Source organism: Streptomyces wedmorensis (genome assembly GCF_000716445.1).
Taxonomy (GTDB): Bacteria; Actinomycetota; Actinomycetes; order Streptomycetales; family Streptomycetaceae; genus Streptomyces; species Streptomyces wedmorensis.
Window position 1 is genome coordinate 1 of sequence record NZ_JNWK01000038.1, and the last position, 55,151, is coordinate 55,151.

Sequence of the window (55,151 nt, forward strand, 5' to 3'; positions counted from 1 at the left end):
CGCCGCGTCAACGTCCTCTGGGCCCTCCTCCGCGACGGACGGAGATACGAACTCACGCCACCCACCGCACGCGCGGCTTGACAGACCGCATTAGGAATCGCTGTATCCGGCGACCCCTCCCCGCGCCGACGGGGGCGTCCCCTTAAGTTCACCGGGCGGCCTGCTGATCAAGGACTGCTCCCTGAACCCGCGGGGATGACTGCGTGGCGTTAGCGGCGCGCAATGGCCCCGGAATCTTCGGTCTGGGCGGGCCCCACGTCGGTGGTTGAAACGGCGCTTGTTCCGGCCTGACGTGGCTCCGGGTTCCGGCCCCAGCAGGGCGAGCCAAGGTAGTTGTGGGGCTGTTGAGGTGGGCTGATGGGCCTTGAGAGAGAATGCTGCGCATGACGACTTGAAGAGCACCGGCCGGGCGGCAGCACTGGGTCAAGGTCGCGACCTGGGACACGGTCAGGGACGGCGATCGCCGAATCTGCATTACCTGCGGGACGGCAGTCCGCTCCTACCAGTTCCGTCTCTATCCGCCCGAGTCCTCGATGTTCGAGCGGTGCGTCGGCTTGGCGTGGTGCTCGGGGTGCCGGATCTACTCCGGTGCGATGGTCCGTATTCCCCGAACGCGTGTCCTCGTTGACGCACTGAGCTCCCTGCCTGAGGACGAGTCTGTTCGACTGCGTCGCAGCGAGGCGAAACTGGTCGACTATCTCGATCGCCAAGGTCGCCGGTAGCCGTGATCCACATCAGGGGGTGACCGGTCGTCCATGAGGGTTACTTCTTCGACTGCTGCTTGGCCGGGGTCTGGGCGAGGCGGTAGGACTCGGTGCCGGTCCTCGCACTCGGAGCGGCCCGCGGCCGCTTCGGCGGGCGTCAGGGCTTCGACGCCCTGCTCACCCCGGACGGGCGGTGCGGACTTCGCCGCCTCGCCCGGCGCGGCCCTGACCAGATCCGGGTGGACGATCCGGCCTGGATCTGGGCCGCACCTTGGGAAGCGGCCCTGCACGCATGCCGTAGCACTGCCGCCGTCCCGTCCGCCCGTGATCCCCGCGTACATGCAGAGCTCGTACAGCCGGGGGTGTGGAACGAACGGTATCCCGCACATGGCTCTGCGCTGACGAACATGCCGAACCCGCCCTTCGCGCGGGTTCGGCGTCGGCTCTTGTCAGGCGTTGTTGTTCTTCCGTCGCGGCGAGTCCACCGGCGGCGGTGGGCTGTCGGGGAAGGCGGCGTCGACATTGACGTGCTTGCGTTCCGTTCCTGGGGGGACGGCTTTGTGCGTGGCCCGCAGGAATGCTTGGAAGGCACCGGCCGGGGCCTGCATCAGTGCTTCACCCTCGGGTGAGCTGAGAGCGATGCACACAGTGCCCTTGCCTGTCATGGAGGGCCAGACACGTACGTCCCCGGTGCCGACGGGGGTGCGGACGCCTCCGGTCAGCAGTTCGCGCGAGAAGACCCACTGGACGGTTTCCTCCGCGCCGGTGTGGAACGTCATCTGGACGGCGTAGGGGTCCGAGACACGGTAGACGGCCTCGGCGGGTACGGGGAGCGAGGAGCAGTCGGAGACGACCAGTCGGAGCATGAAGCTGCACGTCACTTCGGTGATCTCCGGCTTCCCGTGGGTGCGGACGGTCCATCCGCTCGCCGGTTTCGTCGGCTTCTGCCGTTCGAGGGCAGCCTTGCGCGCATGGAGCCGTTCCAGGAAGCCCCGCAGAGCGGTGAGCCGCTCGGGTCCCGCGGACGGGGATGCCTTCTGCTCCGCCTCGCCCCGCATGATCTCCGCCGCTCCCTCCTCCGCTCCCTCGCTTCCGAGGGCATCGGCGTGCTGCGCGATGCGCCGCAGTGCGGTGGTGGCCGTACGCGATCTCAGCTGGGTGGCCGCGGGGGTGGCGAGGCTGCTGCGCTCCAGCTGCGCCACGAAACCCACGATGCCGGCGGCGGTCCGGACCTCGAGGGGGTCCAGGTCCTCCTCCAGATCGAGCTTCGTGTAGAGGGTGTGGAGTTCGTTCATGCAGGAGTCGATGCGGGCACGTGCGGAAGGCGGTACGCGCAACCGGAGCAGGCGGACTCGTGCGATGGCCTCGGCCACCGTCGTGGTGGTCAGCTCTTCGGGTTTCATTCGGCGTCTTCCCCGTCCTTGCTCGGGTTCCCGGATGCGGCGGGCGGTGCGGGCGGTGGTCCGCTTTGATGAGGCGGGCGTTTGCGGCGCAGGCGTGACAGGCGCATCGTCACGGCGGCTGCGGACATGCTGAGGTGTTCGCCGACCTCTTGCCTGCTGTAGCCCATCATCGACAGCAGCACGGCCGTGCGTGTGTCCTCGTCGGCGATGTCGGCCAGGAAGCTCTGGACGGCCCTGCGTCCGATGATCTCGTCCTCGGTGGAGGGTCGGTGGTCGGCCAGGACAAGAGCCGCGCTCTCCAGTCCGCCGGGGACGCAGGGTGGTCTGCGGGAGCGTTCCCTTGCCCAGCGGTCGTAGACCGTGCTGAACTCGCCCAGGACCGCGCCGATGAAGTAGGTCTTGAGCGAGGCTCCGCCTTCCGGTTTCCAGCGCCCCTTGATCAGGGCGTGTTCACGGAAGACCCGCAGGGCGCGGGCGATGGTCTCGCACACGAGTTCTTCGCGTTCGTCGCGGTCGGCCAGCAGCGCGTCCCAGTCGTACTGCGTGCGGCGTACGGGGCGTTGCCGTGCCGCGCACAGGCCGATGATCTGGCCGGTGTAGAGCCAGTTCATCGCGACCGGATACGCGTAGGCGGCCAAGGAGTCGGCCATCAGGTCCCAGACGACACCGCTGAAGTCCGCGTTCGCCAGCATCTCGTACGTGGCGGCGTCCTCGGCCACGCGCGCGGCGTCCTCGGCGGCCGCTTCACGGGCACTGCGGGCGATCTCCTCGGTGCTCGCCTCCGCTCTGGTGTAGTAGAGGGGCGGGCGCGGATGGCCGCCGACGGCGGGATGTTCCTCCGACACGTCTCCTGCCGGCGGTGGCGACGATCCGTCCTGCTGATCGTTGTGCATGCGTCTCCTTGGTGCACGCCAGGTTCTGGCTGTGCGCGAGTACTAGGGGAGGGGCGGCCGGCCGTCTAACGCGGATTGCGGGAATTAGTCCGGGATCCGGGCCGGGAGGCCGGGCGGGTCGGTGACGGCGCAGGGTGTTCGCCCTCCCCGGGCCGCACGTGATCATGACCGGGCTGATCGTTGTACGGCTCGCCGGACGCCTCACCGATGAGCGTGCGGAAGAACATCACCGCTCCCGCGAACGAGGCCGCGGCGGTCAGCAACGCGGAGGGGAGCGTGGCTCCCTCGCGGGCGGTGAGCAGTCCGGCGCAGGCTCCTGCCAGCGAGCCCAGGAGAAAGACGAGCGTGGCGCGGACGGTGAGGAGAGGCCCCTGGTCCAAGGGCGGTCGTGATCGCATGGTTCTTCACCTCGAATGTGCGGGAATCCAGACGGCTCGGCGCGGTCGTGGAGTCGCATGCTGTTGTCGAGGCTCTAGGGACGGAGCTGCTTGCCACCTCACGCCTGGTCGCGAGATCGAGCCTCCCGTCGCGGAACTGCCCGGCCGCACCGTACGAGAGTTCGTCACCGACCTTGCCGGCCCTCCCGGCGACACAGCCGGCGACCTGCCCTGTGAGGAAGACGAAGGCACCGACCTGGCGATGCTCGTCATCGGCGGTGTGCTCACCTGCAGCGACGCGGGTCCATGCTCAAAGAGCATCTGGTCCCGGCGTTCTGTCGGTACGGCGTCACCGCTCACAGCTACAGCAAAGCCACAAGTGGAACGGGTCGACTCGATGTCCCAGCGCACCGGCCATTCACCAGGGCCTGGACTGCCCAGTGCTCCAGCTCCGCATCGCAGTCCTGGCACACCACGGAGTACGGACGGATGCAAGGACTGCCCGGTGCATGCCCGCCTGCAACCGTGAGGAGGTTAGAGGAGGAGGTAGTCGTCGTCGTCGACTCCTCCCCGCAGTCCCCACTCATCGAGGCCGGAGTAGATCACTGCGATACGGCCGCTGGGGAAGTCGAGTGCCGTGGCCTCCCCGCTATAGAGGGCTACCAGCGAGTCGGGTCCTCTCCACCAGGTGTCTGCCAGGCCCATCACCTCGCGCACCGGCGCGTAGCCGTTCAGCTCGATGCCATCGACCTCATCGCCGACGAGCTTGGTGATCTGTTTTGCCCACTTAGATGCGTGGTGAGTCAAGGCGAGCGCTTCCACCCAGCCCTCGATGGTCGCGTGGAGGGGCGCCCACCTCTGTGCATGGATACCGAACTCACCAGACGGACTGATCATGAATGAGTAGGGGACTGCGGTCCGCTGCATCCCGGCTTCGAACCACCACCCGGCGGAGTCTGCTTCGGGCGAGTCCGGATCGAGGTACTTGGGGCCTCCGTCGTACTGCGGTGCGGGTGGCAAGAGCAGACCGCCCCATCGCTCTTGATAGGCCGCCATTCGATCGATCACCGCTGCTGGGATGTCCCGCTCAAGCCACCACTGCCTGTGCCCCTCAACGGGGCGAACGTCGACCTTGACGCCATGCACGGCGACAAAGGACCGCGCTCGTCGGGTCAGGCCGTCGGGCACATCGTCGATGAGGTGAAGATTCACCCGGTGGACGCTACCCAGTAGCCGTGAGGAGAGCGTGCCTGGGGCCGGCCTCCGTACCCAGAAGCGGCTCTGACCTGGTCCAGGACCCTGTTCCGCACGTCTGAATATCCGCAGCTGCCGATAGCCCTGGAGAACCTCGCCACCAAGACGGGAAGGGCAGCTTCTGCCTTCTGGCCGGCCACGGGGGGGCAACGACGCCTTCTCTGAACTACGAGATGAGGCCGGCAACCGAGGATCGGTCGTCGGCCCCTTCAGAGCTCAGAGCTCAGAGTTCCTTCACGTCGCTTGTGCGGGCGACGATCTGGTTCGGGAACCGAAGAAGGAATAGGCCCGCGCGGCTGTCGGCGCAACGCAGATAACCTGCGTGAATGAAGCGGATCCAGCGGGCCGCTGGCGCGGTCGTCGGCTCAGCGGTGGGTGACGCTCTGGGCGGCCCCTTCGAGTTCGGTCCCCCGGGAGCGTTCTCCGCGCGGTTTCCCGCACCAGGTGCGGGTAGCGAGATGAGCGGAGGCGGTGGCTGGGACCCCGGCGAGGCCACCGACGACACGCAGATGGCCGTCCTGGTCGCGGAATCCCTGCTGGAGCGGGGCGGACTCGATCTGCCGGACATCTTCGCCCGCTTCCAGCGGTGGGCAGCGTCAGAACCGAAGGACATCGGCCTGCAGACCGAAGACGTCCTGACCAATGGCATGCCCTGGGACCTCGCCGCTGCCATCCATTTCCAAGTCAACCAGCGAGCAGCGGGAAACGGCTCCTTGATGCGGGCATCGACCTCCGCTGTCCACTTCGCGGCCGCCGGCCAAGAAGCCACCATGGACGCGGCCCGTCGTATCGCTGCCCTCACCCATGGGGACCGCGCGGCCTGGGAAGGCACCGCGATCTTCCACGAACTCATCCGCGTCACGCTCGAGGACGCCGACCCCCTCGCCGCGCTCCCGGACGTCCTGGCTCTAATCCACCCTGACCACCGCCACCGCTACTCCGTGGTCCTCGCGTCCGACTGGCACCCCGATCAGGCGACCGAGTTCAACGGTGCCGTCTGGCCCTGTCTGGGCTCCGCTGTCTGGGCCCTGCGCACCACCGCCGACTTCGAAGACGCGATACGTGCGGCAATCGACCTCGGCGGTGACACGGACACCGTCGCCGCGGTGACCGGAGGCCTCGCAGGGGCGTACTACGGGCTGGCTGCAATCCCCGCCCACTGGACGCAGCCGCTGCATGTCCCCCTCCCAGGATTCGATGGACGAGTGCTGCACATGGCAGACCTGCTCCACCTTGCAGACCGCCTCGGAGAGGGGCTGTCGAAGAGACAGGTGTGGTCAACCCCGCACTGGGCCTGAGCGGGTGCGGCTGGAGGCCTTCCGGCAGGACAGGATGGGCTTCAACGCCATCCAGTCCATCCGCCTCCAGACCGGGAAGGGCAGCTTCTACCGTCTGGCCGACCACGGGGTCGACGACTCCTTCTCCGAACCACTCAAGGAGTGGACGGATCCTGCCGCCGAGCTCCCCGAGGACGCTGTCGGTCGTGACCGCCTGCTCACCAGCATCAGCGTGCACGGATTCAGCGGAACGGCCGACTCCTCACCCCATCACCGCGGCCCGGGAGGACGCACCTCGAGGCCCAGGAGCGAAGCTCGACGCCCGGGCACGGTGCTTTCTGCGCACGCGGGGGGCCTCGGGAACAACTCTGGACCTGCTCGTCGGCCCACCCTGATGAAGCTGGGTCGCGTAAGACGGTCCTGTCAGCACGATGACGTCGAGCCGGAGCGCACGCGCGGCTGCATGGAGATCAGTGGTGGTCGGCCGGGCGCCGTATTCGACCTGACGCAGTAGGCCGGGGGAGTACGGCAGCCGGCCGGCCGGTTCTGGCCGCGCTGGCCGGGCAAGGCGACGCCGCTCTTCGACGCGGGTTGCGGGCAGATAGCCGGTGCACGACGGCATCCTGCCTGCCTCGCGTTCCTGACGCGTCGCCTGGAACGGCGCTCGCCTCCACCCCGACCCCACCCCTGGCTCCGCCCGGACCGGCGGCGGTTGCGTAGGGTCGGACGTCATGAGCACTCGGACCCTGTACCTGTTCGCCTCGGCAGCCCCGCCCCTCTTCGACGTCGCCCACGTCATCGAGGACGCGCAGGCCGACGGCTGGGACGTCTGCCTCGGCCTCACCCCTACCGCTGCCCGCTGGCTGGCGGAATCGCTCGACGGCTTGGCCGCACTCACCGGAAACCCGGTCCGCTGGGACTACCAACTGCCCGGCGAGCCCGACGTATGGCCGAAGGCAGACGCAATCCTCTTCGCGCCCACCACCTTCAACAGCGTCAACGCGTGGGCGCTTGGCCTGACCGACCGGTTCGTCCTCGGGGTCGTCGCACAGGCGATCGGCAAGGGCATCCCGACCGTGGCCGTGCCGTGCGTGAACACGGCCCACGTGCAGCACCCGCAGTTCGACCTGTCGGTCGAGACCCTCCGCGGCGCCGGAGTGACGATGCTCTACGGCGACAACGGCTTCATGCCGAACCAGCCGGGCCAGGACGACCCGGCGGCCTACCCGTGGCGGGTGGCGCTCGACACGGTGGACCAACTCGTGCCGCGCCCGTAACTCAGTCACTGGCCAGCCGTACGACCCCGATGTGGCGATCGAACTTCCCGATGGGCTGACGCAGGTGATGACCCCTCGTCGGTCACCTGCACCTCGGTGTCGTCCTGCTGCTCCCCGTCTGGCGGGATGACTCCCTGGTCCGGATCGGCTGCGTGGCCGGTACCGATTGCTCCCTGCTGTGCGGGGACCACTCCGGGGCGTGGTCAGTGGGGCGGGGGAGGGGACTCTGCTGCCTGTGCGCGTGGGGTTGGGGCCGTGAGCGCTGTGGCCGCTGTGGCCGCTGTGGTGTGTGGTGAGTGCTGCCGGGCGGGCTCACCGTGCCTGTGCGGGCTTACCACCGCACTCACCACAGCTGCTCCCCGACCGTGTGGGGATGCCCCGCCTCGCATCCCGCGCCCGCAGGGTGGCCGGCATTGTCGGGGCGTGGTGAGTCCGGTCGGGCTGGGTTCTGTCGTCAAATGCCACGCCCACATCAGGAGCGAGGCGAGGGTGACGGCTGCTTCGTAGGACTCGGCGGTCTTGTCGTAGCGGGTGGCGATGCCGCGCCATTGCTTGAGGCATTTGAAGCAGCGTTCGACGACGTTGCGGGGCTTGTAGACCTCGGGGTCGAAGGCCGGCGGGCGGCCTCCGCGGCTGCCCCGCCGGGCCCGGTTGCGGACCTGGTCGGCCCGCTCGGGAATCGTATGGGTGATGCCCCGGCGGCGGAGCCAGTTGCGGATGGCCTTCGAGCTGCAGCCCTTGTCTCCCAGGACGTGATCGGGCCGGATGCGGGGCCGTCCCGGTCCGAGGCGAGGCACCCGGACTCAGCCACCACGCCCGACCCCGAACCTGCGGGCAACCTGCTCATCGGCCGAGGTCAGCGCCCTGGGAACATGGTGGGAAGGGAGTGGCAATCCGCCCAGCGGTGCCAGCATGGCCTTGATCGACGTCGGGGGAGACAAAGCGTTCGGTCGCCATGTCGAGTTCTTGGATGCCTTCAGCATCCCGTGGGCAGCCATCGCGGACGGCCCCGCTCTGCACCCCACAAGCGATCTGTACCAGCAGTTGAAGGATCATGGGTCCTTCTCTGCCGCGGAACCGGGCAGCGTGGAATGTGATGCATGGAAGGAGTTCTGGGCAGCGCACGGGGTGTTCGGCGTCGATGATGTCTTTGGGAACGACGGCTCGATGGCAGGCGAGTCGGAGGCTCACCTCAAGCGGTTGGACCCTGAGCTCCTGAGCCGGGTCGGCAAGGGACGGAGCGAGCCCCGAAAGGGTGCCGCGTTCGCCGGTGAGTACCCATGCCGAAGGACATTTCAGACCTCTACGCGATGATCCTGGAGCGCCTGAAGCCCACCGCCTGACATGGAACCGTCCGGCTACCCGTGAGGGGTGGAGGCAGTCCGCAGGCGTGGCCCCTCCCGCATGGGGCCGGCTGTCGCGGTTCGGCTGAAGTGAATCAGCCGCGCGTGCTTGACCACCCGTCCGCGTCGAGGCCGTTTTTATCCTGCCCCTTACCGGCCGAGGCGATGCGGACGGTTCGGGAGCCCTTCGGCTGTCGGCGCCGGCATCCCGCGGTCTGCTCGCCCGCCCACAGCGCGGGCCGCGCCGGTGGGCCGTCGGGAGCGGGTCGCCGAGTCCTGCGTAGGAAGGCTTCGCCACCTCGCCCCGGCTCTTCAGCGGGACGTCCGGCTCGGTCGGCATGCGCATTGGCCGAGTGGCGCGGTTCATGGTGCGTCCCCTCCAGGTCGTTCGAGAATGGCGGGATGCCGTCGGAAGGGTCCGCCTGTGCCCGTGACCTGGGGCGACGCGCCTCCACCGGTGGATTTCCGGCCGACCGGCCCGGCTCCGTGGAGCGGGAGCCCATCCCGTACCGTCCGACTTGTCTGGTCAGCCTGTCTATTGACGGACAGTCACTTGATCGCACAGTGATACGATCTCGGCGCAAGCGGGGCGGGCGGATGAGCGCAGAACAACACCTCCGACTTCAGAGGTGTTCCGCGCAGGCGTCCCGACGCGGACGGTTCGCCGGGGCACCGCATTGACGGGAATTCAGTCACTGGCCATCGGCCGCCTGAAGAGAGTCTTATGACGGAATACATACAGAACCCGATGCTGTGGGCTCTGTTGGTCCTCGTTCTTGTCGCCATCGCCGTTATCGTCCGCCAGCGCAAGGCGGCCCAGGCGTTGAAGCAGCAGATCGACGGGCTCCGGAGCCATTACTCCGACCTGGAGAACCACTACACGCAGTCCGTCGAGGCGGCGCAGGACCAGGCCGAGGAAGCGACGAAGACAGTCCTGAAGTCCGCGATGCGGACGCTCCAGGGCCTCGCCGCCGAACAGCAGCTGGTCGTCTCGCGACTGCAGAGCAAGTACGGCGAGTCCGCCATGCTCCAGGACCTGCTTGAGATCGACCACACCAACTCGCAGTTCGGCCGGCGCGCGCAGTCCATCGCCGTGCTGTGCGACGGCTGGCTCGGCCGCCACCGCGACGTGGCGTCCGTGTACGACGTGATCCGCAGCGCCCAGGGCCGGATCCGGCACTTCCGTCGCGTGGAGATCCTCTCGCGCGTCGACTTCGGCCTCACCAGCCGAGTCGTCGAACCAGTGGCGCTGGCGCTCGCCGAGCTCCTCGACAACGCCACCAGCTACTCCAGCCCGGACACCGTCGTCGAGATCAACACCCGCACCGTGCCCAAGGGCGTGTGCATCGTCGTCGACGACGCGGGCGTCGGCATGAGCGACGAGGAACGAGCTCGCGCCGAGCGACTGCTCTCCAGTAACCGCGTCACCGGCGTCTCCGGACTCGGCAACCCGCCGCAGTTCGGCTTCGCGGTGATCGGCGTGCTCTCCGAGCGCTTCGGCTTCGAGGTGTCCGTGGACTCGTCCTCGCCCTACGGCGGGGTCCGAGCGGTCGTCCTGCTGCCGCACGAGCTGCTCACCAGCGTGCCGGTACAGAAGCCCACGGCGCCGCCCGTGATCACTCCCAGCGCACCGAACCCGGGAGGGCCCGAAGCCGTGCTCGCGACCTCCCCGACCGACGACGGCCTGCCGAGGCGGCGCCGCAAGCGGCCCATGGCCATCGTGCCCAGCAATACACCCGCACAGGCTCCGAGCCGCTCCGACGCCGAAGCGGCGGCGATCATGGGTGCCTTCCAACGAGGCACGGAGTCCGGCCGGGCCTCCTTCCCGGAGGCGCCGGACCGCACGAGCGGCACATCTCGTGCAAGCAGCGAAGGACATGAGGTCTCGTGAACGACGATCTGTCATGGATGCTCGACAGCGCCCTGGAGATTCCCGGTGCCCTGCACGCGGTCCTGATATCCGCCGACGGCCTGCTGATGGCCAGGTCGAACGGCTACGGCAAGGACAACGCCGACCGTGTCGCGGCCGCGATGAGCGGTGTGCAGTCGCTGAGCCGCTCGCTCGCCTTCTTCTGCGAGGACCCGAGTGCGCGGTGGCGGCAGACCCTGGTCGAGTTCGACGGCGGCTGGGTCTTCCTGATCTCCGCCGGTGAGGGTGCCTACCTCGGCCTCTCCGCGTCCCCGGACGTCGACATGGCAGACATCACCTTCCGGATGCAGCAACTCGTGGGCCAGCTCGGCAAGGTACTGATGACGCCGCCGCGCGAGAACCTCGGCACGCACTCATGACGGGACGCGATGAGTGGGAGCCGGAGGCCGCCGAGCTGGTCCGACCGTACGTCATCACCAAGGGACGCGGCCTGCCCGACGAGGAGCAGCTCTCCCTGATCACGCTGGTGACGGTGGCACCGGAGGAGGGCCAGCGGCCCACCCGGCTCTCCCCCGAGGAGCAGCGGCTGATCGACATGTGCTCCGCCGGCTACCTGTCGGTCGCCGAGATCGCCGGCCACACCCGGCTGCCGCTCGGCGTGGTGAAGATCCTCCTCGCCGCCCTGGCCGAGGGCGGCTACCTCATCACCCGCTCCCCGGTACGCCGAGCCGCCCTCGCTGACCGGGAGATCCTGGAGGAGGTGCTGAATGGTCTCCGCGCCAAGTTTGGGTAAGCAGGACTACGTACGCGACGGCGCTTCGCAGATCCCGGTGAAGATCCTCGTCGTCGGGCACTTCGCGGTGGGCAAGACCACGTTCATCGGCTCGATCTCCGAGATCGAGCCGCTGACCACCGAGGAGCGGATGACTCAGGCCGCCGAGCACGTCGACGACCTCAAAGGCGTCCGGAGCAAGACCACCACCACCGTGGCCATGGACTTCGGCCGGCTGACCATCAGCGACCGCATCGTGCTGTACCTGTTCGGCACCCCCGGTCAGCAGCGGTTCGTGCAGATGTGGGAGGACATCGCGCGCGGGGCCCTCGGCGCGCTGGTCCTCGTCGATCCCGAGCGGCTCGCGGACTCCTTCGGAGTCATCGACCTGATCGAGCAGTACGGGCTGGAATACGCCATCGCCGTCAACCACTTCGACGGCACGCCCTTGCGGGACGAAGCGGCGCTGCGCGAGGCGTTGGACCTGCTCGACGACACCCCCGTCGTCACCTGCGACGCGCGCGACGAGAAGTCGTCCGCCGACGCACTCACCACCCTGGTCCGCTTCTTGCTGGACCGCGCCCGACAGGAGCAGTAGCCGACATGGACACCCAGACCCCCGCCCCGGTGCCCCCGCCCGGCTGCCCCGCCCACGCCTCCGGCGCCCGGATCCCGCTGTACGGACCGGAGTTCGCCGCGGACCCGCAGGCGTACTACGCGTACATGCGCCACTACGGGCCCACCGCGCCCGTGGAGCTCGCCCCCGGGGTGGACGCCACCCTCGTCACCGACTACGCCACAGCGCTCCAGCTACTCCAGGACTCCGCGTCCTTCCGCAAGGACGCGCGTCTGTGGCGGGACTTCAACGAGGGCCGGGTCCCGCACGACAGCCCCGTCGCGCCCCTCCTCGCCTACAGGCAGAACTGCATGTTCAGCGACGGCGGCGAGCACCTGCGGCTGCGCCAGGCGATCACGGACAGCATGGCCCGGATCGACTCACAACGGCTGGCCCGGAACACCGAGCGGATCTCGGACTACCTGATCTCCCAGTTCGGCTCCCGCGGGTCCGCCGACCTGCTCGGCGACTACGCCAAGCAGCTCCCGCTGTTCGTCTTCAACGAACTCTTCGGCTGCCCGGCCGGCATCGGCGACCGGGTGCTCTTCGGCATCACGGGGATGTTCGACGGGGTGAACGCCGAGAAGGCGACCGCAGTGCTGTTCGGGGCCGTGCAGGAACTGGTCACGCTCAAGCGGAGCCGGCCGGGCGACGACGTCACGTCCTGGCTGATGCAGCACCACGCCAAGCTGAGCGACGAGGAGATGGTCCACCAGCTCGCCCTGCTCCTCGGCGCGGGCGCCGAACCGCTGCGCAACCTCCTCGGCAACACCCTGCACCGGCTGCTCACCGACGACCGCTACGCCGATGGCGGTGGCCTGATCGACGAGGCGCTCGACGACACGCTGTGGGACAACCCGCCTATATCGAACTACGCGCCCCACTACCCGGCCAGGGACATGGAGTTCGCGGGCGAGAAGGTGCAGGCAGGGGACCTGATGCTGGTGAGCTTTGCCGCCGCCAACTCAAGCCCCGCCCTGACAGCCGCCCGCACCACCGGCAGCAACCGGTCCCACCTGGCGTGGAGCGCGGGCCTGCACGGCTGCCCGTCCAAGGAGCCGGCCCGGCACATCACCGTCACGGCCATCGAGCACCTGCTCAACCGGCTGCCGGACGTCGAACTCGCCGTACCGGAGGACAGCCTGATCTGGCGTCCCGGCCCCTTCAACCGGGCCCTGGCCACGCTGCCCGCCAAGTTCACCCCCCTCCCGACACCAGGACACGGCGACACGCGGCCCGACACGAGCGTCACCCCGTCCAGTGCACAGTTCGGCGACCGGACCGGCGGGGAGGGCAAGGGAGAACGGAAGGGCCGCTGGAGCCAATTCCTGTCCTGGCTCACCAGCTGATCCACAAGTCCTCCGTAGACTCCATACCTCTGCATGACCATTCGATCACGAGGGTAGTGATCGACTCGGCATCAATGTTGCGTATGAGGTAGAGGAGATGTCGTGGACCACATATCCACCGACACCGCTATGGCACAGCCACCGACTTGTGTCGGTGCGCACCGGGATACCCGCCCTCGTCGGCGGGTATCTTCATGCACACCCGACTTTCTGGTGGGGTGCCGGTGACCGGCTTGCCGCTCGACATCCTCCCGGATCCGCGCTCCGGCACTCTCGGCGCCTTCACCCGGGCCCAGTTGGTACGTCTCTGCGACGTCGTAGGGCTCTCTCCGGCCGACACGGAGACGTATGCGCACACCCTGGTCGAGGCGCTGGGCCCGGCCGCCGAGCGGTCGCTGGCCCTGCCGCCGCCGACGCGGACCTTCCTCTCGGACGACCACACCCCCGTCGAGTACTCGCTCTCCTTCAGCCCCGGCCGGGCCCCGGCACTGCGTGTGCTGGTAGAGCCGGGCTACGCCGCTGACACCCGGGCGCAGAACGGCCGGATCGGCCTGGACGTCGTCCGCGCCATGGCCCGGCGCTGGGACTTCTCCACCGAGCGGCTCGACGAGATCGAGGACCTCTTCTTCCCACCCCAGCCGAAGGGTCCGCTGGCGCTATGGATCGCACTGGAACTACTGCCCGGCGGCGTGCCCAAGGTCAAGGTGTACCTGAACCCGGCCGCGTCAGGGGCGAAACGTTCCACCAAGACCCTACGGAAGGCCCTGCGCAGACTCGGGCACAAAAAGGCGTACAAGGCGCTGCCGAAGGCGGACGGCCACCCCTTCCTCGCCCTGGACCTGGGCCACTGGGAGACACCGAGGGTGAAGGTCTACACCCGGCACCTCGACCTGTCGGCCTCTGAGGCGGGCAACCTGTCCCGTACGGGCTCCGGCCCGGGGCCGGCGGAGATCCAGGAGTTCTTCCGGGCCGCCGCCGCCACCGACGACCTCGACCGGCGGCCCGGCCTGTCCTGCCACTCCTTCACCGAGGCGGAGACCGGCCGCCCCAGCGGCTTCACCCTCCACATTCCGGTCCGCGACTATGCCCGCGACGACAGGGAGGTCCTCGACCGAGCAGTGGACGTCCTGCGGGGCCACGGCATGGATCCCCTCCCTCTGGTCCGGTCGCTGCCCGCCCTCACCACGAGGCGGCCCAAGGACGGAGTGGGCCTCATCGCCTATATCGCACTCGTCCACCAGCAGGGCCATCCGCCCCGGGTGACCGCGTACCTCTCGTCGGAGGCCTACGCCGTCAGACCGCCGATGAAACTGCCGCGCCGCGCAGCGGCGGGGGTCTGACGACGCCCCTGCGACGGGGCTCTCGGTGGAGATCCACCGAGAGCCCCCATCGTTGGGGCCGGTCACAGGGCCTGGCCACGTCTTCAGACGGTCTGGAGCCCTCGCATCTCCTTGAGGTAGGGACCGACGTCGACCTGTATGGAGGAGCCGCCCGCCGCCGTGCCGTAACGCTTGGCGATGCCCCTCAGGTACGCGTCGATCTCCTCGCGCATCGCGCCCGCATCCGGCAGGACGACCTCGCCACTGATGATGCGCGCGACCCAATGCGTCTGGCCCTCCACGAGCCGCGTGATGGCGCCCATCGGACGGACCAAGCCGACGAAGTACAGACCGGGGCGGCCAGGAGCGACGACCCGCCGGTACAGCTCGACCGACCCGCCCGGCCCGGCCGGGCACCCTTCGGGCAGGAACGGGAAGTCCATTTGGTAGCCGGTGCAGTAGACGATCGCGTCGGCCTCCTCCGAGGTCCCGTCGGTGAAGACCACCCGCATGCCGTCGAGGCGGTCGATCCCCGGTCTGGGGTGCACCGCGCCGTGGCGTATCCGGCTGAGGATCTCGTCCGAGATGGTCACGGGGGAGGAGAAGAGCGGGTGGTCCGGCTCGGGCAGGCCGTAGTCGGACAGTCTGCCCCGCGCGACCTGCAGAGCCCTCTCGGCGAATTCGATCTGTTCGGGCAGGGACATGGCGGTGAACCACGACACCTCGGCCATCTCGTCCACCGACATGCCGTAGAGCTGCTTGGGAACGATGTGCAGCCCCCGACGCACCGAGAGCACGGTGCGCGCGGCATGCCGGGAGAGGTCCGTGGCGATGTCCACCGCCGACGCGCCCAGACCCACGACGACGACGCGCTGCCCGGCGAAGTCGGCCCCGTCCTGGTAGTCCACGGAATGCAGAATCCTGCCGGCGAACCCGTCGGAACCGGGCGGCGCGGGCTTCGGCAGCGTCGGCACCGTGTTGTGCCCCGAGGCGACGATGACATGAGCGAACCGCCGCGAATCCAGCGTCCCGTCCGCCCCTCGGCTGACGACCGTCCACGACGCATCGTCACCCTCTTGCCGCACCGACACGACCTCGACGCCGAACTCGATGCGGTCCGACACCCCCGCCCATTCGGCGAAGGACCGCAGATAGGCCGCGACCTCGCTGTGCCGGGGATAAAGGGGGTACGCGTCGGGCATCGGGAACTCGGTGTACCCCGTGAGCTGCTTCGCGGTGTTCAGATGCAGCGACTGGTACCCGGGCCCCGGCTCACCGGCTCCCGGCTGCCGCCAGATCCCGCCGACATCGACCGCCCGCTCGAGACAGACGAAATCGATCCCCTTGACCGCCAGAGCGTGTGCGGTCGCCAGCCCCGACAGCCCCGCACCGATCACGCACACACTCAAGGTTTCTCCCACAGAACGAACACTCTCCACTCGAATGATCTTTCACTTCCCACCCGCCCCCCGCCTCACACTCGCAACACCCCGAGGCTCCCGTCACACCCACCGCACCCCGCCGAGCAGCTCGGCGGCCAGACCGGCTGTCTCCCCGCGAGCCGCCGCTGCGGGGGAAGGACCAGTGTCGGGGTGGCGAGGGTGACGGCGAGGACGACACCAGGGATCAGCCGCTGCAGTGCCGGGGGTGTGGTCCGGGGGAGCAGGGAGGAGGGTATCGCCCATGCTGCGAGCTCGGTGAAGGCTGTGGTGATGACTGAGGGGCGCCTCCAAGGTCCACCGGTCGAACAAGCTGGGGTGTTCCCGGAGGATGACCACACTGGCGTGCCCGGCCCGCACGACCGCGCGAGCACACCCGGAGGACTGTGCCCTGCCACTCGATCCGCAGGACCCGACGGTCCCGCCGGACCCGGTGGCCTCGCTGGTCTCGACCATGCCGACCGACGCGACGGTCCCGATGGATCCGACCGCCCGGCCCCATCGGGCAGTCCGTCCCGGCCCCGGTGAGGCGGCCTTGTGACGATCCGCGTCCTCCTCGCCGACGACCAGCCGCTGGTCTGTGCCGGCCTGCGGATGGTCGTCGACGCGACCCCCGGCCTCGCCGTCGTCGGCGAGGCGGCGACCGGAACTCAGGCCGTCGCCCTGGCCAGGGAACTGGCCCCCGATGTCGTCGTCATGGACATCCGGATGCCCGGCATGGACGGCATCGAGGCTACCCGGATGATCACCGTTGAATCCCTGAATGTCCGATTCGTCGTCCTCACCACCTTCGACACCGACACCCACGTCCACGCCTCGCTGCGGGCTGGGGCCAGCGGCTTCCTCGTCAAGGACACCGACCTCGACGGGTTCCTCACCGCTCTGCGCGTGGTCGCGGCCGGCGACGCCCTGATCGCGCCCGCCGTCACACGCCGCCTCATCGCGGAGTTCGCCGGACGCCCGGGCCCCGCCCACGCTCCGCCGGCACCGGAACTCGTCGGCCTCACCGCACGGGAGCACGAGGTGCTCGCCCTCGTCGGGCGCGGACTGTCCAACGCCGAGCTCGCCGACCACCTCGGCATCGGCCCGGGCACCGTCAAGACGCATGTCAGGAACCTGCTCACCAAGCTTGGCGCCCGCGACCGGGTCCACCTGGTCATCGCCGCGTACGAAGCGGGTCTGGCCACCCCCGCACGCCGGCCTCCGGACGCCGCCCCTGGACGATGCGAACGCTACGCCCACGCTCCGCACAACCCTTGATGATCACGCCGTGGCCGTTGCCGTTCTCACCCGGCTCCAGCACAAGATCGCGAAGTCGCGCTGGAGTGTCGGGACGGATTACCCGGGGTCCCGCCGCCCTCGACATCGGCCACCATCGTGCGCAGGACCTTGAGCGCGGCCACGTACTCCTCGTCGCTGATTCCCTGGTGGACCACGGCGCGCACCTCGGTCGCCGGCTCACGGAGCTGCACTCTGACGCTCTCCCCGGCATCCGTGAGGTGCAGGCGCTGCCCGTCGTCGATCCGGAGCCATCCGCGCTGGAGCAACCGAGCGACGACCCTGTGATTTCGTGCGGCCCATCGGCGAGGTGTGTCAGCTGCACGACGACTTCCTCACGGTTCGGTGCCGTGGGACCGCCGTTCACACGGTTGAGCACCCAGCACTGCGGCTGCGTGACGTCGATCCTGGCCATGGCGTCACGCAGATGCCGGGCGACGGCCGGGCCGAGTGGCCGGCATGTCACCGGTGGCGGCCGGGTTTGCCGGTGCCTGATCGGTGGTGGCTTCGGTCAGCGCTGACCGCAATACCCTCGGGCCGTCCCCGGCCCGCCGCGACGCGCTCGCCCGCCGCGACGCGCTCGCCCGCCGCGACCATCACCTACAACGTCATCGAGGCCGTCGTCGCGATCACCGCAGGCACGATCGCCTCCTCCACCGCGTTGGTCGGCTTCGGGCTGGACCCCGTGATTGAGGTGTCCTCCGCCGCGGCGGTCACCTGGCAGTTCTCCGCGCGAGCCACGCCGTGCGCGAGGCACGGGAGAAGACCACCCTGCGGATCATCGCCGTCTCCTTCTTCGCCCTCGCCGCCCACGTGAGCATCGACGCCGTCCGAGCCCTGGCCGGCTCCGGCGAAGCCGACCGCTCGATGCCCGGCATCGTCATCGCAGCTTTGTCCCTGGCGATCATGCCCTTCCTCTCCGCCGCCCAGCACCGCGCGGGCCGCGAACTCTGATCCGCCTCCGCGGTCGCCGACTCCAAGCAGACCCTGCCGTGCACCTGCCTCTCCGCCGTCCTCCTCCTCGGCCTCGTACTCAACGCCACCCTCGACTGGTCCTGGGCCGACCCCATCGCCGCCCTCGTCATCGCCGCCATCGCGATCGAGGAAGGCCACAATGCCTGGCAGGGCCAAGGCTGCTGCGCGCCCCCCACGCCTCTGTCCCCGCCGGGGCCGCCGCAGCCAAGGGGGACGCGTGCGGCCGCAAGCCGGGCTGCAGACGCTGTTCGTGAGCCTCGCGCAACCCCGTCCGTGCGCCGAGACCGCCATCATCAGCGGGCTGGGTGCGGGGTTTGTGGCTGATTGGCGCGGCGTTCAGTGGCCGCGGGGGCGTACATGATGACCGCCATTCCGGCAAGGCAGACCAGCGCGCCGATGATGTCCAAGCGATCGGGGCGGTAGCCGTCGGCGACCATGCCCCACGCGATCGACCCGGCGACGAAAATGCCGCCGTACGCGGCGAGGATCCGGCCGAAGTCGTCATCGGACTGGAAGGTTGCCACCACCCCGTACAAACCGAGTGCGATGACGCCTGCGCCGATCCAGACCCATCCCTTGTGCTCGCGGATGCCCTGCCAGACCAGCCAAGCGCCCCCGATCTCGAACAGGGCGGCGACGGCGAACAGGCCGATGGATCGGGCGACGAGCACGGCAGGGAATCTCTGGAGCAGGGGAGCGGCGGGAAGGGGAGGGCGCGGTCATGCGGCGGGGTCGAACAGGTCGCTGATCAGTCCGGCACCGTCGGCCGGCGCGCGGACTTCCAGGTGCAGGCGCGGGCCGTCGAGGAGGAGCCGGAAGTCGAAGAACGGGCAGCACTGCTGCTCGGCCGCCGCCAGTTCCGCCACCCGCACCGTCCGGTCGACGGGCATGGTCAGGCGTAGCCCGTCGACCACCGCAGTCCGCACGGCGCCGTCGACCGCCTCGCGCCATTGGGCGGTCCGCTGGCGCAGGCCTTCGCGGGTCAGGGCGCAGGCCACTGGGGCCGTCCGCCACCCCTCCGCCTCGGCGGCCCGGCGGCTGGACACGAGCATCACGTCCACCGACTGCATGCCGACAGCGGTCGGAGCCGCCGGGTCAAGGCAGCCGCACTCAGGATCACAGGGGCTCGCACGATCGGGAAGCGCGTCCAGATGCTCCAGGGCGGTGTGCAGGGAGGCAGTGAACGCATCCAGCTCGGCGGCGCGAGCCCCGGCCTCGGCCAGGCGGGCGGCAATCCGCGGCCGCAGGTCGGCTTTCACGTCCCGGCAGGCACCGGCCTCCCACACCGCCAGCAACTCGCCGATCTCCTTCAACGGCAGCCCGAGGTGCTTGGCCGCACCGATGAACGCGAGTCGCTCGACCGCGTCCTCGCCATACGCCCGGTAGCCGGCCGGGGTCCGGTCCGCCGGCAGGAGTCCGGCTCCCTCGTAGAAGCGCAGGGTGGTCGCCGGCACGCCGGAGCATTCAGCGAGCTGGGAGATCCTCATCGTGCTCATACCTCGACGGTAGACCTTCGCCCCAGGTCGAAGGTCAAGCCGGAACCCGCGCGCTCGTCGGCGCCAGGGCGGCGACCGCCGTGGCGCCGGTACGAGGGCCCCCGCCGGGCACCTTGCCGGGCATCCGCCACACCGCACACCGTCCCGCGTGCGGCTGGAAGAGCAGGCCAGGTGGCCTTCAGGAACTCCACGACCCGCTTCGCCTTCCTCTTCCTCGGTCGTGTTGCGGTTCGAAGCGGGTGTGTTCCTGCGGTGAGGCGGACGGTCGGGGCGGCTGCTGGTTACCTCGGGTTGTTACCACTCGGGGTGTACGTCGTGGCTGTCGTAGCGGGAGCCTGTCTGGGTGATCCACGGCCTGAAGCGGCCGGGTCCGGAGTCTTCGTGGGCGTAGGCAACCGGCTCCTCGGTCTCGTCGGTGACGATGACGGCTCCGGCCTTCTGCGCGCATCGCAGTGAGTGTGTCCAGTGCCGGCCGTGATGACCGGTGCGGTAGTCAGGGGGCTTGCATTCGGTCATCGCTTCTCACCGCCGTGTGACGTCGCGTGCCTGCCGTACGGAACGAACAGGCACCCGGTTAGTGTCGAACATGCAGAAATACCCCATTTATGCAATTTTGAACATACAGGTGGTCGGCAATCGGGCAGGCCCGGGTCGCGGTCCACCACGTCAGGCCGTGCAAGCCGGGAGGGAGAAACGATGCCGTCATCCGTCTCGGTCCTCCTCTACAGCAGCGACGCCGACACCCGGGCACAGATCCGGCTGGCCGTCGGCCGCAGCCCCGCGCCCGACATCCCGCCGGTCACGTTCGTCGAATGCGCGACCCTTCCCGCGGTCCTGCTGGCACTGGACACGACCCGATTCGACGCCTGCGTGCTGGACGGCGAAGCAGTCCCCGCCGGCGGCATAGGCGTCTGCCGACAGATCAAGAACGAAGTCTTCCAGTGCCCACCGGTCCTCCTCCTGATCGGACGGCCACAGGACGCCTGGCTGGCCACATGGAGCCACGCCGACGCCACGATCACCCTGCCCCCGGACCCGACGGAAACCGCTGCATCCCTCGCCACACTGCTCCGCGCGTGAGGACCCCTCAGGAGGCGCGCCCTCATACCCCGGCGCTCTACCGGCGCACCGTGCCGGGAGCCGTCACACGGCTCAACACGCAGCTCGATTTCCAGAAGCGCTCGGATACCTCCCGAAGCGGCAAACGGCTGCCGTCCGTTTCAGCAACACGTGATCGCCTGACGTGAGGCGACAGCCGCGTGTGCCCTGGCGGGGTGGCTGCAAAACCAGGCAACACGCCACGTACGGTCAGCGCATGCACGACCAACGAGACCAGGATCAGGACCAGGACACCGGCAAGGCAGCGCCCCAACACCGCGCCCCCGCCGCCGACGGCGCCACGGAAGCCGAAGCAGTGGTCTTCGTGTGCGCGACGTGCGAAGTCCCTCTGACGGGCCCCCTCATTCGACTGCCCGCAGTTCCCGAGGCGCCGTACTACGAGTGGTGGAACGCCGAGGAGCCCGGCCCATCCCCGCCGACTGTCCCGTCAGGCCGCTACGCCATCGAGACCGAACCATACGGTGCACCCCTGGTGGCCTCCGAAGTCCCTGCACAGGCGATGCCCCGCTACGGGACGATAAGCAACGAGCACGGGCAATACCTCGTGTCGCAAGGCCCGCGCGGCAACATCGTCATCAACCCCGACGACGCCCACGGCCTGGAGTACCACCACGCGTCCCCCGCTTGCTGCGGAGCAACACCGACCGGCGGAATGAACCAACTGTGCACCTGCGGCACCCTCGTCGCCACGCTCTGCTCCGACTGCTGCTGCCCGTACGAACTACATCTCTCACCCGACCGCGTCCGCGCCGTCGGCCCCTGAGACGAGACTGGACCGCACGCACTGCTCGCCGACATTTCCACGTCTGTCGGGCAGCGGCTGCTTCCGATCACCACCGACATTCGCGTCCAGGTCGCAGGTTCTGGTCCAACTTTTATGGAGCGGTGACGTTCAGCGTTGTTGAGCAACTCTGCGATGGTGATGTGCCACCAGGGGTCCAGCCAAGGTGAGGTCAAAAGCCGCCACGAGTCGATTCTGGTCTCCGAGCTGCCGCAGTGAATACCGAATTTACTGCGGCAGGGCTTCTACCGTGATCATCTCGGCCTGCGGCGGGCTCTCTGGCTGCCACAGGCGAGGTGTACGCATTTACCGCGGCAGTGCCGGAAGGGCGGGCGGGCGTGACGATCGAACCGGTGACCGAACTCGGGAGCGGGGGTGCGCTTCGGTTGCCGCGCGCTCGGGTCGTACCTCTGTCCGCCCCGCCCGCGTCGTACACCGCGGCGGTCGAGCGCTACCTCACCGGCGCAGGCATCGCGAAGTCCTCCGCGCGGATCTACCGGATCTCGCTGACGACGTGGGGCTGGATGCTCGCCGGCGAACCGGCGCCGACCGGACCCGCCCGCCGGGGCGCGAAGCCGCCTGTCTTCCCCGTCACCGCGATCGACGACCCGGCGCTGCCGGAGGTGCTGGCCGAGCTGGCGGCGGCCCGGGCGGACGAGATGGACGCCGACACCGTCAACCGAGAGCTGTCCATCGCGCGCAAGGCGATTGGCTGGTGGCAGCGCCAGGGCTGGGTCAGCGTCGATCCGACGATCGGCATCGAGCGGCGGCCGGCACCGCCCGACCGCACCAAGGCCCTGGCGGAGAACCAGATCGCCGCCCTGTGGCGCCCGGACGTCGCGCTGCGGGAGAAGACGCAGTGGACGATGCTCTACGAGTCCGCCGCCCGCGCGGACGAGGTGCTGTGCCTGAACGTCGAGGACCTGTACCCGCAGGACAAGCGCGGGAAGATCACCGCCAAGGGCGGGGCGACCGAGTGGATTCACTGGCAGTCCGGCACAGCCCAGCTCCTGCCCCGCCTCATCGCCCGCCGCACCCGCGGCCCACTGTTCCTCACCGACCGCAAGGCCCCGGCCGGAACGCCGACGCTCGACGTGTGCCCGGAGACGAGCCGGGCCCGGCTCTCCTACCGCCGGGCCGAGGAGATCTTCGAGGAGAGCACCCGGCTACTGGCCAACCCGTTCGCCTCACCCGAGGACATCGAGGACTTGGACGGCTTCACCCTCCACAGGCTCCGGCACAGTGCCCTGACACACGACGCCGAAGACGGCACCTCGCCCCGATGCTGCTGGCCCGCTCCCGCCACGCCTCCGTCCGCTCCCTGGAGCGGTACGCCCGCCCCAGCGTCGACGCGGTCGCCCGGCACGTCGCCGAACGCTGCCCCGCCGCACGCCGCCGGACCTGACCCTCGCCGTTTGCGGCTGGTGACAGCATTCTTACCGGCACCCCGAGTTCAGTCACCCGCGGCCTCCGTCATACCGGAGCGCGGCATGTCATGAGCGGCGCGGCCGTACCGGCGATCACTCCTCGTCGGCCCGGGGGCAGGCTGGTCAGCTGCCCCGTCGTCTCTGGTACTCATTCATCAGCGAGACTGGCTCCGGTACCACGGTCAGGCCGAGGAAGCGGTGTGCGGAGGCCGCGAACTCCGCTGGAGAGCCGGTGACCAGGAAGCGGTCCGAGCGCGATACGTAGGAAGCAGGCAGGCGAACAGAGCGTGCGGCGGCCTGCTGCCCGAGCGCGTCAGTGACGGCTCGGGCAGCCGCCGGACCGGAGGTCGCCAGTCTGACGCCGGGACCGACTCTGTTCTGGATGAGATCCTGGATCACAGGGTAGGCGGTGCAGCCGAGGACGAGCGTGTCGAGGTCCTTACAGGCGCACAGCGGCGCAAGGCTGGCATCGACTGCGGCCTCCAGTTCCGGGCGGCGTGCCGAGGTATGAATGAGCGGGCCCAGGACCGGGCAGGCGACTGACCGTACGTCCAGTCGCGGATTCCAGCGCGCGAACGCCCTCTCGTAGGCTCGGCGACCTACGGTCGCCTCCGTTGCCATTAGACCGATGACGCCGGACCGTGTGAGGGGGAGGGACGCCCGAGCGGTTGCCTCGATCACGCCGACGACTGGGGTGCCAGCCGGGATGTCAGGGGGGCTTCCCTTGGGTCCCGGTCGTGCGGTTCGGCAGGCGTCCGCAGTGTTGCACCCGATGAGGATCACGTCCACGGTCTGGCCATGGAGGAAGCGCAGGGCGGTCGAGGTGATGTCCGCGATCTCCGCCTCCGGCTTGTCCCCGAAGGGAAGGTTCGCTGTGTCCGCCAGGTAGATCACCTCGCAGCCGGGGACTGCGCGCCGCAGATCTTCGAGCAGGGTGAGTCCCCCGATGCCCGAGTCGAATACGCCGATGCGGGGGGCCGGAGCGGTGCGTGTCCCGTCCGCGCTGCCCCTCGTCATCGCCGGAGAAAGACGATCAGGTCATCGGTCATCGAGGGGCTTTCGTGGCTCTCCACGTGCCACTCGGCGACGGCGAAACCCGAAAGCACTTCCTCGACCCATTCCTCCGCTGTCCAGATCTGCCGGAAGATGGTGTCCCGTACGAAGAGTTCCCGGTTCTTCGGCGTGTCGATGGGGACGTCGAACACGACGTGGGCGGCCACCGCGAGCTGCCGGTGAAGCGACTTGCGGATAGCGTCCCTGGACGAATAGTGCTCCATAAGGCCACCGTGGGTGATGGCGTCCACGTGCCGATCCTCTGCGAAGCCGTCGAGCCTGTCCATGTCCTGGAGCAGGAACTCGACCTCGGCGCCAGGCGCGCAGCGCCGGGCGTTGACCCGTGCCTGTTCGAGCACGGCCGGATCGTTGTCGATGGCCGTCACGCGATATCCCCGGGTGGCCTGGGCAATCGCGTGCCGGCCGGGGCCGCACCCCAGTTCGAGCACGCGGTCTCCTTCGGACAGCAGACCCGACAGCACGGAGAAGAACCGCTTGTTGCGCGCGATCCACTGTTCAATCTGTTCCGGCGACAGGTCCCACACCTGACGCTGGCGGAATACGGAGACCCAGTCTTCGGCTACGGTGCCCTCCATCGGCACTCCCTCCCTATGAGCGGTGCACGTTCGGTCGGCTCGGAACTCAGGGCAAGCGAGGCAGCGTTTCACGCGGTGCGGGATCGAAGTCCACGAGGAGGAGCGCACGGGCACCCGGCTCGGCCGAAGGCGACGACACCGGGGTGACCTCGTGCTCCACGGTCCGGTCATCGATGATGAGACTGTCGAGCCGGTCCTTCATGGTGGTAACGAGGAAGGGCTGCTCGGCTCGGCCCCGGTACACACGTGACACTCCGCCTCGACAGTTCTGACGGTACATCAGGTGCATGGCGACGTAGTCGTGACCGTCGCGATGGCGTCCCTCGGGGGCGGGAAGGCGCGACCGGTCCGGTTCGGCGACCACTCGGATCATGTGCAGCCCCAGTACGTACGCCCTCCGAGATTCAGCGGCTTGAGACACGATGTCGAGATCGGTCTTGAGGAGTCCAACCATTCCGTCGGACATCAGTTCCGACTTGGGAATCGGATCGAAGAACCGCGCTTCCCCCGCGTAGAGGGGAATGACCTTTGCGGACTGCTGGAAGGAGGCATGGGGAAGAGGGGAAAGGGTCCAGTCGGTTCCGTCGGAGACCGCCTCTACGCGTCCGAATCTGCGGTACCTGTAGGGGAGTTCCGGAAGATAGGGATCAGGTGGAAGATCGAGCCACGAATCCCAGCCGGGGATGTCCGAGCTGCCCGAAAAGAGAGAGCTCGGTATAACGACTGCGCCATTCGTTCGAAGATCTCTGCCCAAGCAGGCTTCGAGAGTGGCTGGCCGACCGGAGGGCATCGTGTCGACAGGGACCACAACAGAGTTCGGTAACGCCTCCAAGATACTCCTCACCACTCGAATCGCTTTTGGCGTGTGCCCATGCGACTATGAAAGTTCCCAGACGTCCCGTCAAGGGCGCTGGCGCTCGCCCCGAAACACTCTGACTTCAGCGCACATGAGACGACGCATGCGCAAGATGCGCTTCCCGGCCAACCTGCTCGTGGCTGTTCGTGGGCATCCTCGCCAAACTGCACGGCCAGGGCGAGGCCGATCAGGTCGCCCGCGTCTGGGCCCATGACGAAAAGGTCCGCCACCTCTATATGACGGCCGTCACCTCCCGCGTCTGCGCCGTGGACTGGACGACCGCCGGACGGATCGCCTTCCGGGCCACCGCGTACGGCCACCACACGGACTTCCTCGCCACCCGCTTCGCCAGGGAGGCCCTCAACCCTCGGGACTCTGGCGCACGCTGGTGCTCCTCGGTCATGCTGCGGGAGCTGAGCCCCGTGATCGGACGGAGTCCCGCATGATCGTCTTTGAAGTCCCCGCCGGTGAGCTCGTCGACGAGCTGAACCGCCAGGCCGCCGAGGCCGGCATCACCGACGCGGCGATCGTCTCCCTGATCGGGGCCGCCGACTCCTTCACCGTCTCGACCATGCCCGAAGGCGACGCGCTCAAGGACACCATCACCAAGTACGACCTGCCCGGCGAGATGACCCGGCACCGGCGAAATCCGCAACGGCTTCGCCCACATCCACGTCGTCATGGGCGTCGAAGGCGACCGCGCCATCGGCGGACACCTCCACGAAGCGCACATCGGCACCCACTTCGCCCGCACCTGCGTCATCGCCGTCACCTGACCCCGCGTTAGGGCGTACGCACTGGGCCCCGGCGCCGCCCTCCTCCGTGGGGCGCCGCCGGGGCCGCCCGCTGCCCAAGGCCCGTGCGTTCCGGGTGCCGTACCGGCCCCCGCCCGGACCCGGTCCGCGGGTTCCGGGCGGACCGCCGAGCCTGTGACCTGCGTGTGTCGGGCGGCCAGGTGGTTCACGCGGCCGGAGCCCGCTCGTCTTCCAGCGTGGTGAAGTCGATGTCGAGGCGGGTGTCGTAGTGCTCCGGGGTGATGCCGATCTCGTGGGTGGAGTACGCGCCGAAGCGGTTGATGTGCTCGGTCAGGTACGGCGAGATCTGGGCGAGGTCCAGCGGGTCGATCTCCCAACGGCACGAAGTGCGTGAACAGCCCGATGTACAGGTCCGAGATGTGGTGATAGGCGATGCCGCCCACGGCCCCGTACCGCACGGAGGTCTCGGCGAGGAGGTTGTCCAGGTAGGTGTCCATGTGGGTGTCGTCGGCCGCGGCGGTGGTGGCGTTGCCCCACGCGCGGGACATGTCCAGCTTGGCGTGCGCGTTCACCACGTCCGTCAGGGCCTCGTTCAACTTGGCGGTGGTGGTGTGCCGGCGGGCGGCCACCGACAGCTCGTGCGCGCTGACCGCGGCGATGTGCCGGGCGGCCTCGGCGAACGTCATGTTCGTGCCCTTGACGAACGTGGTGATCACGTAGCGGCCGAAGGGGTCCTTCAGTTTCGGGTCGTTGCCGGAGGCCGGCCCGAACCGGTGCCACCACTCGATCCAGTAGGCGGTGCGGGCCACGATGCCCAGCAGTGACCGCTCCGGCATCCGCTCCTTGATCGCCTGCTCCAGCCGCTCCGCGCTCTTGCGGGGCGCCTTCGCCCGCCGCGGCTTGAGCTTGGGCACCCCGGTGTCCGGATCGATGAACAGCTCGTCGTTGTCCGGGTACCCCCCGTCCGCCTTCGCCGCCGCCTCCGTCAACCGCCCGCGCAGCAGGGACACCAGTTGGCGGCCGTCGAACGGCGACGTGTCACCCGCTCCCGCAGGCCGACCTCCACCAGGTACTCCGGCAGCTTCGCCTCCACCTGCTCCCAGGGCAGCAGCTGCTCGGACCAGTCGGCGTACTCCTTCGACCCGATCACCGCCACGTCCCCGGTACGCAGCTCATCAGCGAGGTACTGAACTTGAATGCGTGATGTCGGTTGCTGGGGTCAGGTGGTCACCGCTTGTGGTTGGGGCTCCGCTTGTAAGCTCCTGGTGCCGTCTCGGTGACTTGGCGGGGCCAGGTCAGTCGGACCTGTTCCAGGCGCCCGCGGTGCTCGGCGATCCAGCCTTCCTGGGGTCGGGTTCCCAGGGCTGCCGTAAGGCGGTCCGGGTCGCTTACCTGGATCGACAGCCAGCCGTCTTCGTGCACGTGGATGCCGAGCATCAGGCCGCGGTCTCCGCCGATGCTGATCGTCTGGCCTGGTCCCAGGTTGGACAGCTCCTGCTCCCAGGAGTCCAGGTCACGCTGGAAAAGGTAAAGGTCGAGCCGGGCGTCGACGAAACTCGCGGAGACGAGCACGTCCGCGTGCAGAACATCGTGGTCGGTCAGCACGCCCGGCTGGGACCGTCCCGTGACGCGCACGATGCAGCGGTTCCCGTCCGGATCGGCGAGGTGGATCAGGTCCATCGGAGCGGGTTCCGTCATGAAGTTGCTCGCTTTCGTGCGCTGGTGTGGGCTGCATCGTCTCCTACCGGCGGACGAGCGACACAGTCAGGCCAGGCCTGGAGAGTCAGGTGCCCAGGGCCAAGCCGATGCCGGCAAGACAGCCGTCGATCACGTCCGGCCGGTACTGGAGCTGCTTGAGCCGACGCTTGACCGCGCGGGTTATTTGGCTGAGGCTGGCGGCGGCGAGGTTGCCGATGTCGCGCTTGACCAGGGACCACACGCCCTCGGTTGGGTTGAGGTCGGGCGCGTAGGTGGGTAGCTGAACGACCGTGAGCCATTCGGCGTTCGCGTCGATGAACTCGCGCAGCGGCTTCGTCAGGTGTAGTCGGACGTTGTCCCAGACCAGCACGATCGGCCCGCCCAGCTGGATGCGGGCCCGGACGATCAGATCACGGAAGTCACGCCAGCCGAAGCCCTTCGGCTGGTCTTTGCGCCCGGTGTACTCCCGGACCGCATAGAACAGCCGGGTTCGCTCACCAGGCTTGTAGCAGGTCATGCCCGCCATCGACACTCGCCCGGAACCGCGGCCGCGCAGCCGCACGACCCGCGTGCAGCCCCGGCGGCCCCAGGTTCTGGCACGCGGCGGAGTCATCGGCTGCCCGGCCTCGTCTTCAAAGACGATCCAGGCCCCGCGCTCCGCCGCGATCCTTTTACCCGTGGCCAGGTCTCCTTCTTCCAGACTTCGACCGAGGTGTCGTCACGCTCGATGGCTCTCCGGGCAGGCTGTTGCCACGACCAGCCATGCCGCTTGAGCAGCAGCCATGTGCCCTCGACCGTGTACGAGACGTGGAACAGGCGACCAATCAGCGTCTTGATCCGAGCCAGGGTCCACCGTTGGTCCGGCCAGCCGTGGACGAGCGGTCCTCGCTCTAACTCCCTTTCCAGTCTGGCGATCTGTGTCTTACTGAGCCTCGGTCGGCCCGGGGATCCCTTCGACAGGACGCCGGCCTGGCCACGCTCGCGCCACTGGCGACGCCATCGCTCCACCGACCGCTCGCTAACCCGCAGCGTGGCAGCGATCTCCCGGTTCTTCTGCCCGCCCTCGAAGCGTTCCACGGCCTGCAACCGAACCCGCTCGCGCGTGGCCCTCTCGGCGTCGGTCAGCCCGCCGCCCTGCGCGTATCTCACAGACCTGGACTACCGGAACGGTCCTACAACCATCAGGCGAACGGCTCCGACATCACCCAATCAAGTTCAGTAGTAGAAGACCACGGCCTGCAAAACACGGGCGCCGAACCTGCGGCCCGTGTGCCGGCCATGACGACCCGTATGCATGCCCGCGCTGCGGCAACCCGCGTTCCTATTTGGTCCGCGGACTGTGCGACCGCTGCACCCTCCATGACGAATTGGACGCCGTCTTCGGCGCTGATGAGGATCTCTGAAATCGGCCAGGGACGCTCTTCCCTCCACTTCGTTGCGTCTTGACGCGCGTGGGGAATGCGGGGAGTGAAGAGTGCGTGTGAGGCCCAGCGACCGAAGATCGCCGGGCCCTGTTGATCGGTGACGGTCAGGCGAAGTCCTTGCCTCCGGTGCTCACGGAGTCCACCGCCGGGAGGTGATGCTCGCAACCGACGACAGCCACCAGGCGACAGACGCACTCGTGGACCTGCCGAAGATCCCCTCCGACCTGACCACTGGCCATGGACCGGGCGTCCTGACGTTGGCCCTTCGCCCCCTTTTAGGTCTTGCTCCCCGCCCGCCGGCGCCGGCCTGGCGGCCGTCCGGACCGGCGGACGGGGCGACGTCACGCAGGGACGCTGAGCGGCGGGTGCTCGAGCACGCGGGGCTTGTACTCGACCAGCTGGATGCGGCCGTCGAAGGTGCGGTGCTCGATCATCTCGAGGGCGACGTCCGGATAGCCGTCGTAGATGCGTTCTTCGCCCGTGGCCCCGGTGATCACTGGGAACATCACGACCCGGAAGCGGTCGACGAGTCCGGCTCGTAGCAGGGACCGGCACAGGCTGAGGCTGCCGATCGTGCTGAGGAGCCTCGAGCCACTCGATTTCATGGCGCGGACCGCCTCGACGGCGTCGTCGCGGACGAGCGTGGAGTTGGCCCACGTCAGTGGCTCCTCGAGTGAGGAGGAGAACACCACCTTGGACGCTTGCGTGAGCTCGTCGACGGAGGCCTCTTCTTCGGGCCTGAACTCGTCTTGGCCATTCGGGACCTTGCCTGCGGCGAAGCCCGACATCAGGCGGTAGGTGTTCGCTCCCATCAGGTAGGTGGCCTCGGGCTGATCGCCGAGCCATGCGAGGTACTCCGGGCCCTCGAGGCCCCAGAACCCGGGCCATCCCTGTCCCGATGCACAGCCGTCGAGGGAGGTGATGAAGTCGACGAGAAGCTCCGACATGGCGGTGTCCTTTCCTGGGGTGTCACGAGCTTGGACCGCCCGGGAGCCGCAAACCCATCGGCCACGCTGTGGAGTAACGAGAAAACCCATGAGGCTGCAGCCGATCAGGTCTGCGGAGCGGCACTGCTTCGGAGGGCCGAAGACCTACATGACTGCGCTATGCACGCAGTGGGGTGATGATCTCCACGCGATTGGGAACGGCGGTTTGAGTTCTGTCAAAGCCCCAGTTCAGCCCCACCCGCGAGCGGCCCACCACGCTCTACTGGGTGATCGGTGAGGCGTCGCTGCCCGACGTCGACAGCGGATACTTCATCCACTCACCTGCGACGACGGCGGAGCACTTCCGCGAGTACGGCCCGCTCCGATCGACGGCGAACCGATCGCGCTGGTCTTCGCCAACGGCGGCGGCCACCTGTTCGCGATCGGAGACAGCGGACAATTCTGGAAGTCCACCACGGCCTCCTGGTTTGACGACTTCGAGGTCACCGCGTCCAGCTTGCAGGAGTTCCTCGAACAGCTCGGCCGCCGGATCGCGAACCAGACCTGATCATCGGCCGAGGTCAAAGGGGCTCCTACCCCAGGAAGTCAACCCACAGCTGGGGATTCGCGAGCAGGTGTGGGGACATCCCTGAGCAAGGGGTGGCCAATTTCAAGGAGCATCATCAGCGCCCTACCCGGCCCGCTGGCCGGCCAGTACACGCGGATGCGGACGGCTTTGGCCGAGTGCGATCAGCCGAGGACCGCGCTGAACTGGATCCGCAACTCGCTCTCCGCCCGTTTCCTGGCCGATCTCCTCGCTACCGGCCGACCGTTGGACCACGATCACTTGGACGCCGTGGCCCAAGGCGGCGGTCGCGGGGGAGCCCAGCGCGTCGACTACCTGCGCGGCGTACTCGTCGCCTACCTGGCACTACCCGAACGTGACGAGCTCGCCGCCCGCATCGAGCACCACCTCAACCGCGTTGCGAAACGCAGCCCCGACCACGCCCTGCTCCTCCGGCCCTACGTGCGCTGGTCGCTGCTGCCCCGCGCCCGCAGGGCCGCACCACGCCCGGCCGGGTCCAAGCACCGCATCCGCTGGGCCTACACCCGGATCAACCAGGCCGCGGCGTCCCTCACCTCCATGAAGAATCAGGGACTCACGCCGGCCGGCCGATGCCACCCAGCACGAGGTCGACGCCTGGCTCGCAGGCAGCCCGAGCACCCGTTATGAGGTCCGCGACTTCCTCCGTCACCCGCCCGCCGCGGCCACAGCCACCCCCTTCTCGTCCCGCACCGACCCAAGGCCGATCCCGTCGGAACCGACGACGACTCCCACTGGGAACTCCTTCAGCAGTGCCTGACCGACACCGACCTGCCCCTGGACGTCCGCGCCGCCGGATCCATCCTCCTGCTGTTCGGCCAGCACCTCGCACGGGTCGCTGCCCTGCCCACCACTGCGCTGAGCACGCCGAATGGCCACACGGTGCTCGTCCTGGACCGCACCCCGATCCGTCTGCCCGAACCCCTCGCCCGCCTCCTGGCCGAACTCGCGCACCAGCTCCCGCCCTCTGGCTGGGCCGCGAACTCACCCCGTCGGTGGCTCTTTCCTGGCACCCGGCCCAGCCGGCACGTCTCCGGTACCGTTCTCGCCCGGCGCCTGGCCGTCCACCACATCCCCATCCGGCCAGCCCGCACCACAGCGCTGGTCCAGCTCGCCCAGGACCTGCCGTCTGCGGTCCTCGCCCCCATGCTCGGCCTGCACGTCATGACCGCCCAGCAGTGGCGCCGCCGCGCCGCCAACGACTGGAGTGCCTACCTCGAAGCCCGCCGGTCCGGAGAGCATCCGACCGATTAGCGACGGTGCAGGTCGACCCCGGGTAACTGGCATGCCGCTGTCCAGGTGACGGGCCGCCACCCAGCGGGCACGAACCGGGCGGGGCCTCAGAACGGGGGATCGTCGTGCCAGGGGCCGTCCGGCAGCTCGGCAGCGCGGAAGGACGGTGGGTACGCCGTTGGAGGATGTCCACAGCCTCTTCGGTGCGGCCGAGATCGATGAGGTGGCTGGCCAGGTCATGCCTGTACGTGGAGGCATGTTGCTCGAGGACGACGACAGCCTCCTCGGTGCGTCCGGCGCCGGCGAGCAGCTCGGCGATGTGCTGCGCCGCGTACGAGGTGGCGCCCTCGGGGTGGGAGCGGGCCTGTGCGGTCGCTTCGTCGACGCCGTCGCAAGCGGCGATCAGCGGCAGCCGCATCCAGTAGAGGTCCCAGCCCTCTTCGCCACCGCGGAGTCAAGCTGTGCGTCGAGGGGACTGCCGGGCGGTTGAGGCGCGCGCGTTTCCAAGGCTGGACGTGCCCGACTGGTTCGGCGCCCCGCGTCGGCACACGTGGGAAGGTCGTTGCGTTCCGGGACGCCCGGTCGACTGGCTCACCGGTCAGCGCGTGTGCTGGGCCTGGCCGGAGGGCAGCGTGGGGTCACCACCGGGTGATGAGCGGCGCGTCCGGTTCGTGCTGCCGCCAGGCTTCGGTGAGACGGGCAAGGCGGTGGGGGGCGGCGATGCCGTGCATGGTTGCGATCTTGCCGTTGATGATGTCGAACATCGTGGAGCCGACGACCTGGTCGCCAAGCACGAAGAGGATGGCGGGGGTGCCGTTGACGAGCGCGTAGTGGATGGCCGGCGTGCCACCGGCCAGTCGCCGCTTCGCGTCCGTGGGTTTGAAGCCGGCCCGTACGACGGCGGCGATGCGCTGCGGAGTGTCGTACCGCAGCAGCGTCGTGGCCAGGCCGCCGGCGCCGTCGGAGACCGCGGTCGCGTCGTCGGTGAGCAGCGCCACCAGCCGTTCGGTGCGGCCTGAGGTGGCGGCGGCGAGGAATTCCTCGATGATCCTGCGGGCGGATGCGGGGTCGACTTCGGGGCCGCCGCTGCGGGCGGCGGTGATGCGGCGCCGGGCCCGGTGGAGGTGCTGCTGGCTCGCGGACTCGGTGATGTCAAGGATCTCGGCGATCTCGGCGTGGGTGTAGGAGAACGCTTCGCGCAGGACGTAGACGGCCCGTTCGACGGGGGACAGGCGCTCCATGAGCGTCAGCAGGGCCAGGGAGACCGATTCGCGCTGCTCGAAGGTGTCGGCCGGGCCGAGCATCGGGTCGCCGTCCAGGAGCGGTTCGGGCAGCCAGGCGCCGGCGGTGCGTTCGCGGCGGGCCTGTGCCGAGCGGAGCCGGTCGAGGCACAGGTTGGTGACGACCTTGGTCAGCCATGCTTCCGGCACGTTGATCCGCTGTCGGTCGGCGCCCTGCCAGTGCAGGAACGCGTCCTGCACGGCGTCTTCGGCGTCGGTGGCGGAGCCCAGGAGCCGGTACGCCAGCGAGGCCAACCGGTTGCGGCTGGCCTCGAACCGACTGGTGTCGAAGCGGTCAATGGCGGTGCTGTCCATGCGGCCACCCTAAGACGCCGATTCCTATGCTGCGGGGAGGTCCCAAGCCGGTAGGTGCTGGGGTCAGATCGTCGCGTGCATGGCCGGCTGTGCGGCCGTGTCCTGGATGGTGGTGGCAGGACGGCGGCGAAGGTTGCCGGCCAGGCACAGCACCATGCCGAGCGTGAGCCACGTCGCCAGGACGGTGGCAGCGTGGGTGGCGCCGTGGCCGCCGAAGAAGGCCGTGGAGCGCAGCAGCTGGCCACCGGCCCCGGGTGGGAGCAGTTGGCCGAGGCTACCGGACCAGCCGGGCAGCATCTCGGGTGCGGTCGCGGTGCCCGACAGGGGGTTGCCGATGAGCATCATGATGGCGGCGCCGAGGCCGAAGCCGACGTACCCGAGCAGGGACTCGAGACCGAGGATGGTCAGGGAGGTGGCCGCGATGGTCAGGGCTATGGCACCGCAGTTGGCCCAGTAAGAGCCGTCGAGTGAGCCGAGCCAGAACTGCAGAATCGCTGCCACGGCAAGTCCGCCAGTGATGGCGAAGGCGAGCGCTCCGGTGACGCGGCGGACGCCGCCTTGGACGAGCCTGGTCAGGAGCAGGGCGGCGAGCAGGCCGCCCATGACCAACGGCAGGGCTCCGGCGGCCAGTCCGGCGCCGCGCGGGTCGTCGGCCGACAACGGGACGAGGTCACGGGCGGCGGCCGCGGTGGCTGTTCCCTGTTCCTGGCCGAGGCCGGCAGCGATGCTGCTCAGGGTCTGGGCTACGGCGGTGCTTCCCGCGGATGCGGTGATGACCTCTGGGGTGCCGGAGCTCAGGTCGATCGCCCCGTACACCTCGCGGGCGCGGATCAGCTGTTCGGCGGCGGCGGTGTCGGCGACCTCGGTGACCTCGAAGCCGTCGGGAAGCCGTTGGTCGAGCACAAGCGTGATCTGCTTGACGGCGGTAGCGGGCCCGGCGACGGCGATCGGCACATCATGCACCGATGAGCGTACCGACGGCCATGCGAAGGCGGTGAGCAGCAGGCTGATGCTCACCGTGAGCAAGGCGACTGCCCTGGCCACGGTCGGCCAGGGTGAGGGCGACGCGTTGGCTGCGGGCGCGGCCTGAGTGGACATGCCTTCTCCTTCAGAGGAGGGGGTCATCGCCAGGTGAGCGGGGTCGGGGACTCGAGGCGGGCGGCCCACGCGGGCGAACGTGGAAGAAGGCGCGGATGCGTGCCTTCTTGAGACGGACCGCCAGGACGCCGTCAAGTTCGCCGGTCAGGCGAGGGCATGAGGCCGGTTGTCGTCTGCCACGGTGGATTCACCGGTGCCCTCGGAGTCGAGTGGCTCAAGGTCTTGGAACACAGCCCAGGCCGCCCAGGGGTATTACCCAGTGAGGCGGGGACGCGGCTACGCGGCCGTCGTCTCACGGGGGGACACGCCCGGCGCGAGGGCCAGGCGGTGCTTGCGCTTGGGCAGGCCCAACGTCGGATGCGAGGTGGCCCACAGCGACATCCTTACGATGCCCGCCTTGATCCGCGCGGCCTTGCGGCCGCCCATGTACTTCGGCTTTGCCTGCCCTTCGTGGTCGACCATCTGCAGGATTCCGTCCTGCCGCCCGAGGCTGATGTGGTTGCCCGGGTACTCCAGCTTGGTGTTCGCGATCTTGCTGCCGGTCAGGCGTCCCACGATCGCGTCCGTGGCCTGCCGGCCGGTGTAGCCGGCCGAAGCGCAGGACATCGGCAGTGGCCGGCCGTTGTCGCCGATGGCGTAGGCGCTGTCACCGGCGGCGTAGACGTTCGGGTGAGAGACCGACCGCATGGTGCGATCGACGACGATCCGACCGCTCTCCGTGACCTCCAGCCCGCTCACGGCGGCAATGGGGCTGACCGCGAACCCGGCCGTCCACACGGTCGCGTCGGAGGCCAGGGCGGCGCCGTCGGTGCACAGCACCCGCGTCGCTTCGACGGCTTCGACGCTGGTGTGCTCCAGGACGGTGATGCGCAGCCGGTCGCAGGTCCGGCGCAGGTGACTGCGGGCTCCGGCGGAGAGCGGTGCGCCCAGCTCACCGCGGGCGACCAGCGTCACCGACAGACCGGGACGGGACTCGGCGATCTCGGTAACGGTCTCGATGCCGGTCAACCCGTCGCCGACGACCAGCACACTCCCGCCTTCGCGCCGCCCGTCCAGGCTGTCCAGGCGCTCGCGCAGGCGCAGCGCTGAGGGCCGGGCGGCGACGTCGAAGGCGTGCTCGGCCACGCCGGGGACGCCGTGGTCGGCGACGTGGCTGCCGAGCGCGTAGAGAAGCGTGTCGTAGCCGAGCTCACCGCCGCCGTCGGCGTCGGCCACGGCGACGACCTGGCGCTCAGGGTCGACGGTGGTGACACGAGCCCGGCGCAGCCGTACCGCCGTCCCCGCGAAGACGTCGGCGAGCTGTGGGGCCTCGATCTCCTGGCCGGCCGCGAGCTGGTGCAGCCGCAGCCGCTGGACGAAGTCCGGCTCGGCGTTGACCACGGTGATCTCGGTGTCCGTCGGGGACAGCCGGCGGGCCAGGGTCCCGGCCACGTAGGCCCCGGCATAGCCGGCGCCGAGGACGACGATGCGGTGCTTCATGTCTCGCTCCTGTCGTTCGCTTGCTTCCGGTGACTTGAGCGGAACAGCGCCCCGATCCCTGACAAGAACCAGATGTGATGTGGATCACAGGTCGGCAAAGTTATTGCGGGGCCACCTCGAGGGTTGGGCACACGGTCCATGAAGCCCGGAAGCCCCTCAGCGTGTCTGCGTGCTTGCATGATCGGTCGGCGGGGCCAGTAGATGTGCGGGGCCCCGGCACGACGACAACCGGCCCCAGGCCGATCCGGGCGTCCATGTCCAGGCGGAAGGTTCCGTGAACCGGAGGGAGGCGGGGCCAAGGAATACCGCACGGTTCGCATGACGCTCCCTGCCGACTGGGGCCGGCGCCTGGGATGCCAAGCGCCGTGAGCCGTACGCCAACGACCAGGGCGCCGCCGCGAGCCTGGTGGCGGTGACGGCGCGGACCAACTGCCAGAAGGCCGGCCAGGACCCGAGGGAGTGGACGCCGCCGGCCTCGGAAGCCGCTTGCCGGTACATCTCCGAGTGGATCGGCACGAAGCTGCGCTGGGGCCTTTCCGCGGACTGGGGTGAGGCCGACGCGCTTGCGCTGTACGCCGACGGGCCGTGCGAGGACACGACTGTCCACTACCCCCTGCCGCCTGACCTCAGAAAATCTGCCGCGCCGAAGGGGCCCGCCGGGAGCCATCGACCGGCCACGTGGCGCACTGGCGCCCTCTGTGTGAACAAAGCCGTATCCACGCCTTCATCAGGACGGGGCACCGATATCCGGAAGTGCGCGGGCATGCGTGTGCCGGACAGGCCTGGCCTGCCCGGCACACGCGTGTGTCATGGCCCGGGTCCCGATCCGGGCGGGTGGGATCGGCGGTGATGGTGGTGGCGGCCGCCCCAGGACTCGGTGTCGATGGTGCGGCCGCGTCGTCGCGGAGGGCGGCGGTGTCCGAGCGGTTGTCCCAGACGTAGTCGCGGCGGTCCTGGAAGAGGTCGGTGGGGGTGTCGCGGCCCTCACCGGTGTGGACGCGGACGGTGGAGCGGCCGGCGAGCCGGAAGGCGCACATCGGGTTCACGCCGCAGTCCGAGCACAGCCTCGGCGGCTACCGAGTGCAGGGCCGTGGCGAAGACGCGCAGCGGCTGGTGTCGGCGGCGAAGGCGCTGGAGGCGGCCGGTACGTTCGCCGTGCTGATCGAGATGGTGCCCGAGGAAGTCGGCGCGGAGATCACGCGGAGCGTGGCGGTGCCCACTGTCGGCATCGGTGCGGGCCGCGGGTGTGACGCGCAGGTGCTGGTCCGGCAGGACATGGCGGGCCTGCGGGCGGGAAGGCTGCTGCGGTTTGTGAAGCAGTAGGCCGATGTACATGGCGTACTGCGTGAAGCTGCCCTGGACTTCGCGGCCGACGTGGCAGCGGGAACGTTTCCCACACCGGAGCACACTCTCTGACCGGAACGGACACGCAGGGGAACGGGCGAGCGGCTGGAGGTCGCTCGCCCGCCCCTCTTTCCAGCGGGTGTTAGCGGGGCTCGGGCGCGGGCCAGGCTCGGGGGTAGGGCACGCGCAAGGCTTCGGGTGCCACGGGGGTGTGGCCGGCTGCGGCGTGGAGGCGGCCGTCGCGCAGGACTACGGCGCCGCTGCGGAGCATGGTCGTGACCAGTTCGGCGGTAAGGGCCTCGGGGGTCACGTTCAGGAGGCGGGCGGCGTCGGTCAGCCAGGTGCGGGCGGTCGGGTACGGCTCGGCCTCGTCGGCCGGGATGCCGTCACGGATCATCAGGGCGAAGGCGAAGATGCGGCGGGCGCCGTACCAGACCGCTCCGGCCGGGTCGTCGACGAGCCGCTGGGCACGGCGCAGGGCGACGGCGAACGCGGCTTCCGGGTTGGAGGGGATCGGGCCGTGCGAGGGCAGGCTCACCCGGGGGTTGAGGTCGGCCATCCGCTTGAGGGAGGCGAGCGCGGTTGTGGCCGCGTCGGCCGTCGAGTGCGAGGTTGACCCAGCCGACGTCGTAGTCCGACGGCGCGTCACCGACGACGAGGAGCCGCTCCTCGGGCTGTCACAGGGCGAGGTGGCCCGGGGTGTGCCCGGGGGTGCGGACGACTTCCCAGTCGGCGTCCCCGAGGCAGAGGAGCTGCCCGTCGTCGAGGGCAAGGCCGACGGTGTACGGGGCGACGGGCTGGTCGAGGTACTCGGCCGCGCAGCAGCCGGGGTCTCGGCGGGTGATCGCGTCGGCTTCCGGGGTGCCGGCGGCGATGGCGGCGCCTTGGGCCTGGAGGAGGGGGTTGCCGCCGACGTGGTCGGAGTGCCAGTGGGTGTTGACGACCAGGTCGACGGTGCCAGCGTGCGCGTAGGCCCAGGCGGCGGTCTCGTTGGCGTGGCCGACGAAGCCGGTGTCGACCAGGGTCGGTTGCCGTCCGGGCAGCAGGAGGGTGTTGGCGTCGGGGAGGGGGCGCTGCCACCACGTAAGCCAGGCCGGCAGGGCCGGTGTGCCCGGCTGGCGGCTCACTGGGCGGTCCTGTTCACGCGGACCAGGGTCCGCTGACTGTTGGCGACGAGCTTCCCAGTGCCGTCCGTCTGGACGCCGTAGACCTCCGATTGGCAGACGGTCAGGGTGCGTCCGGACTTGACGACGGTGCCGATCGTTTCGAGGTGGTCGCCGGCGGCAGGCGCGAGGAGGTTGGTCTTGTACTCGACGGTGAGGACTTCGGATTGCCCGTCGAAGAGGGCGAGCGCGGCGTAGCTGCCGGCGCTGTCCACGATCGCACTGGTGGCGCCGGCGTGGACGTAGCCATGCTGCTGGGCCGCCTCGGGCCGGGCAGGGAGCACGATGTGCACGCGGCCGGGGCCGAGGCGAGTGATCCGAGCACCGAGGTGGGACATCAGGCCCTGCAGGTCAAAGCTGTCCTGGACGCGCTTCTGCACCGCGGGGCTCGCCTGCTCGTGCTGCATCTGGTCTTCCACGTGCGTGCTCTCCTTCGGATCCGTGTCGGGCGAGGCGGGGCCTCAGCCAGCCAGGCGTTCCTGCTCGCAGGCTTGCCCACATGGCTGGGCAAGCTTCGTCCGGCCTGTGCAGGCCCAGGCTTGCCCACGTGTGACCCGCAGCGGTAGTTGTCACCGCCGGCGCCCGCCGACGCCGCGCTGTCCCGCGCTGTCCCGCGCGGTCCGCAGCAAGCAACTCCTCGAGGACCTCCAGGAGCACACCGACACGATGACCGGCCAACAGCTGCGCGACGGAGCGCACCGGGCGCTGCGCCGCTTCACGCAGGCCCAGCCGCCCGCAGGCCAGGTCTACAGCATCACCGCGCTGATCCGGCGCGGCGTACGCATCGACTGCTCCGTCCCCGACCGCCTGGCCTGCGCCTGACGGTCGCATGGACAGGGGCCCTGGCCGGGCGAGGCAGGGGCCGGCGTGCTTCCGCCGGAGCGGAGCGCACACGCGTCTCCCGGTCAAGGACCCCCGGCGTTGTCTGTGACTTTGCTTCGTTGTCGGCCAGGGGGCCGGTGAACAGAGCAGCTCCCGGGATGGCGTTGCTTCGTAGTTGGCCGTTTCGTTGACGGGTAGTTGGCCTGTGCGGAGACAGTGCGGTCGCCCAGGGTGGGTTTCGGGTTTGGATGCGGATTCTTCTGAGCGACGGCATGCCATAGCCGCTCGATGGCTTCCCGGCCTGCACGGTTCAACCGCGCGGCTTCCCTGAACAGAGGGCCCGGCCTCGGAGCCAAGCGTGTGGGCGACGGAGCCGAGATCCGTGCTCCGGTCGTCCACGTCGATGTGTACTGACATCCCTCTCAGTGGAAGTCCTCCGCGTGGTCCACCGCCCACTCCCGGAAGGACCGGGCAGGGGCACCCGTGATGCGCTCCACCTCATCGTTGACCGGCTCCGGATTGTCGAGCATCTCCGCCTGGGCCGGCAGCACGGCCTCCACCAGCTCTGCCGGGTAGCCGGCGGCCTTCATCTGCTCGACGGCCTCGTCCAGTGCGATCTCCTCGAACCGCACCGGCCGCCCGATGGCCTCGCTGATCAGCGCCACCTGCCGTTCCTGGGTGATCAGTTCGAGCCCGGTGATCAGGGGGCGGGCGCCGAGCAGGGCGTCGGTCGTCAGCGCCTGAACGGCGACCGCAGCGATGTCCGCCTCGTGGATCAGCGGGCGGGCGAGCCTTGCCAGCGGCGCCCGTACCACACCGGTAGCGCGGATCTCCTCCGCCCAGCCCAGCGTGTTGCTCGCGAACCCGGTGGGCCGCAGCGCCGTCCACTCCAGGCCCGACGCCTCGATCCGCCGCTCCAGTTCTGTGTGGAACATGGTGATCGCCTCGCCCGGCTTCTCCTCGCCCCCGACCCCGGCGGATGACAGGTACACCACCCGTCGGGCGTGCTTCCCGATCGCGTCGATCACGTCCGACGCGCCCTCGGCGCTCAGGAACGGCCACACCAGGAAGACCGAATCGACGCCCTCCAGAGCAGTGTCCAGCGACGCGGGATCACCGAGATCGCCGCGTACCGCCTGCACACCCTCCGGGAAGTCCGCCTCCCCTCTCACCAGCGCCCGAACGGGAACGCCCGCCGCGTGCAGTTGGGTCACCACCGCGCCGCCGACCTTTCCGGTCGCGCCGGTCACCAGGATCCTGGGCTGTGTCATCGGAACCTCCTCGTCTCGCAGTTCGATGACACGACTCTCGTACATCAACCAAGGTTCAGGTCAAGCGCCGGCCGGCCGGAGCAGCCGACAGGCGCTGCGCCAACTTCCGAAGCGAGTTCGGTCACCAGGTGCCACTGGCCGACTGCACCAAAGCGTTCACCAGGCTCACGGAGATGGCCGTCTACGGCGACAGCACCGGCGACCACGGCCGTGACGACGGGGCGGGGCACCAGTGAGCAGCACGCACCTGGTCCTGCACGACCCGGAGGGACGCCTCGAAGCGGAGCTCCCGCTCGACCGGGCACCTCACGAGTACCTCGTCAAGGCCGTGCTCGGATGGACCGGGACCCCCGGCCTGCCACCCGCGGACCTCCAACAGATCGCCCTGCTCCTCACCGGCACCGCCCGCGCCGTCGCAGCCGACGGTTCGCCGCGCCGCCGACATGCTGCCCGACGACCACGCCGCCCGCGCCCTGGCCGACGTCGTCCCGGAGGAGGCTGACCACCCCAGTGCGGCTCTTCAATCGAGGTCTCGTGACCGTCGTCCAGGACGTGGATCCGTCCTCAGAGACCGTGCTTGCCCGGACTGGCTTTGTGCGCGAGAACCGGCTCTGGCTCAACTTCTGTGGTCTGGTACGGCCTCCTCACTCCACAGTGGCAGCGGTCGAGGAAACCGACAGGTCAGACGCTCGTAAGACCATCGGTCGACGGCCGCACTCGCCGGCACCACAGAAGTTGTGCGAGAGCCCGAGAACCGACAGCACGTGTTCACGACTTCGGGTTCTGGCTCAACTTCTGTGAAGTGCGCACGTTGAGTGACGTGCTACCCGCCGGGGTGGTCTACTGTCCCGCCGGGAGGTGTCGTGCGTGGTGTGGTGATGTTGCTGAGGCGGACCTGGGTGGACTGGTCTGTCTTCGTCTGCATGGTCGTGGCTGCGGCCAGGTGCAGGGGTCCCATCGCGGCTGGTCTCTTCACGGTGTTCGCGGTCGCGGTGGCGGTCGTTGCTGCCCGCGAGAGCTGGAAGCTGGTACAGCTGGCTGATATCGGGCCGACACGTTCTGCCGGCGGGTCGGAGGCGCACCACAGAAGTTGAGCCAGAACCCGTTCTTGTGGACAAAACCACCCGCCGCAGCACGGTGTTCGCCCGGGAGGGCCTGCGCCTGTCCGGCGGGGACGTGGAGGGGCTCGCGCAGTTCCGTGCCGAAGTGCATGCCACGTGTGCGGCGATCGGGTCGCCTCGTGTCCTGGTCTCGATCCTCGTGCAGGCTCTGGCGCCGGCCGCAGCCGCGGCGGCGGCGCCAGCCTCCTACGCCCTGCGCGGCGCTGCCGACGTTCACGTGCTCGCTGCGCTCCGGTAGGCCGCTGTGGACGCGGCGGACGCCTTGGTGATCGCGGCCGCCCGCTGCTTCGCCTGACGGCCGGGGCCGCCCGGGTCAGCCCCTGATGTGACGTTCCTCCAATGGAATCAACTTCCGCATCTCGCATGCCGAAATCGCATGTCGAATGTTAGGGTCGCATCCATGATGGGTACTGAAGAGATCCTCAGGCTTACGGTCGCGGCGCTCATGGCGCGGGCCGGAGAGCGGCAGGCCGATCTGGCCGCGGGTATCGGGCAGGCCCAGACGCAGGTGTCCCGCAAGCAGTCGGGCCGCGCGCACTGGTCGCTGGAGGACGTCGACCTCCTCGCCGCGCACTACCGGCTGCATCCGCTCGACCTGTTGGCCGGGCCCACACACGCGGCCGGTGTGCTGCACGGCTCGCTCTCCAGCCTCCAGCCGGCCGGTGCCCCGTCGCTTCCCGCCGCCATCGAGCGCCCGGCCCCGGCGGTGACCGTCGTCCTGGACGAGGCGGCCGACACCCTGGCCACCCTGGAACGCGAGCGCCCCGGATCGGCCGCCGCCCTCACCCGCACCGGCCGCGAGCCCTCCGCCACCGGGCAGCCCGCGCGCCCCGCCGCCGCGCCACCGGCCGGGCCGTGCGTGCTGTGCGGGCAGCCCGCGCAGCATGAACTGGACGGCTTCCCGCAGCACTTGACCGCGGAGGAGTGCGCGGCGGCCGTCGCCGCCGCAGGCACGCCGCAGGCCTCCACGCCGGCTGTCGAGGAGGTCCCTGCTCCCGTGGCTCCGGTCGGCCCATCATCGCCCGTCGCCGCGCCCCTGACCGAGCCGGCCGTTCCGGTCGAGCCGACTGCGCCGGCCGCGCAGGTCGTACCGGACATCCCGCCGGCGTCCGCCGACCAGGCCGTACCGGCGCCGGCGGGGCCGCGGCGGAGCGCGCCCGGCTACGCCTCCGCCACGCTCGTCGATCAGATCGCCGACCGTGTGCACGACGTGCTGGCGTCGTGCTCCGGTGACATGGAGGCGGCACAGGCGGAGCTGATCAAGACCGCTATTCCCGACGTGATGACGCTCCTGAAAGCATCCCGGGTGGGTGGACGGTACGAGCATTCGGAATTCCCGCCGACGCAGGAAATCCTCCGGAAGAAGTCCCAGAAAGGCGCGGACGAAATCTGGGAGGGCCGCCCCAAGTGGCGCAACCCCGAGCTCTTCGCGGCGGCCAAGCGCGGCGAGGTCATCGAGGTGACCGCCCTGGACATGAACGCGGCCTACCTGTCCGCGCTCAAGTGCTGGCTGCCGATCGGTCAGCTGCGCGAGGAGACCAGCGGCGTCCACGACCCGAAGAAGGCCGGCGTCCACCTCATCACCCCCGCCGACTGGGACCATCCCGACCTGCCCAACCCGCTGGGCAACCGCATGGAGCCGGGGGAGCTGTGGGTCAGCGAGTCCACGCTGCGCCTGCTCCTCGACTGCGCCCGCCAGGACCTCACGGACGCCCCGGTGATTCACCGCTCTCTCGTCTCCGGCGCGTCCGAAGCGCTGCTGGAAAAGCTCCGCCGGGCTCTGGCCGAGTCCCGGAAAACCGCTCTCGCCGAAGGCGACGAACTGACCGTGGCCTATGTGAAGGCCATGTACTCGAAATTCGTCTCGACCATCGGAGAGTCCAGCGCGAACCGTGAGATCCGCCGCCCCGACTGGATGCACATCATCCGCGCCAAGGCATTCGCCAATCTGTGGATGAAGGCCCACAAGGCACACAAAGCCGGGCTTCAGGTCGTGGAAATCTCCGGAACCGATGAACTCCACGTCGTGGGAGACTGGCGACCGGTATTTCCCGAGGGCCGCGACCTGAACCAGGTCAAGGAAAAGACCACCTACATTCTGGGAGGTAAGCGCTGATGGCCGGATCACCCGACCTGTGGGCCCGATGGGGAGACTTCGGCAAATTCAACACGCGGGGCGTGAAGGGCGGTGAAGCCCTGATCCTCGAACTCAACCGGATCGTCTACTCCTCCGGCATCGCCTCGCCCGTCACCTCCAAGCGAGGCCTTTCCGCCCGCCTGCGCTACCTCGACAGCCCCGCCGGCCGCGCCGCCCTGAAGGACCAGGGCGTCACCGCGCGGACGATCCGTTCGTGGATGAAGGGCAAGTCGACCCCCACCGCGGCGAACCGCGAGCGCATCGACAGCGCGTACTGGGGCCGGCGGCGCGAGAACCTGATCCGCTCCGGCTGGCTCAAGCGCCACCTGGACAACGACGGCCGCGGCCGCCGGATGGAGATCTACCCCGTCGACCAGAGCCAGGTCCCGGCCGAACGCTCCCGCCCCACCCTTCAGCAGAGGTCCATCACGGTCCGCTACATCTGGGGCGACCTCGTCGACGCCTGGGCCGCCCAGGACGCCGACACCGTCGACGAGATCTGGGACGACGTCATCAGCGACCTCGACTCCGACTACAACGCCTACGCCCACGTCTCCTCGGTCGGCATCGGCGCCTGACCGCCCTCTACGACATGTGCCCCGGCCCGACGGGCCGGGGCACAGCTATCTGCTCTTGCCTCACTTCTTCGGCCTGCATGACCAGTGCTCGGGCAGGCCTTCGGGTCCTGCAAGGCTCGCGGGCGTACCGCAGCCGAAGCGACAGGGTGGGATCGCTTGACCCTGCGCGTCGACCGGAACCTTGCCGGCCTCGGGTTCCGGAGGGCGGGACTCTAGGACGATCGTGCGGCTGCCACGTTTCTGCCTGGTTCGGCCCGTACCTCCGAAGCCGGACGGTCCTCGGTGCACCTGTCGAGCGGCCAACCGGTTCGCCACGGCGTGCCCGACACCGCCCCAGCCCCGCCTGCGTACGCGAGGCATGCGGCGGCCTCACCCCCACCCGGTGCGTTTCTCCTTGACCTCAGCTCAGGATGTCGTTGGCGAAGGCGACGACGGCCTCGGTGTCGGTGGTCAGGAACTTGACCAGCTCCCAGGCGGCGTTCTGCTTCTCGCTGTGCGCCGAGACGCCGAGTAGGGCGGAGGCGCCCCGGGCGTCGAAACCCCCGGCGGTACGGAGCGTTCGGGCGGCGGGCCGTCGCCGCCCGACGACCCTCGGGCGTCAGGCCTCCTCCTCCGCGAGGACGTCCTTGATCTCCAGCATGTTGCGCAGAGCGGCGAACATGGCGGTGAAGGCCGCGTCCATGGCCGTCTTGGCCGCGGTGTACCAGCCGCCGTTGACGGTGCCCTCTCCGAACTGGTTCCTCACGTGCCCGAGTGCGACTATGTCGACGATGCTGTCGTCGCGTGCGCTCTCCAGTTCGGTGAGACTTCTCGCGGCCTCGTTCTCCATGAAGAGCCTGGCCGGACGGCAGTCACGCAGCAGCGCCAGGATGTCCCGCTTGTACAGGCCGAACACCCCGGCGTTGTTGTCGTCGCCCAGCCCCGAAGCCACCGTGCCGTACTGGTGGTGCCGCCGGTGCGTGTCGAGCGCGGTGGCGACCTCCGCGCTCAGGCCGGCCAATTGTGTGTTCGCCGCCGTCAGTTTCGCGACGACGCGTTGCCGCTTCGCCTTGCTGTGCACCTTCCCGTCTCCGTTGACCCAGGCGATGAGAGCCGCGCCTTGCGCTCTGGCGGCCTCCCGGAATTCGTTGACCAGGGTCGCGACGTCATTGAAAACGTGTTCTCCCTGGGCGTGGTCGACTCCGGCCGTGCTGTTGTTCTGTCCGATCACCCGCTGGACCACGGCACCCTCGGTGGCAGCCTGCTGGTCCCGTTCGGCGGCGGCGGGTGCGTGTGAGACCTCGGGGAGTGCGGAGCGCATGACGCGGGTGGCGTTGGCCTCGGCTTCGCGTTCGTAGCGGTCGGAGGGGTCGGAGATCTTCAGGCCGCTTCCGTTGTCGGTGCCGGCGACGGGGCCCTGGCGTTGCTGGATGACGTGGGTGAGTTCGTGGGCGAGGGTGTGTTTGTCGGTGCCGCCGTCGCCGATGACGACATGGCTGCCGGAGGTGTAGGCGCGGGCTCCGACCTCGGCGGCGGAGGCCTTGGCGGCGGAGTCGTCGTGGACGCGGACGTCGGAGAAGTCGGCGCCGAGCCGGGATTCCATGTCGGTGCGGGTGGCGTCGTCGAGGGGACGTCCAGAGGTGCGCAGCACGTCGTGGACGGCCGAGCGCTGCACGGCGGGCTGTCCGGCCCGCGCGTTCTGCTGGTGGCCGCAGCCGGCCGCGTGCTGGTGCCGCTCCTGGGCCCAGGGGTGACCCGCCTGGCGCAGGAGCTGAATCAGCGCCGTGTTCCCGGCGGTGCGTTGGATGTCGAGGCTGTCGGACGGGGCGAGAGGGGCTCGCGCCGCCGTCTGCTGGTGTCGGTGTTCGGAGTCCGGAGACCGGTTGGCTTCGCGAGCCATGGAGAGGACGCCTTTCCGTGGAAACAGTCGGGTTCCACTTCACAACACCGCTTCGAACAGGCCGGAGGAATGCCTCGGCGGACAGGAGGGAGGGCAGCGGTCGCTGCCCGAGAGCCCCGGGGCCGGCCGCGACCGCCCTCGGCAGAACCCGCCTCCAGCACCGGTTCACCGCAGCAGCGATCAACCTCGCCCGCCTCGACGCCTGGACCACCAACCGGTCCCGCACCCGGACCTCCCACCCGGCAGCACTTCGCCCCGCCGAGCGACAACTCGACGGGGCGAAGTGACCCGCACCCACAGAACTAACGAAAAGATCAGTAGTGGAGGCGGAGCGATCGTTGTTGGGGGCGCGCAATGGCAGGGTGGTCGATAGCAGCATGGGTACGAATCCGGCGTGCTCTCAGGCAGGGCTGGGATCCCGACATAGTCCACGGGCTTGGGCTGCCCGTCCCGCGAACAACCCAGGACCAAGCCCGGAACCTCGTTGAGCAGCGAAAATGGGACGAAGCGATCACGAAGATTCGCGAGGCGACGGGATACGGCCGTCGCGAGGCGCGATGCATTGCGCTGGCCCTGATGTACGGCTGGAAGATCCCGACTCCAATGCCACTGAGACCCAAGCGCCTCCGATCACGCGGTCCCGTCAACCGGAAAGTTTGACCATCACGGAACTGCGGCCAGAACCAAAATTCGAGATCCGCGTCACTACTGCCCGTCGACGGCTTCGGTCACATGCTGCCAGTTGTCCAGGTCCGCGATGCGTGCCTCCAAAGCGTCGCGCATGTTCGTCGCGCCGGGGGCGTCAAGGGCCAGGCGCAGTGGGAGGTTGGGGTTGTCGACAGCGGTTCGGATGCCTTCGGCGATCCGTGCCGCGGCGGAGAAAGCGGTCGCCGGCAGCTCGCCGATGGCCTTCTGCACCTCGCGGACGGTCTGGTCGTAGTCGTCCAGGCCGGCTGCGACGTCGAGGTTGGCGAGGAAGGGTGTCGCGGTCAGCCCGGGCTGGATGAGCGTGACCTTGATGCCGAGCGGTGCGACCTCGGCTGCGAGCGCCTCGGACAGTCCCTCGACCGCGTGCTTGGTGGCGGCGAGCAGACCCACGCCGGGGTGGGCGGACTGTCCGTAGACCGACGAGCCCTGGAGGATGTGCCCGGACCGCTGGGCGCGGAGGACCGGCAGCGTCGCGCGGAGCACGTTGAGCACTCCGAAGACGTTGGTGTCGAACACGGCGCGGACCTGCGTGTCGGAGGCCTCCTCCACGGCTCCGAACAGTCCGTATCCCGCGTTGTTGGCCACGACGTCGATACGGCCGAACCGCGCGAGCGCGCCTTGTACGGCGTCTCGGACGGCTCGCTCGTCACGTACGTCCGTGTTGATGAGGAGCAGGCGCTCACCGTGCGATGGCGCCAGTTCGTCCAGGGCCGAGGTGTCGCGGGCGAGGGCCGCGACGGTGTCGCCGTTCTCCAGTGCCTGGAGCACCAGGTGGCGGCCGATCCCGGACGACGCGCCGGTGATCAGCCATGTGCGGGAGTGGGTCCGGTCGTTCAGCGTCTCATTCATGTTGCGACCGTAAGCTGTTAGCTCGCAACACGTCAATCGACATCGACGGAAGAGTTGCCCACTAGGTGAATTAGCTCCACTCACACCTTGATGTACTGTGGCAGGATGATCGCAGTCGCAGCGGCATCCGAATCCCCCGAACCCAGCCCGCGCACCGTGCCGCCGACGGTGGAAACCGTCCTCGCGTTCGTGAACACGCGCGCGGACGGATCCGGCCGCCAAGAGCTGTTCGGGAGCGGGGACTCGTTCGCGGTGTGGCTGGCGGGGCGTGACGAGTTCGGTGGCGACACCGTGGTGACCGACGCCGACGCCGCGGTCGCGCGCGAACTGCGCGACGCCCTGGTGACCGTGCTGCTCGCGCACTCGGGCGATCAGGAAAGCCTCGGTGAGCCGCTGCTGCGTGCCGAGCGGCACCTGCGGCGCGTGGGATCGCTCTACCCGCTGGCGACGGTCGTCACGGCCGATGGCGTGGAGCTGACCTCACCACAGGCGGGGGTGCCGCACGTGTTCGGAACCGTACTGGCCGCCGTGACCACGTTCGCGCAGAGCAACGATTGGGGACGTGTCAAAGCGTGCCGTAACCCCCCATGCCACTTCGGCTTCCTCGACCGCACCCGAAACGGAGCGGGGCTCTACTGCAGCACCGGCTGCGGCTCCCAGGTGTCCATGCGCAAACACCGCCAACGGCAGCGGCATGGCACGGGTGCGCCGTCCGAGGCGTGACGCCCCCCTTCCAGCGCGGGAAGGCGATCACCACCACCGACGAACACGTCGGCGCGAACGAAGGCGTTCGTGCCGCTGGACGGCACCCTGCTGCCGATCGACCGGATCGCCGCCGACACCCCGTACTACCCGGGCAAGCACAAGCGTCACGGCTGAACGTCCAGGTCCTCACCGATCCATTCGACCGACCGCCGTGGGCGTCCCCGGCGCTGCCCGGATCCACCCACGATCTCACCCCTGCGAGGACTCACGGGATCATCGACGCACTCGCCGATGCCGGGCTGAAGCGCTGGGCGGACAAGGCTTGCCAGGGCGCCGGCCGTCACGTCCGCGTGCCGTTCCGCGGCCGCCGGCTCAAGCGAGGGAAGCGACGCCACAACAGCAGCCACGCCAAGATCCTTCCCCAAGCTCTCGGCTTCGCTGAGGGACCCCGTCACCGCGGGATAGCTCCATCGGCGGACCGCTGCTCTGGCCTGCCGGCGAGCCGTGGCCGCACTGCGACGGACCTCATCTGGTGGACGGGATCAACCTGCCGCTGTCCCCGGCGGACGTGAGGCTGAAACGGCGGATCCTTGCCGCCTCCCGCGAACGGAGCCCGACCCCGCAGGAACGAGAAGCCCTTGAACGGATCAACCCTCCTCGGCAATACCCGATGAAGGTGGCGGTCGCCCCGTATGAGGGCTCCATCGCGATGCTGCCGATCGCGCAGCTGTACAAGCGGGACGTGCCCGATCTGCCCACACCCGAAGGAGCGGACCTGCTCCAGGTCCTGTGGTGCCCCTTCGACCACCCGATCATGCCCAAGACCGCGCTGTTCCGGCGGTCGGCAAGCACGGTCACCGACATCCTGAGCGAGCCCCCCCGAACCGTCCGTGATGCAGTACGACGGCTATCTCCCCGAGCCGTGCCTGCTCCACCCCGAGCAGGTCACCGAATACCCCGACAACCTTGAGGTGAGCAAGGAACTGCAGGAGCAGCTCGGGAACTGGAGCATGTGGCAGGCCGCCGACGTGGAGATGGACAGTGACTACGAGTCGTGCCCGGAGGAGTTCTACGACAGTGAACTGGCAGGCGCGCCCGGCTGGAAAGTCGGCGGTTGGCCGCGGTGGACCTCCACCGACCCCGACCCGCGGCTCTGCACTGCGTGCGGCAGCGACATGGATGCCCTACTGACGATCGCCACGTTCGAGAGCGGCGACGACAGCAGCTGGCTCCCGCGCCAGGAACCGGAGGCTGCATCACTTACAGGCTTCGACCCCTACGAACGTAGCCAGCCCACTGCCGTCCATATCGGCAGCGGCTACGACCAGCAGCTCTACGTCTGCCCGGCGACGCCCGAGCACCCCCACTCCGAGCTGATGCACTAGGCCGTGTCCGGCGAATCGTTCGGAACGTGGCTAACCTTCTGCCGTGGACCTCTACTTCGATCCGGTGCCTCTGCTCAGCGATGCGCGAGGGGTATTCCTTGGGCAGTGGTCGGAGCGGAAGTGGCTCAACGTGCCCGGACCGTTCTACGGGGCCGAGACCGACAACTGCGGTACTGGCCGCATCCATGCCCCTGGGCTCGTGCTCTACGAGGCCGACTACTTCACCGAATACGTGTACCGGCAGCCACGGACGGCGGAGGAGCTTCAGCAGCTGGTCGATGCAGCAGAAGCTGAGGCTTTCTCCGGCTACGGCTGTGACGGCGACACCCACTGGACACCGGAAGCGGTCCGGGAATGGTGGCACGACCGAGGGCGGATCAGAGAGTACCTGGCAAACCGGCGAGCCGACTGGGAGGTCGACGACGCGAAGGCAGGGCAAGGTGTGGCTGCCGCTGCCCTGAAGTACGCGGCCTACCTCGACGGCGATCTGGCGGCGCATCTCCGTGTCTATCTCTTCTGGCTTGAGGAGCGACGCTCTCCCACAGCTGCGGACCGACTGCCGCAGCTCTGACGGCTGTGACCCATCAGTCACGAAGCCAGAGGCGGATTGCTGCGACGGTCACGGTGCCGTGGAAGACGTAAGCGCGCTTGTCATAGCGCGTCGCCACGGCGCGGAAGCCCTTCAGCCTGTTGATCATGCGCTCGACCTCGTTGCGACGCTTGTACGCGGCGCGATCGAAGGCGGGTGGACGGCCTCCCGCTGAGCCCCTGGCCAGCCGGTGGCCCACTTGGTCCTTCTTCTCCGGAATGCTGTGGAAGATTTGGCGTCTGCGCAGGTAGGTCCGTATCCGGCGGCAGCTGTAGGCCCTATCGGCACTCAGTGCGTCCGGACGGGTGCGGGGATGGCCGCCACCCCGGCGGGGAACTCGAACCTCGGCCATGACCTGCTCGAACATGATCCCATCGTGGGCCTGGTCGGGAGTGATGAGCAGGCCGAGTGGGCGGCGACCGCCTTCGCCGGCCAGGTGAATCTTGCTCGTCAGGCCGCCGCGGGATCGTCCGAGTCCCTCGTCGGCGCGGTGGCGGGCCGTGACTGCCCCCTTTTTGAGCCGTTCGTCGGTGCGTCCTTCCTTGCGCCTGCGGCGTGTGTCGGCGTACACCTCAATGTGCTCAGTCAGGTACGCAGCAAAGCGCTCAGCCTCAAGCGGGCGTGCCAGGGACAAGAGCGTGCGAGCGACTGCGGCCGAGGATCGGATTACTGCATGACGCGCGGCAACACGGTCAGCCGTGGTCCTCCCACTCCGCCTGGCAGAACCGGGCCCCGCTCACCGTGGTGTCCCCGGCTCGGGTGGCTCGTACGTACATGTTGAGGCCCGTGGGTCCAGGGTCTCCTCCGCAGCCGAAGGCGATACCCAGCCCGCTCTCCTCCAGGTGCTGCATCAGCAGCGTGTCAACGGCCTGGACCGGCATCCCAATCAGCCGAATGCCCTCGAATTCGACCTGTGGCCCGGTGAGTCCGTCGACCGTGACCGCGCCCAGGGTGGGAGGCAAGCCGGGGCCGCAGGCATAGTGAGCAGTCACTCCGGCCTGGTCGAACCGGTCGTGGTACAGGATCCACTCCCCGGGGCCCTCCCACGGCTGCCCGAAAGGGTACCGGCCCAGGCGAGCAGTCGGCTTCTCGTCCAACGCGCTTACCACCTGCTGCGGATTCATACCGAACCGGAGGGGACCGATGCCCCGCAGGGGCGTCCAGTTCCAGCACGGCCGGTCTTGCGCGGCCTTGACAAGCCACGCCCCTGGGTTCGGCCGCTCATCACTGATGTCTCGCCAGTAGACGACTGGCTCGGATGCGTACGGATCCTCCGCCAGCTCACCGCTGACGAGCAGAGCACTCGTAATCACCGCGTCCTGCCGCTGGAGATACCCCTCGGACGACAGCCCCTGTTCCTGTGCGGCGCCCATGGAAATGCCCCACGCCACGACCTCCGGATCACCGCTCCAGTTCACCTGCACGGACGTTTCCTCCCGGCGTGCGAGCTCCTGAATATCCGAGCACACCTCGGAGGGCACTCGGGCGATCAGCTCAATGCCCCGCAGACTCACCAGCGGTCCGTCCATCGCATCGATCACCACCGCGACCAAACCCGAATCTGCCCCATAGATTCCGGTCACACCCCATTTGGTGTAATTGCCCCACCCCATGCCGCTGCCGAGCCCCTGTGAGACGTGGGCGACCGCCCCGCCCAGAGCCGACGCCACCTGGCCCGGGTTCATTCCGAACCGCAGCGGTCCCACCCCCACCAACGGCTCAAGCACCCACTGCGCCCTCTCCCCAGGCTTCCTGTCCCACCAGCGCACCCCAACCCCCAGCGATCACTCTGGACACCCCCGGCACTCTGCCGGCGACCAGGAAGCCACCCTAGGCGTGACCTGCGACATCGGACTCCGGCCCCGTGGGCCCACGGGGCCGGTGAAGAGACATCAGGCCGCTGGATTGAAAGGAGCGGCTACAGGGACGGCGAGGAGCACAGCCGCCGCGGTTGCAACCCGATAGCGGCCCAGCGCCACGAGGCAGACCTGCGCAGGACACGAGGGTGAGCACATAGCCGCGTACCGGGGTGAGCACATTCACATGTACGCCGACAGCGTGCTGATGGGCCCGGCAGGTAGTTGAGTCGACGCCGACCTGGCTCCAGTCCAAACGGCCCTCCGCGTCGGCTTGGGCCTGGACGGCTTTCAGGATCCGGTCCCAGGTCCCGTCCGCCGACCAGCGACGATGGCGTTCATAGATGGTCTTCCACTTCCCGTATCGCAAGGGTAGATCCCGCCAGGGGACGCCTGTGCGCTCGCGGAAATAGATGCCGTTCAGCACACGACGGTGGTCACTCCACTGCCCGCCCCGCCCACCGTTAACAGGCAGGTGCGGCAAGAGCCGATCCCACTCCTCGTTCGTCAGATCGCCACGTCCCACGCCACCCAAACGATCCAGGAAGGCGCTCCGGTTCCAAGATCGAATGACGATTCGCCGGACACGGCCTAGTGCCGCATCAGACAACGTTCGCCCTCACCAAGAAGAGAGCTAACGAGCTCGTGCGCGGTAGCGGTGAGGCGTCGAGCCCCGGTGCTTGATCATGGCCGGGTGGTGGGAACCGTGACTCGTGCAGTGATCGTCGTCAATCGCCGGATCACGGGCCTGTGGGCCGATGCGATCGCTGAACTCATCACTGAGTTGGGCCCGTTGTGGCATGAGCGTCACCAGGTCAAGCTTGCCTCTCGGCCGCGGAAGCGTGCTGTGGGCGCCGGTGCGAAGTACCGGTTCGTGTTCGTCGACGGCACCGAGATCCGGGTCCGCCGTCCGGCCGCCGGTCGCAAGGACCGGGACGGGTTCATCTCCGGGAAGAACAAGCAGAACGCCGTCAAGACCACGGTCCTCACCGACCGGGACGGACGGGTGCTGTTCTGCAGTCCGGCCAGACCAGGCAGCTGTGCGGGCATCTCCCATACCCGCCAGTCGGGCCTGGTCAAGCTCTTGGTGGGCGGTCCAGCGGTGCAGATCCTCACCGATGCCGGCTGCCAGGCCTCGGTGCCCAGATCGGTGGACGCCTGGTGACACCACCGCACCGCAAGTTCAGGAAGAGCGCCCCGGAAGTTCAGGAAGAGCGCCCCGGGCTGGTACGAGGAAACGCACGACCGACAGCGCAAGGCGCATTCCTCCAGGCGCATCCGCGTCGAGCACGGCATCGCCCACCTCAAGAACTGGTGGGCACTGGCCCGCCACCTCGGCCGCCGCGAGCACACGAGCGACATCGTCCAAGCCGTCGCCGGCTTGCTTTCCCACCAGCAGACCGCGGACCTGGGCCTCGATGACAGAGGCGAGCACCAGCCCCACCGAAACCCTCGACACCTCACCGCCTGCCGTGCACGAGCTCGTTCGCCTCGGGGCGAGGTGTGGTGAGGGACGACTTCTCCGTCGAGTTCAACGTGCTGAGCGGGGTTCGACGTCCAGTCTCTTGCTGGGGGGAGCTGAATCAGTCGGCCGCGCCTCGGGTGTGCCGGAGCTGGACGAGGACGAGACCGGCGTCGAGCGAGTCAGGCCGTCAGTCGCCTGTGCTGTCGGCGCGCAGCAGGGCGAGCTGGTGCTCGACGGCCCCAGTGAGCCGTGCGTCGTCGTCGGTGGCGAGGAGGTCGAGCAGGGCGCCCCGCAGGACGGCCAGGGCCAGGGTCCGGCGGTTGGCACCGTCCTCGCTGTCGCGCTCGGCCGGTGGCTGGAAGCCGGCCAGGACGCCGAGCCAGTCCTCCACCGTCGCCCGGGCGAACCCCGCCCAGGCCCCGTCGGGCTGGACGAGGGAGCGGGTGTACGCCTCGGCCCATAGCCGCAGCAGTGGCCGGTGCTCCTTCGCGGCGAGCCATGTCCAGAGCCGTTCGACGGCGGGCACGAGTCCGGCGGGGCTTTCGGGCTGCCGGGCCCGGTCCAGGAGTGTCAGCTCGTCGGCGCGGGCGCGCGCCAGCAGCGCCCGCAGCAGGCCGTCCTTGCTTTCGAAGAGAAAGAGCAGGACCCGTGGGCTGGAGCCGATGGCCTCGGCCAGCGGGCGCAGTGACAGGTCGGTCAGGCCGTGGGCGAGGGCGTACTGGTAGGCCGCTTCCAGCAGCTCGGTCTGCCGGGCGGAGGGGGTTGGCGCTTCCTGAGACATGCAGCTAGCCTAACTGAAACAATCGTTTCAGTGATGTGGCGCGATCGCGGGGCCAGGAGAGCAGCGCATGTATCAGCAAGATCAGAAGCAAGTCGTCGTACGCCGTGCCGACCGTCCTGGCGACCTGGGATGGGTGGTGATGGCCCACGGCGAGGCATACGACCAGCAGTTCGGCTGGAACACCGACTTCGAGGTCCTGGTCGCCAGGATCG

Annotated in this window: 56 protein-coding genes and 8 pseudogenes (1 of these 64 running past the window's edge); 30 read left to right on the forward strand and 34 right to left on the reverse strand. The window is 69.0% G+C overall.

All coding sequences use genetic code 11. The annotated features are described in order from the left end of the window. Positions 1–1,153 precede the first annotated feature (1,153 nt). From OO54_RS43880 to OO54_RS26805, 4 genes are all read right to left on the reverse strand, one after another. Complete coding sequence (locus OO54_RS43880; RefSeq protein WP_078905362.1) at positions 1,154–1,570, reverse strand: SsgA family sporulation/cell division regulator; 417 nt, start codon at positions 1,568–1,570, stop codon at positions 1,154–1,156. A 533-nt stretch (positions 1,571–2,103) separates the two neighbouring features. After that, on the reverse strand, positions 2,104–3,000 hold the full coding sequence (locus tag OO54_RS42540) for an RNA polymerase sigma factor (protein WP_157856515.1): 897 nt from the start codon (positions 2,998–3,000) through the stop codon (positions 2,104–2,106). 65 nt (positions 3,001–3,065) lie between these two features. Continuing rightward, entirely contained in the window at positions 3,066–3,398 is a 333-nt protein-coding gene (locus OO54_RS45945) for a hypothetical protein (protein WP_157856516.1), read from the reverse strand. Positions 3,399–3,911: 513 nt separating this feature from the next. Next, a complete protein-coding gene (locus OO54_RS26805; protein WP_033207327.1) occupies positions 3,912–4,589 on the reverse strand; it encodes a hypothetical protein in 678 nt (225 codons plus the stop codon). A gap of 368 nt (positions 4,590–4,957) precedes the next feature. Between OO54_RS26805 and OO54_RS26810 the strand changes: the two genes are divergently transcribed. Beyond that, positions 4,958–5,929, forward strand: a complete 972-nt coding sequence (locus tag OO54_RS26810) for an ADP-ribosylglycohydrolase family protein (RefSeq protein WP_051787205.1) — start codon at positions 4,958–4,960, stop codon at positions 5,927–5,929. Positions 5,930–6,639: 710 nt separating this feature from the next. Next, on the forward strand, positions 6,640–7,185 hold the full coding sequence (locus OO54_RS26820; RefSeq protein WP_033207331.1) for a flavoprotein: 546 nt from the start codon (positions 6,640–6,642) through the stop codon (positions 7,183–7,185). Positions 7,186–7,628: 443 nt separating this feature from the next. Here the strand turns inward: OO54_RS26820 and OO54_RS47540 are convergent. After that, positions 7,629–7,988 (reverse strand): annotated as a pseudogene (locus OO54_RS47540) (transposase); the annotation flags it as partial. A 109-nt stretch (positions 7,989–8,097) separates the two neighbouring features. On the opposite strand from OO54_RS47540, the gene OO54_RS26825 reads away from it, so the two are divergent. The 7 genes from OO54_RS26825 to OO54_RS26855 all read left to right on the forward strand — a co-directional run bounded on the left by OO54_RS26825 (position 8,098) and on the right by OO54_RS26855 (position 14,475). Beyond that, on the forward strand, positions 8,098–8,499 hold the full coding sequence (locus tag OO54_RS26825) for a toprim domain-containing protein (protein ID WP_033207332.1): 402 nt from the start codon (positions 8,098–8,100) through the stop codon (positions 8,497–8,499). A gap of 753 nt (positions 8,500–9,252) precedes the next feature. Beyond that, positions 9,253–10,419 (forward strand): sensor histidine kinase, encoded by a 1,167-nt coding sequence (locus OO54_RS26830; RefSeq protein ID WP_033207334.1) that lies wholly within the window; start codon positions 9,253–9,255, stop codon positions 10,417–10,419. Next, positions 10,416–10,817 (forward strand): roadblock/LC7 domain-containing protein, encoded by a 402-nt coding sequence (locus OO54_RS26835; protein WP_033207336.1) that lies wholly within the window; start codon positions 10,416–10,418, stop codon positions 10,815–10,817. The genes OO54_RS26830 and OO54_RS26835 overlap by 4 nt, the downstream gene beginning before the upstream one ends. Next, positions 10,814–11,191, forward strand: coding sequence for a DUF742 domain-containing protein (locus OO54_RS26840; RefSeq protein ID WP_033207338.1), 378 nt, complete (start codon positions 10,814–10,816; stop codon positions 11,189–11,191). The genes OO54_RS26835 and OO54_RS26840 overlap by 4 nt, the downstream gene beginning before the upstream one ends. Continuing rightward, the gene (locus OO54_RS26845) at positions 11,166–11,768 is read left to right on the forward strand and encodes a GTP-binding protein (RefSeq protein WP_033207340.1); all 603 of its coding nucleotides are present in this window, start codon (positions 11,166–11,168) and stop codon (positions 11,766–11,768) included. The genes OO54_RS26840 and OO54_RS26845 overlap by 26 nt, the downstream gene beginning before the upstream one ends. Before the next feature lie 5 nt (positions 11,769–11,773). Continuing rightward, positions 11,774–13,135, forward strand: coding sequence for a cytochrome P450 (locus OO54_RS26850; RefSeq protein ID WP_033207342.1), 1,362 nt, complete (start codon positions 11,774–11,776; stop codon positions 13,133–13,135). A gap of 224 nt (positions 13,136–13,359) precedes the next feature. Continuing rightward, entirely contained in the window at positions 13,360–14,475 is a 1,116-nt protein-coding gene (locus OO54_RS26855; RefSeq protein ID WP_234439442.1) for a tryptophan dimethylallyltransferase family protein, read from the forward strand. Between the two features lie 83 nt (positions 14,476–14,558). Here the strand turns inward: OO54_RS26855 and OO54_RS26860 are convergent, their stop codons facing one another. After that, entirely contained in the window at positions 14,559–15,863 is a 1,305-nt protein-coding gene (locus OO54_RS26860; protein WP_033207420.1) for a flavin-containing monooxygenase, read from the reverse strand. Between the two features lie 567 nt (positions 15,864–16,430). On the opposite strand from OO54_RS26860, the gene OO54_RS26865 reads away from it, so the two are divergent. After that, positions 16,431–17,153 (forward strand): response regulator, encoded by a 723-nt coding sequence (locus OO54_RS26865; protein WP_063738331.1) that lies wholly within the window; start codon positions 16,431–16,433, stop codon positions 17,151–17,153. Positions 17,154–17,179: 26 nt separating this feature from the next. Here the strand turns inward: OO54_RS26865 and OO54_RS41715 are convergent. Continuing rightward, a pseudogene (locus OO54_RS41715) lies at positions 17,180–17,632 on the reverse strand (MarR family winged helix-turn-helix transcriptional regulator). Between the two features lie 40 nt (positions 17,633–17,672). Between OO54_RS41715 and OO54_RS41720 the strand changes: the two are divergent. Continuing rightward, positions 17,673–18,400: pseudogene (locus tag OO54_RS41720) on the forward strand (cation efflux transmembrane domain-containing protein). Between the two features lie 39 nt (positions 18,401–18,439). Here OO54_RS41720 and OO54_RS26880 read toward each other — a convergent pair. The 3 genes from OO54_RS26880 to OO54_RS26890 all read right to left on the reverse strand — a co-directional run bounded on the left by OO54_RS26880 (position 18,440) and on the right by OO54_RS26890 (position 20,158). Then, positions 18,440–18,817: a YnfA family protein gene (locus OO54_RS26880; RefSeq protein ID WP_051787207.1), complete on the reverse strand. Its 378-nt coding sequence runs from the start codon at positions 18,815–18,817 to the stop codon at positions 18,440–18,442. A 48-nt stretch (positions 18,818–18,865) separates the two neighbouring features. Further along, a complete protein-coding gene (locus OO54_RS26885; protein ID WP_033207343.1) occupies positions 18,866–19,642 on the reverse strand; it encodes a MerR family transcriptional regulator in 777 nt (258 codons plus the stop codon). 294 nt (positions 19,643–19,936) lie between these two features. Continuing rightward, complete coding sequence (locus tag OO54_RS26890) at positions 19,937–20,158, reverse strand: hypothetical protein (protein ID WP_033207345.1); 222 nt, start codon at positions 20,156–20,158, stop codon at positions 19,937–19,939. Between the two features lie 180 nt (positions 20,159–20,338). On the opposite strand from OO54_RS26890, the gene OO54_RS26895 reads away from it, so the two are divergent. The 3 genes from OO54_RS26895 to OO54_RS47545 all read left to right on the forward strand — a co-directional run bounded on the left by OO54_RS26895 (position 20,339) and on the right by OO54_RS47545 (position 23,041). Further along, on the forward strand, positions 20,339–20,722 hold the full coding sequence (locus OO54_RS26895; RefSeq protein WP_033207347.1) for a hypothetical protein: 384 nt from the start codon (positions 20,339–20,341) through the stop codon (positions 20,720–20,722). Positions 20,723–20,957: 235 nt separating this feature from the next. After that, the gene (locus tag OO54_RS26900; RefSeq protein ID WP_051787208.1) at positions 20,958–21,524 is read left to right on the forward strand and encodes a hypothetical protein; all 567 of its coding nucleotides are present in this window, start codon (positions 20,958–20,960) and stop codon (positions 21,522–21,524) included. Positions 21,525–21,880: 356 nt separating this feature from the next. Then, positions 21,881–23,041 (forward strand): tyrosine-type recombinase/integrase, encoded by a 1,161-nt coding sequence (locus tag OO54_RS47545; protein WP_234439443.1) that lies wholly within the window; start codon positions 21,881–21,883, stop codon positions 23,039–23,041. A 51-nt stretch (positions 23,042–23,092) separates the two neighbouring features. On the opposite strand, the gene murI is transcribed toward OO54_RS47545, so the two are convergent. The 8 genes from murI to OO54_RS26955 form a co-directional block, all read right to left on the reverse strand. After that, entirely contained in the window at positions 23,093–23,986 is an 894-nt protein-coding gene (gene murI / locus OO54_RS26910; RefSeq protein WP_051787209.1) for a glutamate racemase, read from the reverse strand. Further along, a complete protein-coding gene (locus tag OO54_RS42545) occupies positions 23,983–24,618 on the reverse strand; it encodes a class I SAM-dependent methyltransferase (protein ID WP_051787210.1) in 636 nt (211 codons plus the stop codon). Before OO54_RS42545 ends, murI begins: the two co-directional genes overlap by 4 nt. A 46-nt stretch (positions 24,619–24,664) precedes the next feature. Beyond that, positions 24,665–25,372: a 2OG-Fe dioxygenase family protein gene (locus OO54_RS43890; RefSeq protein WP_157856517.1), complete on the reverse strand. Its 708-nt coding sequence runs from the start codon at positions 25,370–25,372 to the stop codon at positions 24,665–24,667. A gap of 334 nt (positions 25,373–25,706) precedes the next feature. After that, complete coding sequence (locus OO54_RS45950; protein ID WP_157856518.1) at positions 25,707–27,239, reverse strand: Tn3 family transposase; 1,533 nt, start codon at positions 27,237–27,239, stop codon at positions 25,707–25,709. Further along, a complete protein-coding gene (locus OO54_RS45955) occupies positions 27,215–27,379 on the reverse strand; it encodes a hypothetical protein (RefSeq protein ID WP_157856519.1) in 165 nt (54 codons plus the stop codon). The genes OO54_RS45950 and OO54_RS45955 overlap by 25 nt, the downstream gene beginning before the upstream one ends. A 77-nt stretch (positions 27,380–27,456) precedes the next feature. Further along, positions 27,457–27,927, reverse strand: a complete 471-nt coding sequence (locus OO54_RS26940) for a DUF5959 family protein (protein ID WP_033207350.1) — start codon at positions 27,925–27,927, stop codon at positions 27,457–27,459. Positions 27,928–28,012: 85 nt separating this feature from the next. Next, positions 28,013–29,076 (reverse strand): IS630 family transposase gene (locus OO54_RS48840; RefSeq protein WP_425348022.1). Its coding sequence is split into 2 segments (ribosomal slippage): positions 28,013–28,624 and positions 28,627–29,076, totalling 1,062 coding nucleotides; the frame shifts between segments, so codons are not numbered across the junction. 616 nt (positions 29,077–29,692) lie between these two features. Further along, entirely contained in the window at positions 29,693–30,298 is a 606-nt protein-coding gene (locus OO54_RS26955) for a dihydrofolate reductase family protein (protein WP_033207355.1), read from the reverse strand. A gap of 715 nt (positions 30,299–31,013) precedes the next feature. On the opposite strand from OO54_RS26955, the gene OO54_RS26965 reads away from it, so the two are divergent. Continuing rightward, complete coding sequence (locus tag OO54_RS26965) at positions 31,014–31,511, forward strand: hypothetical protein (RefSeq protein WP_157856520.1); 498 nt, start codon at positions 31,014–31,016, stop codon at positions 31,509–31,511. An 18-nt stretch (positions 31,512–31,529) separates the two neighbouring features. On the opposite strand, the gene OO54_RS26970 is transcribed toward OO54_RS26965, so the two are convergent. Continuing rightward, a complete protein-coding gene (locus tag OO54_RS26970) occupies positions 31,530–31,760 on the reverse strand; it encodes a hypothetical protein (protein WP_033207361.1) in 231 nt (76 codons plus the stop codon). A gap of 3 nt (positions 31,761–31,763) precedes the next feature. Here OO54_RS26970 and OO54_RS45960 point away from each other — a divergent pair, with 3 nt between their 5' ends. Both OO54_RS45960 and OO54_RS45965 read left to right on the forward strand, forming a co-directional pair. After that, the gene (locus OO54_RS45960; protein ID WP_033207363.1) at positions 31,764–32,135 is read left to right on the forward strand and encodes a hypothetical protein; all 372 of its coding nucleotides are present in this window, start codon (positions 31,764–31,766) and stop codon (positions 32,133–32,135) included. A gap of 235 nt (positions 32,136–32,370) precedes the next feature. Next, positions 32,371–32,604, forward strand: a complete 234-nt coding sequence (locus OO54_RS45965) for a hypothetical protein (RefSeq protein ID WP_157856521.1) — start codon at positions 32,371–32,373, stop codon at positions 32,602–32,604. A 148-nt stretch (positions 32,605–32,752) separates the two neighbouring features. On the opposite strand, the gene OO54_RS26985 is transcribed toward OO54_RS45965, so the two are convergent. The 3 genes from OO54_RS26985 to OO54_RS26995 form a co-directional block, all read right to left on the reverse strand. Continuing rightward, positions 32,753–33,709 carry a sigma-70 family RNA polymerase sigma factor gene (locus OO54_RS26985; protein WP_033207367.1) on the reverse strand — a complete coding sequence of 319 codons (957 nt, stop codon included), beginning with the start codon at positions 33,707–33,709 and terminating at the stop codon, positions 32,753–32,755. A gap of 63 nt (positions 33,710–33,772) precedes the next feature. Further along, complete coding sequence (locus OO54_RS26990) at positions 33,773–34,807, reverse strand: hypothetical protein (RefSeq protein ID WP_051787214.1); 1,035 nt, start codon at positions 34,805–34,807, stop codon at positions 33,773–33,775. 276 nt (positions 34,808–35,083) lie between these two features. Next, positions 35,084–36,286, reverse strand: a complete 1,203-nt coding sequence (locus OO54_RS26995) for an NAD(P)/FAD-dependent oxidoreductase (protein WP_033207368.1) — start codon at positions 36,284–36,286, stop codon at positions 35,084–35,086. A gap of 334 nt (positions 36,287–36,620) precedes the next feature. Between OO54_RS26995 and OO54_RS47550 the strand changes: the two are divergent. Continuing rightward, positions 36,621–36,896: pseudogene (locus OO54_RS47550) on the forward strand (HNH endonuclease); the annotation flags it as partial. Between the two features lie 197 nt (positions 36,897–37,093). Here OO54_RS47550 and OO54_RS47555 read toward each other — a convergent pair. Further along, a pseudogene (locus tag OO54_RS47555) lies at positions 37,094–37,314 on the reverse strand (lamin tail domain-containing protein); the annotation flags it as partial. Here OO54_RS47555 and OO54_RS41735 point away from each other — a divergent pair. Then, positions 37,292–37,609, forward strand: coding sequence for a 3-methyl-2-oxobutanoate hydroxymethyltransferase (locus OO54_RS41735; protein ID WP_324611686.1), 318 nt, complete (start codon positions 37,292–37,294; stop codon positions 37,607–37,609). The pseudogene OO54_RS47555 and the gene OO54_RS41735 overlap by 23 nt on opposite strands. 163 nt (positions 37,610–37,772) lie before the next feature. Here the strand turns inward: OO54_RS41735 and OO54_RS47560 are convergent, their stop codons facing one another. The 3 genes from OO54_RS47560 to OO54_RS27010 form a co-directional block, all read right to left on the reverse strand. Beyond that, complete coding sequence (locus OO54_RS47560) at positions 37,773–38,189, reverse strand: hypothetical protein (protein WP_234439445.1); 417 nt, start codon at positions 38,187–38,189, stop codon at positions 37,773–37,775. 118 nt (positions 38,190–38,307) lie between these two features. Continuing rightward, complete coding sequence (locus tag OO54_RS47565) at positions 38,308–38,757, reverse strand: MBL fold metallo-hydrolase (protein ID WP_234439446.1); 450 nt, start codon at positions 38,755–38,757, stop codon at positions 38,308–38,310. Further along, the gene (locus OO54_RS27010) at positions 38,754–39,212 is read right to left on the reverse strand and encodes a PaaI family thioesterase (protein WP_033207370.1); all 459 of its coding nucleotides are present in this window, start codon (positions 39,210–39,212) and stop codon (positions 38,754–38,756) included. The genes OO54_RS47565 and OO54_RS27010 overlap by 4 nt, the downstream gene beginning before the upstream one ends. A gap of 130 nt (positions 39,213–39,342) precedes the next feature. Between OO54_RS27010 and OO54_RS45975 the strand changes: the two genes are divergently transcribed. Next, complete coding sequence (locus OO54_RS45975) at positions 39,343–39,615, forward strand: hypothetical protein (RefSeq protein WP_157856523.1); 273 nt, start codon at positions 39,343–39,345, stop codon at positions 39,613–39,615. Between the two features lie 422 nt (positions 39,616–40,037). Here OO54_RS45975 and OO54_RS27015 read toward each other — a convergent pair whose 3' ends face one another. Then, complete coding sequence (locus OO54_RS27015) at positions 40,038–40,886, reverse strand: NAD(P)H-binding protein (RefSeq protein WP_033207441.1); 849 nt, start codon at positions 40,884–40,886, stop codon at positions 40,038–40,040. Between the two features lie 232 nt (positions 40,887–41,118). On the opposite strand from OO54_RS27015, the gene OO54_RS43915 reads away from it, so the two are divergent. From OO54_RS43915 to OO54_RS27035, 4 genes are all read left to right on the forward strand, one after another. Beyond that, positions 41,119–41,388, forward strand: a complete 270-nt coding sequence (locus OO54_RS43915) for a hypothetical protein (protein WP_418953269.1) — start codon at positions 41,119–41,121, stop codon at positions 41,386–41,388. Between the two features lie 608 nt (positions 41,389–41,996). Continuing rightward, a complete protein-coding gene (locus OO54_RS41745; protein WP_051787215.1) occupies positions 41,997–42,245 on the forward strand; it encodes a hypothetical protein in 249 nt (82 codons plus the stop codon). Positions 42,246–42,407: 162 nt separating this feature from the next. Further along, positions 42,408–44,123 (forward strand): acyltransferase, encoded by a 1,716-nt coding sequence (locus OO54_RS46815; RefSeq protein ID WP_200146688.1) that lies wholly within the window; start codon positions 42,408–42,410, stop codon positions 44,121–44,123. Then, a complete protein-coding gene (locus OO54_RS27035; protein WP_033207374.1) occupies positions 44,123–44,722 on the forward strand; it encodes a hypothetical protein in 600 nt (199 codons plus the stop codon). Before OO54_RS46815 ends, OO54_RS27035 begins: the two co-directional genes overlap by 1 nt. Positions 44,723–45,320: 598 nt before the next feature. On the opposite strand, the gene OO54_RS47570 is transcribed toward OO54_RS27035, so the two are convergent. Next, entirely contained in the window at positions 45,321–46,601 is a 1,281-nt protein-coding gene (locus OO54_RS47570; RefSeq protein WP_078905357.1) for an eCIS core domain-containing protein, read from the reverse strand. A gap of 705 nt (positions 46,602–47,306) precedes the next feature. Then, positions 47,307–48,158 carry an SDR family NAD(P)-dependent oxidoreductase gene (locus OO54_RS27045; protein WP_033207377.1) on the reverse strand — a complete coding sequence of 284 codons (852 nt, stop codon included), beginning with the start codon at positions 48,156–48,158 and terminating at the stop codon, positions 47,307–47,309. Between the two features lie 105 nt (positions 48,159–48,263). Here OO54_RS27045 and OO54_RS27050 point away from each other — a divergent pair, with 105 nt between their 5' ends. The 4 genes and pseudogenes from OO54_RS27050 to OO54_RS27065 all read left to right on the forward strand — a co-directional run bounded on the left by OO54_RS27050 (position 48,264) and on the right by OO54_RS27065 (position 50,819). Next, entirely contained in the window at positions 48,264–48,881 is a 618-nt protein-coding gene (locus OO54_RS27050) for a CGNR zinc finger domain-containing protein (RefSeq protein ID WP_234439447.1), read from the forward strand. A gap of 48 nt (positions 48,882–48,929) precedes the next feature. Continuing rightward, positions 48,930–49,279: pseudogene (locus OO54_RS41750) on the forward strand (transposase family protein); the annotation flags it as partial. 474 nt (positions 49,280–49,753) lie between these two features. Continuing rightward, on the forward strand, positions 49,754–50,248 hold the full coding sequence (locus OO54_RS47575) for a hypothetical protein (RefSeq protein WP_234439448.1): 495 nt from the start codon (positions 49,754–49,756) through the stop codon (positions 50,246–50,248). Positions 50,249–50,291: 43 nt separating this feature from the next. Continuing rightward, complete coding sequence (locus OO54_RS27065; protein WP_033207381.1) at positions 50,292–50,819, forward strand: ferredoxin; 528 nt, start codon at positions 50,292–50,294, stop codon at positions 50,817–50,819. Between the two features lie 13 nt (positions 50,820–50,832). On the opposite strand, the pseudogene OO54_RS41760 reads toward OO54_RS27065, so the two are convergent. The 3 genes and pseudogenes from OO54_RS41760 to OO54_RS43940 all read right to left on the reverse strand — a co-directional run. After that, positions 50,833–51,395 (reverse strand): annotated as a pseudogene (locus tag OO54_RS41760) (IS5 family transposase); the annotation flags it as partial. A 134-nt stretch (positions 51,396–51,529) separates the two neighbouring features. After that, complete coding sequence (locus OO54_RS46820) at positions 51,530–52,564, reverse strand: hypothetical protein (protein ID WP_063738333.1); 1,035 nt, start codon at positions 52,562–52,564, stop codon at positions 51,530–51,532. A gap of 322 nt (positions 52,565–52,886) precedes the next feature. Continuing rightward, positions 52,887–53,219 (reverse strand): annotated as a pseudogene (locus tag OO54_RS43940) (IS5 family transposase); the annotation flags it as partial. A gap of 168 nt (positions 53,220–53,387) precedes the next feature. On the opposite strand from OO54_RS43940, the gene OO54_RS41770 reads away from it, so the two are divergent. Beyond that, on the forward strand, positions 53,388–53,858 hold the full coding sequence (locus OO54_RS41770; protein WP_234439449.1) for a transposase family protein: 471 nt from the start codon (positions 53,388–53,390) through the stop codon (positions 53,856–53,858). A gap of 18 nt (positions 53,859–53,876) precedes the next feature. Here OO54_RS41770 and OO54_RS47580 read toward each other — a convergent pair whose 3' ends face one another. Next, positions 53,877–54,128, reverse strand: a complete 252-nt coding sequence (locus tag OO54_RS47580; protein ID WP_234439450.1) for a hypothetical protein — start codon at positions 54,126–54,128, stop codon at positions 53,877–53,879. A gap of 217 nt (positions 54,129–54,345) precedes the next feature. Continuing rightward, positions 54,346–54,939 (reverse strand): TetR family transcriptional regulator, encoded by a 594-nt coding sequence (locus OO54_RS27085; protein WP_033207383.1) that lies wholly within the window; start codon positions 54,937–54,939, stop codon positions 54,346–54,348. Positions 54,940–55,006: 67 nt separating this feature from the next. Between OO54_RS27085 and OO54_RS27090 the strand changes: the two genes are divergently transcribed. Continuing rightward, positions 55,007–55,151 carry the 5' end (the start) of a GNAT family N-acetyltransferase gene (locus OO54_RS27090; protein ID WP_033207385.1) on the forward strand. The gene runs 386 nt beyond the window's last position, so only the first 145 of its 531 coding nucleotides appear in the window; it begins with the start codon at positions 55,007–55,009; its stop codon lies beyond the right edge, outside the window.

Bases quoted from the DNA above. Each gene is read 5' to 3' on its own strand.
- OO54_RS43880 (WP_078905362.1), bottom strand. From the start codon at position 1,570: ATGCTCCGACTGGTCGTCTCCGACTGCTCCTCGCTCCCCGTACCCGCC.
- OO54_RS42540 (WP_157856515.1), bottom strand. From the start codon at position 3,000: ATGCACAACGATCAGCAGGACGGATCGTCGCCACCGCCGGCAGGAGAC.
- OO54_RS45945 (WP_157856516.1), bottom strand. From the start codon at position 3,398: ATGCGATCACGACCGCCCTTGGACCAGGGGCCTCTCCTCACCGTCCGC.
- OO54_RS26810 (WP_051787205.1), top strand. From the start codon at position 4,958: ATGAAGCGGATCCAGCGGGCCGCTGGCGCGGTCGTCGGCTCAGCGGTG.
- OO54_RS26820 (WP_033207331.1), top strand. From the start codon at position 6,640: ATGAGCACTCGGACCCTGTACCTGTTCGCCTCGGCAGCCCCGCCCCTC.
- OO54_RS26825 (WP_033207332.1), top strand. From the start codon at position 8,098: ATGGCCTTGATCGACGTCGGGGGAGACAAAGCGTTCGGTCGCCATGTC.
- OO54_RS26830 (WP_033207334.1), top strand. From the start codon at position 9,253: ATGACGGAATACATACAGAACCCGATGCTGTGGGCTCTGTTGGTCCTC.
- OO54_RS26840 (WP_033207338.1), top strand. From the start codon at position 10,814: ATGACGGGACGCGATGAGTGGGAGCCGGAGGCCGCCGAGCTGGTCCGA.
- OO54_RS26845 (WP_033207340.1), top strand. From the start codon at position 11,166: ATGGTCTCCGCGCCAAGTTTGGGTAAGCAGGACTACGTACGCGACGGC.
- OO54_RS26850 (WP_033207342.1), top strand. From the start codon at position 11,774: ATGGACACCCAGACCCCCGCCCCGGTGCCCCCGCCCGGCTGCCCCGCC.
- OO54_RS26885 (WP_033207343.1), bottom strand. From the start codon at position 19,642: ATGAGCACGATGAGGATCTCCCAGCTCGCTGAATGCTCCGGCGTGCCG.
- OO54_RS26890 (WP_033207345.1), bottom strand. From the start codon at position 20,158: ATGACCGAATGCAAGCCCCCTGACTACCGCACCGGTCATCACGGCCGG.
- OO54_RS26895 (WP_033207347.1), top strand. From the start codon at position 20,339: ATGCCGTCATCCGTCTCGGTCCTCCTCTACAGCAGCGACGCCGACACC.
- OO54_RS26900 (WP_051787208.1), top strand. From the start codon at position 20,958: ATGCACGACCAACGAGACCAGGATCAGGACCAGGACACCGGCAAGGCA.
- murI (WP_051787209.1), bottom strand. From the start codon at position 23,986: ATGACGAGGGGCAGCGCGGACGGGACACGCACCGCTCCGGCCCCCCGC.
- OO54_RS42545 (WP_051787210.1), bottom strand. From the start codon at position 24,618: ATGGAGGGCACCGTAGCCGAAGACTGGGTCTCCGTATTCCGCCAGCGT.
- OO54_RS26940 (WP_033207350.1), bottom strand. From the start codon at position 27,927: ATGACGGAACCCGCTCCGATGGACCTGATCCACCTCGCCGATCCGGAC.
- OO54_RS26955 (WP_033207355.1), bottom strand. From the start codon at position 30,298: ATGTCGGAGCTTCTCGTCGACTTCATCACCTCCCTCGACGGCTGTGCA.
- OO54_RS45965 (WP_157856521.1), top strand. From the start codon at position 32,371: ATGTTGCTCGAGGACGACGACAGCCTCCTCGGTGCGTCCGGCGCCGGC.
- OO54_RS26985 (WP_033207367.1), bottom strand. From the start codon at position 33,709: ATGGACAGCACCGCCATTGACCGCTTCGACACCAGTCGGTTCGAGGCC.
- OO54_RS26990 (WP_051787214.1), bottom strand. From the start codon at position 34,807: ATGTCCACTCAGGCCGCGCCCGCAGCCAACGCGTCGCCCTCACCCTGG.
- OO54_RS26995 (WP_033207368.1), bottom strand. From the start codon at position 36,286: ATGAAGCACCGCATCGTCGTCCTCGGCGCCGGCTATGCCGGGGCCTAC.
- OO54_RS47560 (WP_234439445.1), bottom strand. From the start codon at position 38,189: ATGGCCGACCTCAACCCCCGGGTGAGCCTGCCCTCGCACGGCCCGATC.
- OO54_RS27015 (WP_033207441.1), bottom strand. From the start codon at position 40,886: ATGACACAGCCCAGGATCCTGGTGACCGGCGCGACCGGAAAGGTCGGC.
- OO54_RS46815 (WP_200146688.1), top strand. From the start codon at position 42,408: ATGATGGGTACTGAAGAGATCCTCAGGCTTACGGTCGCGGCGCTCATG.
- OO54_RS27035 (WP_033207374.1), top strand. From the start codon at position 44,123: ATGGCCGGATCACCCGACCTGTGGGCCCGATGGGGAGACTTCGGCAAA.
- OO54_RS47570 (WP_078905357.1), bottom strand. From the start codon at position 46,601: ATGGCTCGCGAAGCCAACCGGTCTCCGGACTCCGAACACCGACACCAG.
- OO54_RS27045 (WP_033207377.1), bottom strand. From the start codon at position 48,158: ATGAATGAGACGCTGAACGACCGGACCCACTCCCGCACATGGCTGATC.
- OO54_RS27050 (WP_234439447.1), top strand. From the start codon at position 48,264: ATGATCGCAGTCGCAGCGGCATCCGAATCCCCCGAACCCAGCCCGCGC.
- OO54_RS27085 (WP_033207383.1), bottom strand. From the start codon at position 54,939: ATGTCTCAGGAAGCGCCAACCCCCTCCGCCCGGCAGACCGAGCTGCTG.